Source organism: Bacillus sp. G1(2015b) (assembly GCF_001482475.1).
Classification (GTDB): domain Bacteria; phylum Bacillota; class Bacilli; order Bacillales; family Bacillaceae; genus Bacillus; species Bacillus safensis.
In genome coordinates this window covers 1-57,447 of record NZ_LKIC01000008.1, presented here as the reverse complement: position 1 = coordinate 57,447, position 57,447 = coordinate 1, and the positions used below count along the sequence as shown (strand labels likewise).

Sequence of the window (57,447 nt, the reverse complement as noted above, 5' to 3'; positions counted from 1 at the left end):
CAAAGGTTTTCTATCACGCTGAAAAGAAGACAAAGTGCTAAAATAAAAATCATTTTAGCACTTTGTCAACGATCTGAGCCGATGACAGGGTCAAAGGCTTTCTTGACGTCATTAGTCTTGGAGATTAATCCATACACTTTTGACTTCTGTATAGTTGTTAAGGGCATATGACCCCATTTCTCTGCCAAGACCTGATTGCTTATATCCTCCAAACGGGGAGGCGGCATCAAAGACATTATAGCAGTTGACCCAAATTGTTCCTGCTTCAAGACGTGCAGCAATATCGTGGGCATGCTTTAAGTTTTCTGTCCAAAGTCCTGCTGCTAATCCATATTCAGACTGGTTGGCCCGTTCGACCACTTCATCAATGGAATCGTAAGGAATTGCAGATAAAACAGGTCCGAAGATTTCTTCTTTGGCAATGGTCATTTCATCTTCTACATCTTTAAAAATAGTAGGGGAGACGAAATAGCCAGCCTCATAAGGGCAATCGCCACCGACAACGGCTGTTGCCCCTTCGGATTTACCTTTTTCAATATAGCCTAATACGCGTTCGTGCTGTTCTTTACTTACAAGAGGTCCAATTTGTGTATCTTGATGAAGACCAGCGCCTTGCTTGAGGGATCCTGCATATTTGGCCATTTGATCGACCACTTCATCATATTGGCTCCGGTGAACAAAGACTCTGGAGCCCGCGCAGCATACTTGGCCTTGGTTAAACATGACGCCATTTAAAGCACCTGGAATGGCTTTCTTTAAATCGGCATCAGGTAAAATAATATTCGGTGATTTTCCGCCAAGCTCTAATGTGACCCTTTTAATGGTTTTAGCCGCTTTTTCCATAATTAATTTTCCAACGCTTGTTGACCCTGTGAAGGCAAGCTTGTTCACATCAGGATGTTCAGTTAAGGCATTTCCGGCTGTTTCGCCAAATCCAGGAACGATGTTAATGACGCCTTCTGGGAAGCCGGCTTTGTCCACTAATTCTGCTAAATAAAGAGCAGAGAGTGGAGTTTGTTCGGCTGGCTTTAAAACGATGGTGCATCCTGTTGCAAGTGCGGCACCCATTTTCCACATGGCCATGAGCAGCGGGAAGTTCCATGGGATGATTTGTCCTACAACGCCAACCGGCTCATGGCGGGTATAATTAAAATATCCTTGACTGACAGGAATGGTTTGTCCATTCATTTTTGTCGTCCAGCCCGCATAATAGCGCATGTGCTCAATAGCGAGGGGAATATCTGCATTTGTTGTTTCATTGATTGGTTTTCCATTATCTAAAGTTTCAAGCTGTGCAAGCTCTTCTTGATTTTCTTCCATTAAATCAGCAAGCTTGAACATGAGGCGGGCGCGTTCAGCGGCAGACATTGAGCGCCAAGGACCATGGAAGGCTTTTTTTGCAGCTTTTACTGCCTCATCAATATCTTTTTCACCTGCTTCATATACATCAATAAGGGTTTCGCCTGTGGCTGGGTTAGGAGTAGCAAAGGTTTTATTATCGTGACTTGTGACAAACTGACCGTTAATGTAGAGTTTTTTCGTCCCTTGGAGAAAAGATTCGAGTTTTGAACTAATTTGAAGTGTTGTAGAGCTCATAAATAAACAAACCTCCTTAAAGATATGGATTGTTTTCTGCGAGTTCTAGGTGAGAAAAGCGGACATGCAACGAAACAGTATACGCACAAAAATGTAAACGTATACAATTATCATATTACACGACATGTTTGAAAGCAATCCATAACACTCATTGCATTTCGCGAAAATTTGGCTACAATAAATGTATAGATGAAAAAAGGAGTTTTTAAATCATGATCCATCAAAACTGGCAAACAGCTCAAACGTTAAAACAAGTAAAATGTGTACATACAAACGCGAAAAAATATATGGTCGACCGGGCATTAACGGTTGGAAGCACATATGAAGTGAAAAATGAAACAGAGGAATTCCTGTTTGTCGTTGACAATACGGGTAAAGTAGGCGGGTATTACAAGGAGTATTTTGAAGATATTTCGGCTGAATGATTTTGAGGGTCATCACTCATACTAAGAAAAACAGTAAAGGGTGATGATGATGAAAAAGCAGCAAAATGACGAGCAGAAAAATCAAAATGCATGGCATGAACACGAAGATGCTGATATGGCGATTACGCTTGAACAGATTTCCGATGTGTATGCCGAGGGAACGATTGATACACCAAAAGACGAATAGGCATTTAAAAACAGTGATTTGGCATAATCACTGTTTTTTTATTGGAATGATTCAGCATTTTTTCTCGAAAAGAACTGAAACTTTTTTCCTGCTTTAACAGTCTAAATAAATAGAGGAAAGAGCATCGGATCAAAAAGAAAAAGTTAAATGAAATTTAATCTATTCGTAATGGAATAACGATCATTTATAGCGTATTCTATAAGTGAGAATAAAACGTACCCACAGAGCCGTGTGGTCGTTTTGTCATAAAGGAATTTGATGCAGGAAGAGGGGGTTTACGTGGGTATTTTTTCTGTCAGTAAACAAAATGATAAGAAATTCGAATCCTTATTGATTGAAGGGGAAAGAATTGAGGCTGTTTACAGACTGCGTCACGACCAAATTTGCTTTACAAATAAACGACTGATCTTTGGCGATAACCGCGTATTTTCTAAGAAGAAAGTCAGGGTCTCCTTGCCGTATCGATCAATTGAAAGTTTTGCCATTCAAGAAGCTGGCGTGTTTGATCAGGACACAGGTATGCTGCTTGTCACAAGCTCAAAAGTATTTGAACTCGACTTTTCCAAAGAGACGGATTTGAGCGATGTGCAAGCCATTTTGACAAAACATCTTTGCTGATCAATCTTGCGATTACATAGATCATATGCACTTTTCTCATTCTTCGTTCTTATTTTCATAGATCGCACATTTCTGAGCCTTTCCCATCTGATGGGAAGGGCTTTTTTCTGCTTAAGTGTTTGAATGATAGCAAAAAAGGTTAAAGATGAAACAGATACAGAAAGGAGAATGAACAATGAAGGTGTTAGTTGCAGGAGCAAATGGACATACAGGTAGACTTGTCGTTCGTTATTTAAAAGAAAAAGGACATGAGCCGCTTGCTCTCATTCGAGATGAAAAACAAGCTGATGCGCTAAAAGAACTTGGTGCAGCACCTGTCATAGGTGATCTTGAAAAAGATGTGACAGATGCTGTGAAACAAGCAGACGCTGTCATCTTTGCAGCTGGTTCAGGCTCAAAAACAGGTGCGGATAAGACCATTGCGGTCGATCAGGAAGGGGCAAAACGCCTCGTTGATACAGCGAAAAAAGAAAACATCCAGCATTTTGTTATGCTCAGTTCCTATAATGCCGATGACCCGAACCAGGGAAAAGGGCAAGGAAGTATGGAAACTTATTATGAAGCGAAAAGAAAAGCTGATGAGCACTTAAAACAGTCTGGTCTTTCCTATACGATTGTTCGCCCGGGCGCCCTGCTGCATGAGGAGAAGACAGGAAAGATTAAAGCTGCCGAGCATATTACAGATGATCAAAACATCGAGATTTCAAGAGAGGACGTAGCCATTGTTCTTGTGGAGAGCTTAACAGAATCGAATGTGAAAAATAAGTCCTTTGACTTGATTAAAGGCGATAAACCAGTCGAAGAAGCACTTCGCCATCTGTAAGAAAAGAAAGCTGCTGCCAAATAGGCGGCGGCTTTTTTGATGTTTTCTTTTCCCTTCCAGCGGGAAGGTAATGAGAAAGGAGTGATTGACCGTGGGCTTAACGAAAGAACAACAAGCTGATTTATACGAAAGATTGATTCAACTAAAAGAAGATGTGAAGGGATCAAAAAAGAAAGAAGAATCGATGCTCGTTGAATCGAGTGAGATATCAAATGGTGTTGGGAATCATATCGCTGATCATGGGAGCATCTATTTAGACCGCATGACAGAACAAACGCTGGATCAAGTCGATGATCAGCTTGAAGGTGAAATCGATGCAGCACTGAAACGAATGGAAGACGGAACATATGGGATTTGTGAGAAAACAGGAAAAGAGATCCCATATGAGCGTTTAAAAGCAGTTCCATATACACGCTTTTCAATTGGTGCAAAGAAAAATGAGGAAACAACTCAAGATCCAAACGAGTTTGACCGTTCATTCTCCGATCAAATGCGTGATTTAACGAATAGAGAAACAATGGATCAAATGCATTCAGATACGTATGAAAGACTCGAGGAAGAGCAGGATGTTGATGTGGAGGAAGAAAAATAGCAATATATGAGAAGGTTAAATTTTTTCAGAATAATGTTTCCATATGTACTCGTGGACAAAAATCTTGTATAAATGAGTATTTCAAAGAAAAAAGATCTCTTGAAATTTAATTAACTTTCGTGTAGTATAGTTTAAAGGCTGCGATGCGCGTAATGTTAATTAAGTTTTAACCTTTAAGCTGTAATAGGGAGTTTTATATTGAAGCCGGAATGTCATGCCTCCTTAGAGAGGAAGACAGGAACGTTTCTGCAAACACCCACTTTGAGGAGTGGTGGTTTAAAACTTTCTTACTTAGATTACGGCATCCGCAGCTTTTCCTAGGATGATTCAAGCCATTTTCCATTTCGGAAAATGGCTTTTTATTTTGTGAAAAAACGAAATTGCACAGACCGCCGGATGAAGAAGGAATGTATGTTAAAATAGACAAAACAAAAGACGGAGAGGGAATTGGATGTTAGAACAAGCAGAAGCACTCCTGAAACAATACTTTGGCTTTGACACCTTTAGGCAGGGACAGAAACAAGCCATTGAATCGATTGTAAACAAACAGAAGGATACCGTCTGTATTATGCCGACAGGCGGAGGGAAATCGGTTTGCTACCAGATTCCTGCCCTGATGATGGAAGGAACAACGATCGTTGTATCCCCGCTAATTTCTTTAATGAAAGATCAGGTCGATGCGCTAAATGAGATGGGCATACGATCGTCCTTTTTAAACAGCACACTTTCTGCAGCTGAAATGAATAAAAGGCTGAAAAAATGTGCAGATGGGGAATATCAGCTGCTTTATATCACACCTGAACGTTTACAAAATGAACGTTTTTTTCAGCTACTTGATCGGTTAACGATCCCTTTAATCGCAATTGATGAAGCGCACTGTATATCTGAGTGGGGACATGATTTTAGGCCAAGCTATCGCTTTATTCAAGAATGCTTAGATAAATTGACAAAAAGGCCAGTGATAGTCGCACTAACGGCTACAGCCACGAAAAAGGTCCACCGAGATATATGTGAACAGCTTGGCATGAACGAAGAAGAAACCATTTTTACTGGGTTTGCTAGAGAGAATTTGTCTTTTCAGGTGGTCAAAGGAGAAAATAGTGACCGCTTTATCACACATTATATGAAGAAAAACAAGCTTGAGTCCGGCATTATCTATACAGCTACAAGAAAAGAAGCTGAAAACATTTACAATCGGCTAAAGAAACAAAAGATCAAAGCTGGCATTTATCATGGCGGGTTAGATGACGATGTGAGAGAAGAGCAGCAAAACCTGTTTTTAAATGATGACATCCAGGTCATGGTCGCTACATCTGCATTTGGCATGGGAATTAATAAATCAAATGTCCGTTTTGTCATTCATCATCAAATTCCAAGGGATATTGAAAGCTACTATCAAGAAGCTGGGCGCGCAGGTAGAGACGGTCTTGAAAGTGAATGTATTTTACTGTTTTCGCCGCAGGGCGTACGAATGCAGCGCTTCCTCATTGAACAGTCAACAGAAGATGAAGTGCGCTATCAGCATGAACTGCTTAAACTAAGACAAATGGTGGATTACTGTCATACTGAGCAATGTTTGCAGCAATTTGTAATGGACTACTTTGATCAATCAACAAGTACTCCTTGCCAAAAATGCAGCAATTGCCTTGATGAAAGAGAGCGTGAAGAGGTCACTCGAGAAGCGCAAATGGTTTTATCGTGTACGGTTAGAATGAACGAGCGATTTGGAAAAATGATGATTGCTCAAGTACTGGCAGGCTCTAAAAATAAAAAAGTGCTTGATCTTGGTTTCGACCGTCTTCCTACATACGCTTTAATGAAGCAGCAATCAGCCCAGCAAATCAGTGATTTCATCGAATTCCTAATTACAGAAGAGTATTTGCACATGTCTGAAGGGGCTTACCCAACATTAAAAGTGACACATAAAGGGAAGAAAGTGTTAGTCGGACAAGAGGCTGTGTATAAAAAGCAGGCAGTTAAAAGAGAGGCGATTCAAGAAAACGATGCATTATTTGAGCAGCTGAGAGCGGTGAGAATGAAGCTGGCGAGAGAGCAGGGCGTTCCGCCATTTGTTGTATTTTCTGATCAAACATTGAAGGAAATGTCAGCTGTTCAACCTAAAACAGAAGAAGAACTTCTCCATATTAAGGGGATAGGCGCTCAAAAAAGAGAGAAATATGGGGATGTTTTTCTAGAAGAAATCCGTTTATTTATAGAAAAAGAGAAAAATAAAGAGGTTGAAGAAGAAAAATAAATTTTTTTCGCTGCGTTTGGACACGTTTTCAACAGGAGGTTTCTGATCCTTTCAAAACCTTGATATGGCGGGTAATTGAGCTGTTTTGTGGTCTGATTTACCAATGGAGAGAGATGTTTCATGTAAAGGAACTGTAATCTAAAACATATCGTTTTGTTATTGAATTGACATTTACATATGTTACGATAGCACTCGTTAGCCGCCATAAAAAGCTAACAAGGGAGGATTTACTTTATGAAGAAGACTATTATGTCCTTGGTTGCTGTTGCAGCAATCTCAACAACAGCATTTGGAGCACAGCAAGCTTCTGCAAAGGAAATCACTGTGAAGAAAGGTGATACACTTTGGGGAATCTCTCAAAAAAATGATGTGTCTCTAAAGGACCTAAAGGGTTGGAACAATTTATCTACAGACATGATTTATGTAGGTGATAAATTGACAATCTCTTCAAAAGAGAAAACTCAGGAGCAGTATAAAGTCCAGAAGGGGGACAGCCTCTGGAAAATCGCTCAAAAATTCAATGTGTCAATTAGCGATATTAAGTCTTGGAATAACTTAAACTCAGATATAATTGTGACTGGTTCAACACTAAGTGTTGCTGGTCAAAGCTCAGCTCCGGTAAGCTCAGAGCCTGTACAAAAACAGGAGCCTGTCCAAAAAGAGCAAACAACACAAAAAGCTGCTCCTAAAAAGGAAACAGCTAAAGCAGAATCATCTTCTGCTAGTCAAAGTGTACAAAAAGAATTGACTGTAACGGCTACGGCTTATACAGCAAATGATGGTGGCATCTCAGGTATCACTGCAACAGGGGTAAACTTAAACAAAAACCCAAATGCGAAAGTCATTGCAGTAGATCCTAATGTCATTCCATTAGGAAGTAAGGTTTATGTTGAAGGCTACGGTGAAGCTACCGCAGCAGATACTGGCGGCGCAATTAAAGGTAACAAAATTGATGTACATGTACCAAGCAAATCCCAAGCAAAAAATTGGGGCGTAAAATCAGTCAAAGTGAAAGTACTTAACTAGTAATCTATTGTTTTTTGGAAGAAAGCATCAGGTGGCGGCCTGATGCTTTTATTGTACCCTTTTTTTGGTCAAAAAAACACATATTTTTCAGAAAAATTTGCATTTTCGACAAAAACCAGCGTATATTCTATCACACACGCTGGTTTTTTGGCGTTAGCTGTCCACCCAATAAATTTCCCCGCTTTGTTCTTCCCAATTAATTTGGACATCAAATTGGTGCTTTTCATAAAAGTGAATCAAGCGGTCCACGTGATTCCAATCTCTTTTGACGAGGTCACCTGTGATGACTGGAATGTTCTGCTCTCTTGCGATTTCTTTTAAATGCTTCATGCAGATTGAGCCGTATCCATTATCGGGAGGGCCTTTAATATCAGCAATGTGAATCTTTCCTTCTTCAGGATATTCCGCGATTAAGGAAAAATCAGATTGTCCGCGAAAAGCTTTTTCACAATCGCTGAGCATGATTTTGCATGTATCCGCACTTTCAATGGCAGAGACAATCATCCATTCGTCTTCTTTTGCCTGATCAATGCCAATGATCTTTGCTTTTTTCGAAATATCTTTCATATTTTCTTGCATTCGATACATTTGAAACTGCAATTGCTGTAATTCTTGCTCTAACGTCTTCACATCTTTGGTTGTTTCCTGTAAGATTGACAAGTCCATTACTCCTTTCATATAAGAAATCATAAAAACCACATAAATTCCAATTCTAAAGGAAGTGGATGGATCTTTCAAGCCGTTAGAACGCCAGTAATCGGCAAGTTTGTCTAAAATTCGACGAAGACAGCGAATTCATTGACTTTATAGAGAAAGTTAAATAACATACTCTTAGTCGGAACTAATAAAGAGAGGTTTTCAAACATGAACGAACAGAATCAAAAACCGAAAAATTTCACCGGCATTGTTGTCATTTTAACAATTGCCATAAACGGATTAATCGCTTTATTATTTTTAATGCCAAAAACAGATAAATTTAGTCATCTGGACATTACATTTCTTCCTTTACTGAATGCCGTGATGAACAGCTTTACGTTTATCTTCTTACTTTCAGCACTCATTATGATTAAACAAAAGAACATTAAAGCACATAGACGATTTATCTTTGCTGCATTTTCAACAACACTTGTCTTTTTAATTTCCTATGTGACATATCATTCAATGGCAGCTGATACACACTTCGGAGGAGAAGGGATCATCCGTCCAATTTACTTCTTTATTTTGATTACACATATTGTGCTTTCAGCAATTATTGTACCGCTTGCATTGATTACACTATTTAGAGGCGCACAGATGCAGGTTGAGCGTCACCGTAAAATTGCCCGCTGGACGATGCCGCTTTGGCTCTATGTTAGTCTCACTGGCGTCATTGTCTATATCATGATTTCTCCATACTACAGCTAACGTATGTCCAACTGGACATACGTTCTTTTATTTACAAGATGAAGTGCTTTGGATAGAATGGAAATTGGATATCCGACTTGCATGGTATCTTCCCATCTATAGATTCACATCATTTCTGGCCGTTTGCTCGTTTGGAGATCAACAATTGGACGAAACGGGGGTTATATGATGACTGAACAATTGCAGTATAAACCGGGGCTTGAAGACATTGTGGCAAGCGAAACGTCCATATCATATTTAGATGTGGAGCAAGAGGAAATTGTGATTCGCGGGTACGACCTCATTGAGCTAGCACAAAACAAGACATATTTAGAAACAGCCTATCTGCTTATTTATGGAAGATTACCAGATACGATGGAATATCACCAATTTCAGCAAGATATATCCTCACAAACGAACTTACATCCAACCATTCAAACCATTTTAACGAAGCTGCCAAAAACCACTCACCCTATGGATGCGATGAGAACGTGCTTATCTGCTCTTGCAGGGTACGATGATGCACTACATGATCGATCAGAAGCGTGCCAAGTGAAGCGTGCAGTTCGATTACTAGGCCAGCTGCCGGCCATTGTTGCTGGAAGCTATCATATTCTCACAAAAGACGCCGCTATTTCTCCAGATCAGACCAAATCCTACACTGAAAACTTTTTATCCATGCTAACTGGACGCACCCCGACCGAAGACGAAATCACCGCTTTTGACCAAACACTTACATTATATAGTGAACATGAGCTGCCGAATTCAACGTTTGCAGCTAGAGTCATTGCATCCACGCATTCTGACATGTATGGTGCTTTTACTGGAGCGATCTCTTCATTAAAAGGTGACCTCCACGGAGGAGCAAATGAAGCTGTCATGCACATGCTTCTTGAAGGAAAAACAACGGAAGGATTTCTTGCGCTCATTGAACGAAAATTAGCCGCAAAAGAAAAAATGATGGGTTTTGGCCACAGAGTATACATGAGAAAAATGGATCCGCGCGCCGCTCTTTTAAAACGTTCATTGAAAACGCTTACTGAATCGAAGGGAGATACAACGCTATATGACATGTGTGTAGCAGGAGAGGCATACATGAAAGAGCAGAAAAACCTCTATCCGAATCTTGATTATTACGCCGCTCCTATTTATTACGTGCTTGGAATTCCTATTTCACTTTATACACCCATTTTCTTTGCTGCAAGGGCTAGTGGATTAGCCGCTCATGTTATTGAACAGCATTTGCATAATCGCATTTTTAGACCGAGAGTCCGGTATTTAGGGCCAAGAGGATTAAAGGTTTCAAATGATGATGGAAAAACGGGGGAATGAATATGAACAAAACAGCAGTCGCCAATCAAACAGATCAGCTATTAGAAGAAATTGCTGCCTATGCAGTAGACGGAGAAATTACGAGCAAAGAGGCCATTGAAACCGCGCGTTATGTGCTCATAGACACGCTCGGGTGCGGAATGCTTGCGCTCAATTTTCCAGAATGTACGAAGCACCTTGGTCCCATCGTACCTGGAACAGTTGTACCTAACGGAGCAAGAGTTCCCGGCACTTCGTTTGTGCTAGATCCTGTTCAAGCGGCTTTTAATATTGGCTGTATGATTCGCTGGTTAGATTATAATGACACATGGCTTGCACAGGAGTGGGGCCATCCGTCAGATAACTTAGGCGGAATATTAGCTGTAAGTGATTATATTAGCAGAAATCGTCTTGCAAACGGAGAAGAGCCGCTAACGATGAATGACGTACTGCATGCAATCGTCAAGGCACATGAAATTCAAGGTGTGCTCGCTTTAGAAAATTGTCTGAATCGAAATGGATTGGACCATGTGTTATTTGTCAAAGTGGCAACAAGTGCAGTTGTATGTGCAATGCTTGGCGGAACAAAGGAAGAAGTCCAGCATGTATTATCACAAGCGTTTGTTGATAATTCCCCGCTTAGAACATATCGCCACGCCCCAAACACAGGATCGAGGAAATCATGGGCAGCAGGGGATGCAACAAGCCGCGGAGTGAGACTGGCAATGATGACACGAAAAGGGGAAATGGGCTATCAAACGCCGCTTAGTGCAGAGAAGTGGGGCTTTGAAGATGTTCTTATGAAAGGAAAACCGCTTACGCTCGCCCAGCCTCTTGGATCATACGTCATAGAAAATGTTCTTTTCAAAATTGCTTATCCTGCTGAGTTCCATGCGCAGACTGCTGCTGAGGCGGCTGTGATGCTGCATGACGCGGTAAAAGATCGTTTAGATGAAATTGATCGGGTAGAGATTACGACACATGAGTCAGCAATTCGGATTATTGATAAGAAAGGGCCGCTTTATAATCCGGCAGACCGTGATCATTGCTTGCAGTATATTACAGCCATTGGACTGATTTATGGTGAGCTAACAGCTGACCATTATGAAGAAGAAACGGCGCAAAATCCGGCCATTGATCGTCTGCGTGATCAAATGGTTGTGAAAGAGGATAAGCGTTATACAGAGGATTATTTAGATCCGAAAAAGAGATCAATTGCAAACTGTGTACAAATTTTCTTTAAAGACGGGACGATGACAGACCGAATTGAAATTGAATACCCGCTTGGTCATCGCAGAAGAAGACAGGAAGGCATTCCGCTGCTTGAAAAGAAATGGCTCTATCATTTAAAGACAAGATTTCCACAAAAACAAGTAGATCAAATTGTGTCACTCTGCCAAAATCCAAATCAATTAAAAACAACAACAGTACCAGCATTTATGGACTTATTCGTCATATAAGGGGGAGCTAGCGTGTGGATCGTGAATGAAGAAACAAGTCAGGCTGATTTAGCTGCAGCCTTTAAAGAACAAATGTACAAATCAGCTTTATTTCAAATTCCAGGCGTTCACGATGGAATGTCTGCGCTCTATGCAAAAAAAATGGGCTTTCAAGGACTCTATTTATCAGGTGCCGCTTTTTGTGCTAGCAAAGGACTGCCTGATCTCGGCATGATCCATTCAACAGAAATGGCTGAAAAAGCGAAGGAGATTATTCGAGCTTCCCAGCTGCCGCTTTTGGTGGATATGGACACAGGCTATGGCGGTGTTTTAAATGCAGCAAGAGCAGCAAAAGAAATGGTTGAGAGCAAGGTGGCAGCTGTTCAAATTGAAGATCAGCAAATGCCGAAAAAATGCGGGCATTTAAATGGGAAAGCACTCGTTCCAGTAGAAGAAATGGTCGCAAAAATCAAAGCCATCAAACAAGCGGCACCAACGCTTTTGGTGATTGCGAGAACCGATGCAAAGTCCGTAAATGGAATGGAGGATGTCATCCGCCGGGCCAATCTTTACGTAGAAGCAGGAGCTGACGCTATTTTCCCTGAGGCACTCATCACAGCTGAGGACTTCACACATGCGTCAAACAATATTAAAGGGCCACTCCTTGCCAATATGACGGAGTTTGGCAAGACGCCTTATTATCATGCAGACGAATTTTCAATGTTTGGCTTTCAAATGGTCATTTACCCTGTGTCATCACTCAGAGTCGCTGCAAAAGCGTATGAGCGTTTATTTACAGAAATCATGGAAAAGGGAACGCAGCAGGGGATACTTGGGGATATGCAAACGAGAAAAGAGCTGTATGAAACGATTCATTATGATGAATATGAGGAAATGGATCAGCAGTTAGCAAAAACGATCCTGCCGGAAATTGGGAAAGAACAGCGATAAAATGAAAAGAAGACAAAGGGCTAAAATAAAGATCATTTTAGCCCTTTGTCAACAATTTGAAACACTTCCTTGACGGAAGTGCTTTTTTTACGATGATGGTGTGGATGATGAAGCCAATTTCATCTTTTCTTCAACTGTTTTCGTTTTTTCTTTTACTTTTTCAGCGTAAGTGAAATCACCGTAGCAATACGGATAGCGGAAGTTATCTTTGTTGCCGCCGCACGTATAGACCTTGGGGTTTCGTTTCACTTGCTTTTTGGAGTATTGCTTTGCCAATTTCTCGGAATGTTTTCCCCCGTTTTTTGCAACAAAATCAATATAGCCGATTCCCATGTTATAGCTTTGAATAATGGTTTCCAAATCAACGCCTTTTTTCTTCCCATGCTTGTACATAGTCGAAAAATGATGGACTCCTTGTTTAATGCTTTTCTGAGGGTCATTGATTTCATTTCGTTTCAAACCAAGAGATTCAGAGGACTGCATTGGATCTCCGCCTCTGCCTTTTGATTCTTGATACATCATACCGAGGATTAACGCGGTATACTGATCTAAATCTTGATCTCTTAACTCTGTTTCTACAAGCGGTTTGTAATCATCCAATCTCGACAAAACAATTGATTCCGTATCAATCGGCAGCTTTTTTAACTCCTTTTGATTAAAGGAGATGGCAATGGCTGCTAATACGAAAACAAAGAGAAAAATCGTGAAACAGCCTGAAATGGCAAAACATCCTGTTTTTTTCTTTTTCAAGGTCAGTTCACCCCTGTTTTGCCCCGCTTTTAAAAGGGAAGTACAGCCTTTTTATTATGACATATCCTAAGCAGGATACCAAGTGAAAACCTTATAATCAATCATATCCAAACGTAAATTCAGACCTTGTTTTCAGCCTGAAGCAGAAATAAATAAAACCGATCATCAGCCAAATCATGCCAATGATTAATGCATTTGTACTGATGCTCGTTAACAGCCAAATACAAAACGCCGTCCCGCATAGAGGGATCACTGCATATCTCAATGTATTCAGAACACCTCTTTGTTTTTGTCTGACGAAAAAGTACGCAAAAACAGACAAATTCACAAAGGTAAATCCAATTAACGCGCCGAAGCTGATAAAGGAATAAATGACTTCAAGTTCGCCAACGACTGCGGTTAAGGAGAAAGCCCCGATTAATAAAATATTAAAAACAGGGGTTTTTAATCTCGGATGAATATAACCGAAGAATCGCTTCGGTAACGATTGATCTCTTCCCATTGCATATAAAAGCCTTGCTGCACTCGCATGTGACGATAAGGAGGAAGAAATGACAGCGACCATTGTGCCAGCTAAAAAGAACGAGTGGAGAAATGCGCCGCCCACGAATTCTGCAATTTCAAGTGAGGCTGCATCAGGATGTTTAAACTGCTGAAAATTTGGAAACACCTGCTGCAAAAAATAAGACGTCAACGTAAACAGTACGCCTCCAATTGCAACTGTTAAGAAAATGGCAAGCGGAATCGTCTTTTTTGGTTTAATGGTTTCCTCAGACATCGTCGAAATGGCATCAAATCCAAGAAAGGAGAAACATAAAATGGTCGCTCCTGAAAAAATAAGCGCTGGATCTAAGCTCGCTGAATAAAAAGGCCGGGCTGACAATAACTCTCCACTGCCAGCGTTTTGCGAGAGCCCATAAATAACAAACCCAACAAAGGTGACGGCGACAATGACCTGAAACGTCACAAATAGCGCCGTTATGTTGGCTGTAAGCCGAATACCGATTACATTGACAGTCGTTATGGCGATAGCAAGTATGATGATCCAAATGTAATGAGGTACATCAGGAAAGGCTGCGGTTAAATAAGCACTTCCGATCGCAAAATTCACCATAGGCAGAAATAAATAATCCAGTAAAAGTGTCCAGCCCACAAGGAAGCCGACATGAGGATGAATACTTTTTTGCGCATATGTATAAGCAGATCCTGCTTTTGGAAAAGCCTTCACCATATTCCCATAGCTAAGCGCTGTCAATAGTAATGCCAGCAACGTAAATATATAAGCTGCAGCTACGTGTCCTTTCGTCAGCTGAGCAACAATGCCGTATGAATCAAATACGACAAGTGGATCCATATAAGCAAGCCCGATCACAACAAGTGGAAAGACAGTCAGGCTGCGTTTTAGTCTTGGCTCTTCAGTCAATTTGCCTATCAGCTCCTCTAAAAAAATGAATAAATAATGCTCATTTTAAAAAGAATGCTACCAAGTGTCAATGCTATTTGAATAAATCTTTTTTCTAAAGTGTGCCCGCTTTGCACGCCGCACGTTTTAGTATATGATGATACATAGAATAAGTCGTGATTTGACTAACAAGAAAGGTGAAGCGAAATGAAGGAAGAACTGAATACAAATCAAGAACAGGAACGGATGGAGCTGGATGAAGAAAGCTTATTTCTTGTCTCCCAAACGTTTAAAGCCTTATCTGATCCGACACGTATTCGCATTCTGCACCTGCTGTCTCAAGGTGAATACTCGGTCAATGATATCGCGGAAACGCTGAATCTCATGCAATCAACTGTTTCTCATCAGCTCCGTTTTTTAAAAAACCTTCGTCTCGTGAAATCTAGACGAGCAGGGACATCGATTTTTTACAGCCCTGAAGATCAGCATGTGATGGAAGTACTTGAACAAATGATTCACCATGCGCAGCATGACTAATAAAAACCTTCCTACTCATATAGGAAGGTTTTTACGCATGATGCATATGTGCTGATCGTTTACCTGCTTTCATCATTTGATAAGAAAAAACGACATAGTAAGCAGCTAACAGAAAAAAGCTGAGCATGGTCATGGCATCATCACTCACAATATGCTGATACAGTTCAACGACACCAATCTTTGTGAGCGAATAGTTTGTCAGCTCACCCAGCTTAAAACTAAGTCTAGATAAAAATAAGCATAAAATGAAGCTTTCAATCCATTTACTCGTTTTCACATAAAGACGGCCATTTTCTTCTTTCATCCGGATCGTCTCATAGGCATGAACGGCCAGACTGCTTCCAAAGAGCATACCAATAGCGGCATAGATGAAAATGCTGTGATTTTGCCAGCCTTCTAATAAGAGAATAAGAGCAGTGAGTCCAAATACATACATTCTCATCAAAAGACTGATTGGGCGCACAAGCTGATAGCGTCTCATACGATTCATTCGAAAAATGATGCAGATCAGCATAATGCCTCCAATTATGAATAACTGCCACACGTGATGTGTCATGATGCAACCTCCTCCTGCATGTGCAGGGATGTAAACGAATGCTGGCTGTTCCTTATCTTTACCATTCTTTCTTTTTTTATCAAATCAAAACCTACATTTATGAAAAAGAGGAAAAGGCATGAAAATCGATCGTATTTTATCTATTGTGATGCTGCTTATTAGCAAGCAGCAAGTTCAAGCGAAAGACCTTGCTGAACTTCATGAAGTGAGCGTGAGGACGATTTATCGCGATATTGAGACCATCAATCAAGCCGGGATTCCTGTTGTGACAACACAAGGAGCAGGCGGAGGCATTTCACTTGTTGATGACTATCGTTTAGAGAAAAAATTATTTACCGATGATGACATTGAACTTATTTTAACAGCTCTTGAAAGCATGACGAGTGCATATTCCTTTAAAGAAAGTGAACATGTACTGAAAAAAATCAAATCTCTTATTCCGCGACAAACTCATGAAAGTGAGAAACAGCACCATGTCTTTATTGATTTAAGCTCATGGGGGAAAGACAGTCAGGCTGAGAAGAAGCTGCAGCTGATCCATACCGCTGCCTCCGCGCATCAATTCATCCAGTTCACTTATCGCAATGCAAAAGGTGAAACACTTCCACGGAAAGTGGAGCCTTATACGCTAGTCTTAAAAGGAAGGCATTGGTATTTGTATGCGTTCTGTTGTGTGAAAAAAGCTTTTCGTCTGTTCAAGCTGACAAGAATGACAGACCTCATCACCATTTCAGCATATTTCAGGCCGAAAAGAATCAAAAATGAAGAGAAGCCTTGGAATGACTCTTGGCATGAAGAACCTTCAGTCACAACGCTCACGCTCAGGTTAACGGAAGTATCAGTTGGCAAAGTGAAGGAATGGGTGGATGAGAACGAATTGATCGTCTGTTCAGATGGAACCTATTTGGCAGCATTGACCGTGCCGCAAGATGATTGGCTGCACAGTTTCCTATTCCATTTAGGACCGGACGTCGACATTCTTTCACCTCAGCACATCAAGGAAGCGTTTGATCTCAAATTAAAACAATTTATGAAGAGATTAGAAACTTGACACACAGTTGTCAGGTTTCTTTTTATATGATGGGAGAAAAGGAGATGAGAATGTATGTACGATATCGTGACATTAGAAAAACAATGGATCAAAGGGTTGTCTGTTCGAACTACAAACGAAATAGAGCAAACAAAAGAGCGGAAGATTGCGCCGCTTTGGCAGGAATTTTTTGCGCAGCAGCTTCATGGGGGACAAGCCCCAGTCATAGGGCTTTATTCAGATTATGAAAAAGATGAACATGGCTCGTATTTATTCACGGCTGGGCAGTTCGCGAGGCAGCATCGAGATCATGTCATAGAGATTCCTGCGTCCACCTACGCAAGATTTCAAACGAGAAAGGGACCAATTGAAGAGGTTGTGCTTGAAGCATGGCACAAGATTTGGACGTGGGATCAGCGACAATACCGCACTTATACAGGTGATTTTGAATGGTATGATGAAAGATCTATTGATCCAAAAGAAGCGCAAATTGATATTTATATTGCGGTGGATGAAAAAATGTTTGCTAAAACTAATACCATTAGTTAATATAAAACTAACGACATTAGTTTTAGGAGGGCAATCATGAGATTAACAACTTTTGACCGTCTGCACCAGCTTACATTGATGCCGCGATTATTTCCGGTAAATTGCTATGTATTTGAGGAAGAGGAAGGACTCATTTTAATTGATGCTGCTTTAAAAATGGCGGCGAACTCGATCATCGAATTTGCCCGTAAAAAGAACAAACCAATTCATAAGATTATTCTCACTCATAGCCATATGGATCATATCGGTGCATTAGATGAGGTGAAAAAGGCTTTTCCCGAGGCAGTCGTCTATTTATCAAAACGTGATGCCCGCCTTTTTGAAGGTGACTTTTCCTTGCTGCCTAGTGAACCCCAGCAAAAAATCAAAGGCAGTTTTATGAAAAATATTCATACAAAACCAGATGTGCTTGTCGAAGAAGGAGATGAGATTGGGCCCTTCAAAGTGATTGCAACACCTGGCCATACACCTGGCAGCATTTCTTTATACGATGAAAAGTCAGGAGTTGTCATTGCAGGTGATGCACTTGTGACAAAAGGCGGCTTATCGGTAACGGGTGAGTTTCGGTGGAGCTTTCCGTTCCCGGCATTTGCCACATGGGATGCAGAAACCGCACTAAAAAGCGCTGAAAAATTACTAGCACTGCGCTTATCCTGTCTTGCTGCCGGACATGGTGACCTTATGATTGAACCTCATGAAAAGCTTCAAGCTGCCGTCCGTAAAAGGCAGCACCAGCTAAAAAAAGGAGGGCAGTAAACCGTGTCTCCAAGAATGGGAATTACACAAGAAAAAATTATGGATACAGCGGCAGCATTTGTTGATGAAGAGGGCTTTTCCGCTTTGACCATTGCTACATTGTCTAAAAGGCTGAACATCAGACCGCCTTCTCTTTACAATCACGTATCCGGCCTTCATGAGATTCAGGCAGCACTCGCAGTAAGGGGGCTGTCCATGCTTTGTGAGGAAGGGATGCAAGTCACAGAGGGGCTGGAAAAAGAAGCAGCTGTTTTAGCCTTTGCCAGACAATATGTGCAATTTGTCCGAGAACACCCCGGTCTTTATGAAGCTGCCTTTTCACATATGAACGAAAAAGAAGTACGACTTGCAGCAGAGCGCCTTGTTCAGTTTGTTCAATCCATTATGTCACGCTTTGGTGTAAAGGAAGAGGAAATGACGCATGTTGTCAGAGGACTGAGAAGCTTACTGCACGGCTTCGGTGATATTTCTAATAAAAAGGGATTTCAACGAAAAGAACAGCTTGAAGAAAGTGTGAGCTATGCGGTTCGGCTCTATATCACAGGAGTATTGCAAAAAGAAGATCTGTCTATATGACAGGTCTTTTTTTTGCAGCGAACCGATATCATAAATGGCACAATTTTTTAAGAAAAAATGAATAAAGATTTGACAGTTTTGTGAAACATGGTATGCTTATTATGTGAAATAATTCACATAGAGGAGTAGAGGCAGATGAAAAGAAAGCCTGTTTATGTGGAAACAACCATTCATGCACCTTTAGAGAAAGTATGGGAATATACGCAAAATCCAAAGCTTCATGAACAGTGGGATTTGCGCTTTTCAACCATTTCATTAAATGAACCTCAAGATGAACAGCCCCAAACCTTTTTGTATGAAAAGCATCTTGGATTTGGTGTAAGTGTCACAGGGACAGGAGCATATCGAACTAGAATGATGGATGAACGGAATGAACGGGCATCCTCGCTGAAATTTAAATCGTCACACCCCTTGTCTTTTATCAAAGAAGGCGGCGGCTATTGGAAATATGTGAAAACGAACGATCATATTGTGTTTCAAACTCAATTTGATTACAAAACGAAAGAAGGAAAAGGATGGGCGTGGGCAGATCGATTTCTTTTTCGCCCGATGATTGGGTTTATGACAGCCTTTAGTTTTGGCGCACTAAAGACGTGGCTTGAAAGGGGAACGCATCCTCGGTTGTTACTGGAGAGAACCCTTGCCCATTATGGAATTTGTTTGCTGTTTGCCATCGTCTGGCTATGCCAAGCAGTCATCCCATTTTCACATTCCGCTTTTGATCATAGCACCGGATTTCGGTTGTTTTATGCCCTGATAGGCGTATCGTGGCTGATACCTAAGCTATCAAAGAAATATCTGTTCATTCTTCAAAGCGTGTTTCTGCTGATGATGCTTTGTATCGGGATTGTATCCCCACAATCGACACTTCATGAGCCGCTTGTGATGAGTGCATTTTTGATTCTATCCATTGGAGGAATGATTAATTTAAAAGATTGTATAGATGTATTTTCGATCAAACGGAAAAGGGGAGGTAGACATGGTCGTTCATCGTCATCAAGTAAAGGATTACGATAAGCTTCATCCAAAATTAAAAGAGAGATACAACCGTGCGTTTACCGCTGAAGGCACTATGGAGGAAATAGGCGGCGGAACGAGGCTCATTCGATTTTTCTTCAAAATTGGTCCACACTTTCGCTGTTTTTTCCCCGAGAGAGGAAAAAACATTCCCTTCCGAATTGTGAATAAACCCTTTATGACAAATAAGGGAGAGGAAGGCATGCACTGGTTCCGTACGTTTTATTTCCCAAAGAAGGAAAGGCACTTTGATGCAGATATGATCATTGATGAGAAGAGTCATAAAGTACTAGACTATTTTGGAAAGCCTCGACTTCTTATGACAGAGCTTCATTTTACAGTAACAAAGTATGGGTTCCTTCACATTCAATCCGGCCAGCAGAAACTGTTGATGTTTGGACGTGAGTGGCCGCTGCCTTCATGGCTTTATGGTGAGTCAGATGTCACAGAAGGCTACGACGAGCGTACAGATGAGTATATGATTCATGTGCATGTGAAAAATCGACTGTTTGGCACTCTTTTTACATATAAAGGCCGATTTACTGAAAGGGTGGAGTCTCATGATGAATAAATGGCACTTGATATCAAGCCTTCTCTTCATGTGTTGTTTTATCGCCGCCCGTTTGATGACAGGTCCGATAGCAGAATTTTTTGTACTGATAGCGATTCTGTTTTTCCTTCCTGCAGTGTTAGCTTTTTTTGCGAAGGAAGAGAGTGAGAGTAAGCCGGGAGTACTGCTCGGTATTTTAATGAAAGCCTTTCCATTAGCTGCTTTTTGTGCAACGGCTGCATTTATCTATCATTCTGCTTTGTTTGCATCGGGATGGTTTTTGTATACGATCATTTTGGCGTTATATGGCTTTACTCGTTTGCTGAAAAGGGGAACCGTTCCGCTTCATGAATTGATGATTGATGGTGCATGGATGTATCTCGCTTTAGGCGGGCTTTGGTTTTGGCTGTATACAGCAGATATACAGGTGATGACCTTTTCACCAATCATCGTGCTTTTGACTGCTATTCATTTTCATTACTCTGCTTTTTTTATCCCGCTTTTCTATGGATTATTAGGGAGACAGAGAGAAAAAGAGACAGCTTTATACAAAGGGGCAGGCTGGGTGATTTTGCTGTCGCCTGTGATGATTGCTGTTGGGATTAGCTTCTCCCGTCTATTTGATACGTTCAGCGTTATGCTATATGTCATTGCACTCTATTTGTACGGCATTCTTTGTATGAGAACAAGGTTTCGATCGACTGTGGCAAAAAGGCTGGTTGTGTTTTCTAGCTGCATCTTAATGGCGACGATCGTGCTATCTCTTCTATATTCTGCCGGCATGCTCATGCACGTGACCTATATCAGTATTGATCAGATGATTTGGTTTCATGGCAGTATCAATGCCTTTTTTGTGATTTTACCAGGTCTGATTGGATGGCTGATCGAAGGGCCAAAGGATCAATTGAAACAGAAGAACTTTCCGATATCAAGCGTGCATGGCCGTTTTCATAAGATCTCTTTTCAAAAGGAAAGAATGCATGATCGCGAGAAGCTCGGTTTAGTCGATTCACTTGATGATTTAAATGGAACGACGTTTTCAGCTGAAAGGGTATCACCTGTGATTCGGAGGTTTTATGAAAATCCGACGGCATTTACGTTAAAATCAGCAGTCTGTTTTCATTGGTGGGTGAGGCCGTTTGTTTTTTTACTTCAGCCCATGTTTAAGAAAATAGGGCAGCTCTATTTAGGAACATCTCGTATCCCATATGAAATGAAGGGACGTCTGACTACATTTCAACATCCTAAAGAAGAGCGAAAGAAAGTCAGGGCGTGGATTCGTCACAACGAAAAAGGGGAGCAGGTCTTTTTTGCACTTTATGCTCATCATCACGATGCAGCTGCGGGCTATATGAATATTGCGCTGCCGCTTCCATATTCTCAGATGACCGCCATTTTAAAACCTTTTAATGAAAAGGAAGACTTTCTCTTAAAAAGTGCATGTCCAAAAGGCAGTACCGGTGACGAAGGATTGTATTTGCATACGCCTTTTATCACCATGAAACTGCCAATGGAAGAAAGCTTTCATATGAAGCCGGAGACAGATAAAAGTCTCACAGCAGTTCATCAAATGAAGCTATTCGGTATTCCCTTTTTAACGATTCATTATCAAATTGACAGCCGGAAGCCATCCTGTTAGTCAATGATGTCACATGGTTCACCGTGCCGAATGATGTTCACAATCGCTTGCCCATCACTCGGATGATGATCTGCATACTGGACTGGCAGCAGTGCAAAAAATACATAGTAGACAGAGAAGTAAGCAAATTGATAGAAAAATTGATGTTCTGGCAGGATATCATTGGCGATCATTGTATTCAGGATGAGAACACTGAGCAGGTTGCATAATGATCCGCCTAGGTAGACAAGAATGTGCGAGAATCGGTTATTTTTCCTCATTTCTTCATAATGGCAAAATGCATCTAGAAAATAGATACGTCTAATTTCAACAACGCCTATTTTCAATACTTTTTTGCCTCTGCCAAGAGCAAAAGAAACCTTTGCGCCAAACATCCACGCGACCATAATATGGCCAACCTGATGCAAGATGGCAACGATAGGAAGAATGACGAAAAACGACCAGCAAAATGTCCACATATCCGATAATGTAAACAAGTGTTAACCCCTCCCCAATATATTTGGGAGGAAGCAGTAGGATTATTTGCCATTTTACTGAATTCATTTTCAGGATGCAAACATTTAATACAAGACAATAAAATTATTATGTAAACTAAAGGTTGGATTTTGCGATGAATCGGCTTTTTGACTCACTTTTTTTACGAAATGAATGTGCTACAATGAAAAAAACAATAGATGACTCTAGTAAATGAACTTACCCTTGAATGAAGAGGAGAGAATCAGATGGCAGATATTGAACAGTTTTTAGCTTTAGATATTCGTGTTGGGACGATTATCGAAGCAGAATTCTTTGCAGAGGCAAGAGTACCTGCATTAAAACTCAAGATTGATTTTGGTGAAGAGATTGGTCTAAAACAATCCAGTGCTCAGCTGACAAAACGGTATACAGCTGAGAATATCATTGGCAGGCAAATTGTAGCAGTCGTCAATTTTCCGCCAAGAAGAATTGCAGGGTTCAAATCAGAAGTGCTTGTATTAGGGGGCATGCCGTCAAAAGAAGACGTAATTTTACTAGCAACAGATGAGCCTGTAGAAAATGGGACAAAAATAGGATAAGAAAAAAGACATCTTCCTGAGAAGATGTCTTTTGCGTATTGAGGCGGAATAACCACACGCCACATTCGTGTGTGTCTCAAGGAGACATGTTACCCGACTTACACAATTCAGCTCATCGCTTGATAAATATAGCATGGGATGAGCTGAATTGCAACCATTAAATGATTCACTTCAGTTTTTCACGTCATTTCAGCAGAAAAATGACAAGAAATCAATTATTTGGATTATTTTTTCGAAAAATATTGAAAAGTCAGATCAGATTTTATAAAATGAACTCATCTTAGTTTGTTTAGTCGATAAACTAAGATGAGTTCTAAGTGATGATCCGACTATTGAAGGGGATGATTCTGTCATTCAAATCATTTGCTGCGTATGTGGGCTAAGCTGAAAGGGTTAGATGTTCAGCTTCATTTTTACAACAAATTGAAAGCGCTTTATATTCATTGCATTGACTGCTGCTGCCCTCCATCATCTGTTCATTAGAAGAGGCTAAGAGAAGAAGGGAGAAAGCTCATGGTAAGTGAGAATTTAAAAAAGATTCGTATGTCTGAAAAAGTGGGATATGCTTCAGGAGATTTCGCATGTAACTTAATTTATGCAACTGTCTCTACGTATCTATTATTTTTTTATACAGATGTGTATGGTTTATCAGCGGCAGCAGCAGGGACGATGTTTTTAGTTGTTCGGGCCATTGATGCGCTTGCAGATCCGTTTATTGGTGCATTGGTGGATCGAACGAACAGCCGTTTTGGCAGGTTCAGACCTTACTTGTTATTCGGGGCGTTTCCTTTTGTGGTACTCGCCATCCTTTGCTTTACAACACCTGATCTTTCTGAAATGGGTAAACTCGTTTATGCCTACATCACGTATGTTGGTTTATCGCTTACATACACATTCATCAATGTTCCTTATGGTGCTTTAACATCCGCAATGACAAGAAATAACCAAGAGGTTGTCAGTATTACGTCTGTTCGTATGCTTTTTGCTAATCTCGGAGGTCTAGTTGTTGCTTTTTTTGTTCCTTTTCTTGCGACTTTTTTGAGTGATAAAACAGGAAATACAGCCCTCGGCTGGCAGATGACGATGGCTTTTCTCGGCGTTCTTGGCGGTGCATTACTTATTTTCTGTTTTAAAAGCACGAATGAACGTGTCACGCTTCAAAAGCCGGAGGAAAAAATTAAGTTCAGTGATATCTTTGTCCAGTTACGTGTGAATCGTCCGCTTGTTGTATTAAGCATTTTCTTTATTATTATTTTTGGCGTGAACTCGATCAGCAACTCTGTTGGGATCTATTATGTGACGTATAACCTCGGCAGAGAAGATTTAGTGAAATGGTACGGACTCATTGGGAGTCTGCCTGCTTTAATGGTGCTGCCGTTTATTCCAAAACTGCACAAGCTGTTAGGAAAGAAAAAGTTGCTGAATTATTCATTATTGCTGAATATTGTAGGACTTCTTGCATTACTTGTGATACCGCCGAGTCAAATCACTTTAATACTTATTTTCAGGCTCGTTGCAGCTGCAGGAAGTATTACAGCCGGTGCTTACATGTGGGCGCTCATTCCTGAAACCGTTGAATATGGCGAATATAAAACAGGGAAAAGGATGGGTGGACTCATCTATGCCATCATCGGATTCTTCTTTAAATTTGGAATGGCATTAGGCGGGATTGTGCCAGGGCTTGTACTCGATCGCTTTGGCTATATTGCGAATCAAATGCAAACACCAGAAGCATTACTGGGCATTTTAATCACGACAACGGTGATTCCTGTATGCTTACTGATTTTAGCGATGGTGGATATTAATTTTTATAACCTAGATGAAGAAAAACATAAAAAAGTCGTACGGGAGCTTGAGAACAGAGACAAGGTATATATCGATCATATGGACGATTTTAAAATGTAGGTCTCTGAAAGAGGAGGAAGTTCAATGAAGATTACCAATCCAGTGCTCAAAGGGTTTAACCCCGACCCAAGTATTTGTCGTGTCGGAGAAGATTATTATATGGCCGTCTCTACATTTGAGTGGTTTCCAGGGGTGCAAATTTATCATTCAAAGGATCTCGTCCATTGGCGTCTTGCTGCGCGTCCTTTGCAAAAAAACTCGCAGCTGGATATGAAGGGAAATCCTAATTCTGGCGGAGTATGGGCACCGTGTTTAAGCTATGCAGATGGACAGTTTTGGCTTATTTATTCAGATATCAAAGTAGTGGATGGTCCATTTAAAGACGGTCATAATTATTTGGTCACGGCAAGCGAAGTGGACGGCGATTGGAGTGAACCGATCCGGCTCAACAGCTCTGGGTTTGATCCTTCTTTATTCCATGATCAAAGCGGGAAGAAATACGTCTTAAATATGCTGTGGGATCATAGGGAAAAGCACCATTCCTTTGCAGGTATTGCCTTGCAGGAATATAGTGTGGCTGAAAAGAAGCTCATCGGTCAAAGGAAGGTCATTTTTAAAGGCACACCGATTAAACTGACAGAAGCGCCGCATCTGTATCATATCGGTGACTACTACTATTTATTAACGGCAGAAGGAGGTACCAGGTATGAGCATGCGGCAACGATCGCCCGGTCCCCACATATTGAAGGGCCTTATGAGGTTCATCCTGATAACCCGATTTTAAGTGCCTTCCATGCGCCTGAACATCCGCTTCAAAAATGCGGGCATGCTTCAATCGTTCAAACGCATACAAATGAATGGTATCTCGCTCATCTCACTGGCCGCCCAATTCAATCAAGCAAGGAATCTATTTTTCAACAGAGAGGGTGGTGCCCTTTAGGAAGAGAAACAGCCATACAAAAGCTAGAATGGAAGGATGGCTGGCCTTATGTTGTTGGCGGAAAAGGGGGGACGCTTGAGGTTGAAGCGCCAAAGATCGAAGAAAAGGTTTTTGCACCAACCTATCATACAGTCGATGAATTTAAAGAATCAACACTAAATAGACACTTCCAAACATTAAGAATTCCGTTTACCGATCAGATTGGTTCGTTAACGGAGAAACCTCAGCATTTAAGGTTATTCGGTCACGAATCTTTAACGTCTAAGTTTACCCAAGCTTTTGTTGCAAGGCGCTGGCAAAGCTTTTATTTTGAAGCAGAGACAGCTGTTTCGTTCTTCCCAGAAAACTTTCAGCAAGCCGCTGGTCTTGTGAATTATTATAATACGGAAAACTGGACAGCACTCCAGGTGACATATGATGAGGAACTTGGGCGCACGCTTGAGCTATCTATCTGTGAAAACCTTGCCTTTTCTCAGCCATTGACACATAAAATCATCATTCCAGACGAGGTCACTTATGTCTATTTAAAAGTGACCGTTCAGAAAGAGACATATAAATATTCTTATTCTTTTGATCAAAAAGAGTGGAAGGAAATTGATGTGCCGCTTGAATCCATCCATTTATCCGATGATTTCATTAGAGGTGGGGGATTCTTTACAGGGGCATTTGTCGGTATGCAGTGTCAAGATACGAGCGGCGAGCGTCTGCCCGCTGATTTTCAGTATTTTCGCTATGAGGAAAAAAATGAATAAAAAAAGACAACGCGTTGCGGGCTGTCTTTTTTGGAAAATAAATAGGTTATGTTGTGAGGGTGGCATCTTGCAGGAAAGCTTCTATGACAAGAGATGTCATCCCCAATACTGGTGCATTGTGTCCTAATGATGAGGGGAGCAGCTCTATCTGTGAGCTGAATTGCGTATCCATTCGCGAGGATACCTCCTCCTCAATCACATGTAGAACCGTCTGATGTGATTCGATCACTTTGTTTCTTAAAATGATGGCTTGCGGGTTAAAGGTATGAAGGACGTTTGTGAGACCGACGCCAAGGTAAAAACCAAAGTTGCGCAGGGCATTGAGCGTTCTCATATCATTTAACTTGGCCAGCTGCTCCAGGTCTTGATGTGAGATGGGTTGACCATCTGTTTGAAGAGACTGAAACAAGGCTTTCTCAGATGCATACAATTCCCAGCACCCACGGTTCCCGCAGCTGCATGTTGGTCCATTAAAATCAATCGTCATATGTCCCATTTCACCAGAAAAGCCGTAAGCTCCTCTGTATAAATGATGATTGATAATGATTCCGATCCCTATGCCAGTGCCGATGCTTGCATAGATCAAATGGTCATAGTGTTTAGCGGCACCAAAGATTTTTTCACCATATGCACCGGCATTTGCTTCATTTTCAATGAAAATCGGAACTTGGAATGTGTCTTGGAGCGGCTTTTTCAGATCAACATTTTTCCATTTGGAATGAGGCGTAAACACGATTTGTTCATCTGCATCCACTAACCCATGTATGCATAGACCAATGCCAATGAGCCCGTATGGGGAAGAGGGCATTTGTGTGATGAGCTGCTGTATTAATTCAATTAATTTACGTATCGTCACATCAGGAGAGCTCGGTGGGAGCTTGATCTGCTCTTCGTAAAGAATGGATCCTTCAAGGTCTGTTAATATGCCATTGACATAATCAACACCAACATCAATCCCGATGGAGCAGCCAGCACGTTTATTAAACATCAGTAAAACCGGTCTTCTCCCGCCGCTAGACTCACCTTGGCCGATCTCATAGACAAGATGTTCCTTCATTAACGTACTTACTTGAGAAGAAACAGTCGATTTATTTAATCCAGTGCGTTCAGATAATTTTGCTCGCGAAATGGGCGCATGCTGGAGAATTTCTTTTAATAATAGTTTTTGATTTATTTTTTTTACAAAGTTCTGATCAGCGATATCCACGTTATCCACTCCATTTGTTTCGTCTTTAGATTAAGTTGAGAAGAGCTGCTTTTTTCCGTATGTATTCGATAAAAAAGATGATTTTAACTTTATTATAACGAAAATATTTCTAAAAAACTAAAAAATATGGAAAATTCAAAGAGATTTTCTCATACATTGATCATTAGTTTGTTGAATCAACTTACAAAGTGTACTCAGGAGGAATGAAGAATGGCTAAATCAAATATGAAAACGTTATACAGCTTAGAAGGAATCAGCAAAATTCAATATGAAGGAAAACAATCAAAAAATCCACTCGCCTTTCAATACTATAATCCAAGCGAAGTGATTGGCGGAAAAACGATGAAAGACCACCTGCGTTTTTCAGTCGCTTATTGGCATACATTAACCGCTGATGGAACTGACATGTTTGGAACTGGCACGATGCAGAGAGCATGGGACTCCTATAGCGGAATGGATTTAGCAAAAGCTAGATTGGAAGTCGCTTTTCAGCTTTTTGACCTACTAGATGTACCGTATTTTTCATTCCATGACCGCGATATCGCGCCAGAGGGAGAGACGCTTCAAGAGACCAATCAACAATTAGACATCATTTTAGAAAGAATGAAAGAATACATGCAGCAAAGCGGAGTAAAGCTGCTGTGGAACACGGCCAATATGTTCAAGCATCCTAGATTTGTACACGGTGCTGCGACATCTTGTCATGCAGATGTCTTTGCCTATGCGGCCGCACAGGTTAAAAAAGGCATCGAAACTGCCAAAGAACTTGGTGCAGAAAATTATGTTTTCTGGGGTGGACGAGAAGGGTACGATACGCTGCTTAATACAGATATGAAAAGAGAGCTTGATCACATGGCGGCCTTCTTGCATATGGCTGTTGATTATGCAAAAGAAATTGGGTACACAGGTCAATTTTTAATTGAGCCAAAACCAAAGGAGCCAACAACTCATCAATACGACACAGATGCAGCGACATCCATCGCCTTTTTAAAGCAATACGGATTAGATTCTCATTTTAAATTAAATATCGAAGCCAATCATGCGACACTCGCTGGCCATACGTTTGAGCACGAATTGCGTGTCGCAAGAATTCATGGGCTGCTCGGTTCTGTTGATGCGAATCAAGGAAATTCGCTTCTTGGGTGGGATACAGATGAATTTCCAACCGATCTGTATGCCACAACTCTTGCCATGTATGAAATTTTGCAAAATGGCGGGCTAGGGGCTGGTGGTCTCAACTTTGATGCAAAAGTGAGAAGAGCTTCCTTTGAACTTGAAGATATTTTATATGCCCATATTGCCGGAATGGATGCATTCGCAAAGGGACTGCGGGTCGCTCATAGACTCATAGAAGATCGTGTGTTTGAAGATGTGATAAAGCACCGGTATCGCAGCTTTTCTGAAGGAATTGGACGTGACATTTCAGAAGGGAAGGCAAACTTTCATACATTAGAAGAATATGCGCTGAAACATCCTTTAATCAGAAACGAATCGGGAAGAGAGGAACAGCTGAAAGCCCGTTTAAATCAATACTTGTTAGAAGATTAATTGAATGGGCGGACTTGTTTTGAAGGAGTGAAAACATGAAATATGTGATGGGAATTGATCTTGGAACGAGCGGGGTCAAAGCGATATTAGTCGATGAGAGCGGAAAGGTGTGCTACGAAGCCTCTAAGCCGTACCGCCTCATTCAAGAGAAACCGGGATATTGTGAGCAGCACCCCGAGGATTGGGTAGAGCAGACAATAGCTGTGATGAAAGAACTGATGGCAAAGCAGCCTGTTCATTCAAGGCAAGTCGAAGGCATCAGCTTTTCCGGACAGATGCATGGGTTGGTTCTATTAAATGAATCTCGCGAAGTGCTACGCCCTGCAATTTTATGGAATGATACACGAACGACAGCACAATGTGAACACATGACAAAAAAGCTGGGGGACCGGCTGCAAAAGATCACAAAAAACCAGGCGTTAGAAGGATTCACACTGCCTAAATTACTATGGGTAAAGGAACATGAACCACAAATTGATCAACAAATCGACATGTTTTTACTCCCAAAAGATTATGTCAGATTTCGTTTAACAGGCGCTGTCCATATTGATTATTCTGATGCGGCGGGCACTTTGCTGTTAAATATCGGTGAACAGACGTGGAGTGAGGAGATTTGTCAGGCATTTGACATTTCTCCTCATATTTGCCCGCCGCTTGTCACATCAGAGGCGGAGGTTGGTACACTTTTGCCGCACATTGCACGTGATGTTGGGATGAAAGAAGGCGTGAAGGTTTTTGCCGGCGGGGCAGATAATGCTTGCGGAGCAATTGGTGCTGGTATCTTATCCTCTGACCGCACGTTATGCAGCATCGGCACATCGGGTGTCATTCTCTCCTATGAAGAAGATCATGAAAGGGAACTTCAGGGGAATTTGCATTTGTTTCACCATGCAAAAAAAGACGCTTTTTACACAATGGGCGTCACCCTTTCAGCGGGATATAGTCTTAACTGGTTAAAACACTTACTGGCACCTGAGGAATCGTTCCAATCACTTTTAGAAGGTGCGGCTCATGTTGCGCCAGGAGCGAAAGGATTGCTTTTTACTCCCTATTTAGTCGGGGAAAGAACACCTCATGCGGATTCGGTCATTCGCGGCAGCTTGATAGGATTAGACAGCAGGCATGAAAGGGCACATGTTGTCAGGGCTGTGTTAGAGGGAATTACCTTTTCGCTGAATGAATCTATCGCATTATTCCGGCAGGCAGGAAAAAACATAGATTCTATTGTGTCCATTGGCGGCGGTGCGAGAAGCCGGACTTGGCTTCAAATGCAAGCGGACATTTTTCAGGCTGACGTCATCCAGTTAGACAATGAACAAGGGCCTGCTTTAGGTGCAGCCATGCTTGCTGCGGTTGGCTGCGGATGGTATCCGTCACTTGAAGTATGTGCCCATCAGTTGATCCATCAAGCTGCTGTTTATGAGCCAAATCAGCAGCATGCGGAAGTATATGCTGATCTATTTCATTTGTATCAAAGGATTTATACACAAACAAGAGATATCCATGCCGGGTTAAAGCAGTATCGTTCCATCTAACTGAGAAGGCTGCATGAAAGGAGGTGATGGTTTTTTCACCTTAGGGATGACAGAACAATACGGATGAAAAAAGGAGAGGGATGGAAAATGAATTTGAAAAGATTGAGGCTATTGTTTGTGGTGTGTATTGGATTTGTGCTGACACTGACGGCTGTGCCAGTTTATGCGAAAACGATTTATAATAATGAAATGGGTACACATAGCGGATACGATTATGAATTATGGAAGGATTATGGAAACACCTCGATGACACTCAATAACGGCGGGGCATTTACTGCAGGCTGGAACAGTATCGGAAATGCTTTATTTCGGAAAGGAAAGAAGTTTGATTCCACTAAAACTCATCATCAGCTTGGCAACATCTCCATCAACTACAACGCAAACTTTAACCCAGGCGGGAATTCCTATTTATGTGTCTATGGCTGGACACAATCTCCATTAGCAGAATACTACATTGTTGATTCATGGGGCACATATCGTCCAACAGGAGCGTATAAAGGATCATTTTATGCCGATGGAGGCACATATGACATTTATGAAACGACCCGCGTCAATCAGCCTTCCATTATCGGGATTGCGACCTTCAAGCAATATTGGAGTGTACGTCAAACCAAGCGTACAAGCGGAACGGTTTCCGTCAGTGCGCATTTTAATAAATGGGAAAGCTTAGGCATGCCAATGGGTAAAATGTATGAAACGGCATTTACTGTAGAAGGCTACCAAAGCAGCGGAAGTGCGAATGTGATGACCAACCAGCTGTTTATTGGACGATAAAAGCTTATAAAAAAGCCAGCAGTTTTTTGCTGGCTTTTATTTTTTCTAAGATAATTTTTCAACTTCGACTCTGCCAGAAAAGAACGTCGCGCCGCCGCCCATATCTGCCAATCGATCAGGTGTTAACCCATTCACTAAATGTTTTTTCCCTTTTTGATCTGCCCATAATCCTTGACTGACCACAACACCAGATAAAACATTTTGACCGACTGACACGACAAGCTCACATTCTCCTCGATCGTTCAGCACACGCACCATGTCACCATCTTCAATCTTTCTTTCCTTTGCATCTTGTTCATTCATGTGCAGCTTCGGAAATTTCTCAAGCTTTTGATGCTTTTCATGAAGTGAGAAGGTGGAGTTCAGAAAATTATGGTTAGGCCCCGGTATAAAGGTAAGCGGATAATCACTTTCCTGATAAAGGGGCACATAGGTTGGAAGTGCTGGATACCCGTCTTTTTTCATTTGTTCAGAATAAAGCTCAATTTTTCCGCTTGGGGTTTGAAGCTTTAATTCCTCGAAAGTTCCACGTTTTGCTTTGATCCATTTCTTTTCTTTTAATGCTTCGTATGAAATGTCCTCATAATGCGGATTTTCTGGATGATGAAGAGCTTGTTCCATGAGCTCAGCATCTGTCTCTCGGAAGGCTTCATCTTCAAAACCCATCGCATGAGCTAGCAGGCGGAATACTTCAGTATTAGATTTGCTTTCTCCGTAGCGTTCTATCACTGGCTCCTGAATTTGAATATAATGATGCCAATATGATGTATAGAAATCCTCATTTTCAAAGGTAGATGTCGCCGGCAGGACAATGTCTGCATACGCCGCTGTTTCTGTTAGAAATAAATCATGAACCACTGTAAATAAGTCCTCTCTCAGCAAACCTTCTCTGACTTTATTCGCTTCAGGTGTTACAACTGCAGGGTTGCACGAGTAGATAAAGAGAGAATCAACGGAAGGCTCTGCACTTGTCAGCACACTTCCCAGCTGGTTCATATTAAATGATCTAGGTGTGCGTTCTTTTAATAAATCCGGCCGCTGAAGAGCTGTTTCATTATAGCTAAGAAAAGAAGAGTTTGATTTCATCGCGCCGCCGCCCTTGTGCAGCCATTGACCAGTCAGGGCAGGGAGGCAGGAAATGGTTCTAATACTCATCCCGCCATTATCATGGTGCTGCAAACCATTCCCAATGCGAATGAGAGATGGTGATGTCTCAGCGTACATTCTAGCTAGTGTCATGATGTCATCCTTAGGGACACCCGTGATTCGCTCAACTGTGTCTGGATCATACTGCTTCACATGCTCGCGCAGCTCTTTATGACCGACCGTGTAGGTCTCTAAAAAGGCTTCATCTGTACGTTCCTCTTTAAAAAGGACATGCATGATGCCAAGGGCAAGTGCACTGTCAGTACCAGGTCGAAGCGGAATGAACCAATCTGCCATCCGGCCGGTTTGGTTCTTGTGAACATCAATCACAACAATCTTAGCTCCTTGCTTTCGCGCTTTTTGTGCCAAGGTGATTTGGTGCATATTGGTCGATACGGCATTGATGCCCCAAAAGATAAATAGTTTCGTATGAATGGTGTCTTCAGGATCTGTCCCAATGCTTGCACCCATTGTATATTTATAGCCAGTCGTTCCCGCTGACTGACAGATCGTCCGGTCTAACTGACTTGAACCAAGACGATAAAAAAAGCGGCGGTCCATTCCTTCTGCGTTGAGATTGCCCATGTTCCCATAGAAGCTGTAAGGCAGAATGCTTTCTGACCCTTTTTCTTCGATCAGCTTTGTCCATTTTTGACGAATGGTTTCAATGGCTTCTTCCCACGTAATCGGCGAAAACTGTGCTTCGCCTTTTTTACCAACACGTTTTAAAGGAGTGGTCAGTCTTTTTTCATCGTATAAACGGGCTGTGACATTACGCACTTTGTTGCATATGTTTCCTTGTGTGACAGGGTGATCCGGATCTCCCTGCACTTTCACGATCTTTCCATTTTCTTTATGTATTAAAAGACCGCACTGATCCGGGCAATCTAACGAACAAACTGATTTGAATATTCCGTCTTTCATCGCTGTATAATCGGTCATGAGTTTTCGGCTTCCTTTCTGCATTCCGTTATCGCTTTGTATGGACTTTATTTTAGCATGTTCGGAGGTGGAAGGTAAGAAAGAGATGATGAATTGTAGAAAATGAAAAAAAGCCCCTGAAAAAGGGACTTTTAAAAACGGGTGACTTGTACAGGAAATTCTTTCACCCCAAAAACAAACGTGCTTTGTATAGGTTTTAGCTGATCAGCAGCGCAGGTGATGTCTTGAAACGTATGGAGTAAAACATCAAGCGCAATGTTGCTTTCAAGCCGGGCAAGCGGTGCACCGAGACAGAAATGAATGCCAAACCCAAAGCTCATATGCGGATTTGATTTCCGATCAAGCCGGAACGTATCTGGATCTTCAAACTTCTGTTCATCCCGATTTGCTGAAGCAACCCAGCCGATGAGGTAGTCTCCCTTTTCAATGCGTGCGCCAGCAATTTCAACATCCTCTGCGGCGATTCGGCCAATGGCTTGAACAGGCGGATAGTACCGTAACGTTTCCTCAGTTAATTGAGGAATAAGAGAGGGATCCTGTCGAACGGATTCAGCGATATGCGGTTGCTCTGTCAGCAGTCGTACGGCATTGGTTATTAAATTGGTCGTTGTCTCATTGCCTGCAACAAGTAATAGAATACAAAAGCCAAGCAGTTCATTCTCCGTTAAACGCTCTCCATCGATTTCCGCTTGAATGAGAAGCGAGATCAAGTCACCCGCAGGCGTTTCTTTTCGTTTTTTGATCAGATGAGCAAAATAAATGGACAGCTCCTCTTCAGCTCGTTTCTGCATATCTACAACAGCCTGAATGGCCTCTTTTGATTCATCCTTAGCACCTGCCACAAGGGCATCAGAATGTTTTTTAATCAGCTCTCTGTCCTGCACCTCTGCACCGAGAAGCTCAGCGATGATCATCACTGGCAGGGGAGCTGCTAAATCTTGCACGATATCAAACGTACGTTGATCCTTGACTTGATTTAATAGATCATGTGTCAGGTCTTTGATCTTATCTTCTAATTGTTTGATCGCTTTTGGAGTGAATGCTTTATTCACGAGCGCTCTCATCTTTGTATGTTTTGGAGGATCCATCGTTAAAATACTTGTTTTAGACGTGCTTCTTCCCCGCTGTGAAGAGAACACTTTAGGCTGCTTTAGAACAGACTGGATATCCGCATATCGAAAGAGATCCCAGCACTTTCTTGTCTCATCATATCTAATATCACTTTCTGCACGCAGCTCATTGTAAATAGGGAATGGGAAAAGAAGGTCATCGGTAGAACGGATTTCTTTAATTGGAATCACATTGATATAGTTTTCTTTCACTTTCATTATGAACGCTCCTTTTTCACATGATTTCTCTTTCACGGTATCACCAGTAAAATATCATTTCAACGGACATGTTTTCTAAAATATGTCAATAGTCTAATCGAAAGATTCAAGCACATTCACCAAATAGGAAAATAGAAAGTGATTAAAATGAGAGCGCTTTCTAAAAAATAGAATTGAAGTCACCGAAACCAAAAATAAAATGGGGAATTCAGTCGAATGAAAGGGTCCTATGATTCAAATGATCATAGTTCTTTTGATCTAAATTGCTGTTTTTCAAAAACACGGCTAACATACTTGCAGCAGGCTGTCCGCCATGCATTCGGGACTTTTGAAAAGCGCTGGCTCTTTCTTGACACGATTTCTCATCATGTTACGATAACTAACGTGTGAAAAACGCGAACAAAAAGCGAACAAGGGAGAGGATCAATATCATTGATCAAAAGAAAGTTGCTTTCATTGGAGCAGGTTCTATGGCGGAAGGAATGATTGCAGGGATTGTGCGATCAGGACAGATGCCGCTAGGCCAAATCTACGCAACAAACAGACAAAATCAACATCGATTGAATGAACTAACGAAACAATACGGAATTCAAACAGCCACAATGGATTCATTTCCTTTTGAAGAAATGGATATGTTGATCCTGGCCATGAAGCCAAAGGATGCTGAAGCAGCACTGGAATCATTAAAATCTCGTATTCAGCCAGATCAGCTTATCATGTCTGTCCTTGCAGGTGTTAAGCTATCGTATATTGAAGACATGCTGCACGAAGGCCAGCCTGTTATAAGGGTCATGCCAAATACCTCAAGTACGATCGGGGCATCAGCGACTGCTTTATCTGCTGGACGTTATGTGAAAAACGATCATATGAGCATAAGCCAGGCTCTTTTATCTGAAATGGGCGAAGTCTATACCATTCAGGAAGAGCAAATGGATATCTTCACTGGAATTGCTGGAAGCGGGCCCGCCTACTTTTATTTCTTAATGGAAAGAATCGAAGAAGCAGGAGAAGAGGCAGGTTTATCAAAGGAATTGTCTCGCCAAATTGGCGCGCAGACACTCCTCGGTGCGGCAAAAATGCTCCAAGAAACAGAGGAAAATCCTTCAGTCCTAAGAGAGAAAATTACGTCACCAAATGGAACAACTGCTGCTGGACTGAATGCATTAGATGATTTTGGCGGAGGAGAAGCGATCAAGCAGGCTGTCAAACATGCTGCCAATCGATCAAAAGAGATAAGCAATCAGCAAAAACAAAAAGTATCTATATAAATAGAATTCAGATGCAGGAGTGATAAGGTGTACGCAGATAAAGAGAGAAAACGAATTGTTGTGAAAATCGGAAGCAGCTCTCTTACTAGCTTTCAAGGTGAGATTAGTTTGAAAAAACTAGAAAACCTCGTCAATCAAATTGTGAAACTGAAAGATGAGGGACACGAAGTCATTTTGGTTTCATCTGGTGCGGTTGCAGCTGGTTACCGAAAACTAGGATTTATCGATAGACCGAAAACACTGCCGGAAAAGCAGGCATCTGCCTCAATTGGGCAAGGGCTTCTAATGGAATCATATTCTACTTTATTTTTATCACACGGTTATATTGCCTCACAGCTCTTAATCACAAGAAGTGATTTTTCTGATGAAACGCGCTATCAAAATGTGCGCAACACAATGAATGTGTTATTAGATCGAGGCATCATCCCCATTATTAACGAAAATGATACAGTGACGATCAATCGGTTGAAGTTTGGAGACAACGATACATTGTCTGCAAAAGTAGCTGGCTTAATTGATGCGGATTTCCTTGCCATTTTATCTGATATTGATGGTTTGTATGAAGATAATCCTCATACAAATCCAAATGCGAAGAGAATTCTTGAAGTCACTGACATTACAGAAGACATCGAAGCAGCTGCTGGAGACGCAGGCAGCAGCGTAGGTACAGGCGGAATGAAATCAAAGCTCGATGCTTTTAAAATATCAATGGCCGCAGGTATCAATGGCTTTTTAGGAAAAGCAGATACGCCTCACATTTTAGACAAAGCGATCAATGGGACAGAGGACGGGACTTATTTTACCGCTGACGAAAATGTAGCGCCGCTGAACTATAAGAAGCAGTGGATTGCCTTTCATTCTGGGCCAAAAGGTGAGATCGTGGTTCAAGAGAAAACTCAGGAATTTCTCATGCACCGAGAGGGAAGTCTTGATTCTGATGGGATTGTCAGTGTGAAAGGTTCATTTAAAAAAGGCGATGTCGTCCGTATTTTAGATCAAGATGGAAGAGAAATAGGGCTTGGTATTGTGAATTATGCGTCAGATGAACTCGCACGTAAGAGTGACTTGTTACAAGATGAAATCGTTCATGTCGTCGATCTTGAAGCATTTGTTTGTCATTTAGATTTATCGATTCCAGTTTGTTAACCAAAAGGGAGGAATTCCATGACACTGACAGCTGAAGTTGTCACATCGGTCAAAGAAAAAGCGAAAAAAGCAAAGTACGTTTCAAAAAAACTAAGTTTACTTCAGACAGAGGAAAAAAATGACGCGCTGCTTAAAATGGCAGAAGCGTTAGAGCAAAAAAGCCGCTTCATTTTACAGGAGAATCAAAAAGATTTAAATGCTGGGAAAGAAAAGGGCTTCTCGGAGGCACTCTTAGATCGGTTAATGTTAAATGAAGAAAGAATTCATGAGTTTGCTGAAAGTTTGCGGCTTGTGACGAGATTAACAGATCCTGTTGGAGAAATATTGGATGAATGGACTCTTGATAACGGCTTACATGTGAAAAGCCGAAGAGTACCGCTCGGCGTGATCGGGATGATCTATGAAGCGAGACCGAACGTCACTGTCGATGCAGCAGGCCTTGCCTTAAAGGCAGGCAACTCAGTGATTTTAAAAGGCGGTTCCTCCGCTATTTCTTCCAACAAAGCCATTGTCAGTGTGATTCATGAAGCATTGGATCAAACAACAATTCCTCGTGATGCGGTGCAATTGATTGAACAAACAGACCGTTCATCGGTTCAGGCGATGTTTCAACTTAAAGAATGGATCGATGTGTTAATTCCGCGAGGCGGCGCTTCTTTAATTAAAACAGTGGTGGAGGAATCCACTATTCCAGTGCTTGAAACAGGGACAGGAAACTGTCATGTCTTTATTGATCAAACCGCGAATGTGAAAAAAGCCATTGAGATTGTGATCAATGCGAAAACGAATCGTCCGGCTGTATGTAATGCACTTGAGACGCTGATTATTCATCGCGATTGGCTGAAAGAGAATGCAGCCTCATTAAATGAAGCTTTGCAGGAGCACCGTGTCACTGTACATGGAGATCAGGCAGCAGAGTCTTACTTTTCAGATGCGGTTCCTGCTGGGGAAGTAGATTGGACAGATGAGTATTTAAGTCTTGATCTTGCAGTGAAGGTAGTCGATTCAATCGAGGAAGCGATCAGCCATATCGATCAGTATGGCACAAAGCATTCAGAAGCCATCGTGACAGAAGATGAAAAACATGCACTCACGTTTCTAAACGAAGTCGATGCGGCGGCTGTTTATCATAACGCATCGACTCGCTTTACAGACGGCGGCGCACTTGGCTATGGAGCTGAAATCGGCATCTCTACTCAAAAACTCCACGCAAGAGGGCCAATGGGACTTCCTGCACTCACGACAACTAAGCTGCTTCTATGTGGCGACGGTCAGATTAGAAGATAGAGAAGATTCAAGAAACACTACCTTTTTATGAGGTAGTGTTTTTAACTTTATAATGCATGTTATCATCCTTATGAACCGTTTTTCTTCATCACCTTCTCAAATTTAAAAAATTCAAATTCCTCAGGTGCTAGAGTCTCATTGCCCTGATCTGCTTCACGAGGTGCGTTTGGGTCTGGATGGTGTAAGTGATAAAATTCAACAATTTGAAAGCCGCACTTGTTGACATAGAAATGAATGTTGCGTTTTTCAAAATATGGGGTCACAACCTCCCATACAATTGTTTCTGGATATTGCGCCTCGATGGCTTTCCATGCTGCTTGACCAATACCGCGGCCGTGAGAGGATGATGAGATGTATAGCAAATCAACCGAGTTGTGATGTGTCTCTTGGTTGATTTTGATAACAACGCCGCCTGCCTTTTCACCATTTAGCATAATATGATAAACAATGTGGTCATTGGAATGAAAAGACTCATCAATCACTTCATCTGGAGGAATCGGACCATCCTCTGCATCTCCAAATGCGTCGATCACGCCAGCTGTAAAAGCTTTCTGAAGCTCTTTTTTCATAGAAGGGAAATCTTCTTTATTTGCATGTGCTAATGTCACTTCATGTTGAGTTATTTTGTTCATTTTCTTATCCTTTCCCTGCGTAATGGTGTTTCTGCATGTTATGATAAAGGATGGAGTAACTCCATAGTCAAGAAAGGAGCCATCATCATGATCAATGATGTGCAAAAAACGTTTTTCACTGGAGAGTTTGCCAAGCTATTTGATGTAAAAAAGGATACGCTTCTGTATTATGATAAAATCGATTTATTTAAGCCGGCTGGTGTTCATGAAAATGGCTACCGTTACTATACACTTGAGCAATTTGATCATTTTATTGCGATTCAATCCTTGCGGGCTGTTCAATTTCCGATCAAAGAGTTAAAACAATATTTCACAGAACCTTCTCGCGAGAGACTGCAAAGCCTAGCGGCCGACCAAGTAGAAAAGGTCAAACAAGAGATTGAAAAGCTGCAAGATATCCAAGCTTTTCTTATGCGGGTGATCGAGACAACGCATGAATTATCAACTGTGAAAATAGGGGAGGTCCTGTTTCAAGAGCTGCCAGAAGAACCAGTCATACTAAGTGCTTCAAACCCGATCGACTTAAATACACCTGTAGAAGAAATATCACGTATTGTAGGGGAATTTTTAAAGGAAGTTGGCATAAAAGGGGCTGCGGCAAATGGTTCTGTCTTAAAAAAGGAACAGTTTCGTAAGCGCCGCTATCATCAGTCAGATCAGCTGTTCTGCCGAATGGATGGACCGGGGGCAGTGAAAAAACCTGGCGGGATCTATGCGGTGATATATGATCAAGGAACATATGATGAGATTGAGTCTGCTTATTCGCATTTATTAGATGAAATCGAGAAAGAGGGCATGTTGCTGGATGGAGATGTATTTGAGGAGTATTTACTTCATTCGCTCATGTCTAAAGATGAAGCAGAGTATATAACGAAGCTCAGTGTAAAAGTGAAGAAGCGAGCAGATAACAATTGAAAAGAGGGTAGACAGCATGTGACATGCGTGTTTACCCTTTTTTTGATGTTAACCAACTTGATTTTCGGCAAATTGACTCATATATAAATCTGCATAGAAGCCTTTTTGTTTTAAAAGTTCGCTGTGCGATCCTTTTTCAATGATGCTTCCATCCTTCATGACTAAAATGAGGTCTGCATCCTTAATTGTTGAAAGTCTGTGTGCAATCACGAAGCTCGTTCTGCCTTTCATCAATTCATTCATTGCTTTTTGAATATGCATCTCTGTCCGAGTATCCACACTGCTTGTTGCTTCATCTAATATCAAGATCTTTGGATCAGATAAAATGGCACGGGCAATGGTTAACAGCTGGCGCTGACCTTGTGACAGGTTGCCGGCATCTTCTGTTAACAGTGTGTCATATCCATCTGGAAGTGTACGGATGAAATCATCCGCATAGGCATGTTTGGCGGCTTTGATGACATCCTCTTTGGAAACGTGCTGCCTGCCGTAGGCAATGTTGTCGTAAATCGTTCCTTCAAAGAGCCACGTATCCTGAAGAACCATCGCAAATAATTCTCGTACTTGCTGACGGCTGAGATCAGTTGTTTTGACATCGCCAATGCGTATGGAGCCTTGATCTAATTCGTAAAAACGCATTAAAAGATTGATGATGGTTGTTTTTCCTGCGCCTGTTGGTCCGACAATGGCAACCGTTTGTCCTTCTTGCACATCTAAATTCAAATCTTTAATAATCGGATGATCTTTTTCATATCCGAATTGAACTTGTTCAAAGCTCACATCACCTGAGAGTGATGCAAGATCAATTGCCTCATCTTCTTCGGTACTTTCTTCTTCCTCATCAAGAATTTCAAAGACCCTTTCAGCAGAAGCGATCGCTGATTGAACTAAGTTTGCGACGCTTGATGCTTGCACAAGCGGCTGAGACATTTGCTGTGTGTATTGGATAAACGCCTGCACATCCCCGACACGAATATTCCCGTTAATGACAAGAATCCCGCCGGCTACACTGACTGCCACATAGCCAAGGTTCCCGATAAAGGTCATCATTGGCATCATTAAACCAGAAATGAACTGCGCTTTCCTTGAGGATTCATATAGCTTTTCGTTTAATTGATCAAATGTATCGATCGCTTTCTTTTCGTAGCCATACGCACGGACTGTCTGATGACCTGTGAACATCTCATTAATATGTCCATTGATCGTCCCAAGCTCTTTTTGTTGCGCTTTAAAATGCTTTTGTGAAAATGACGTAATGCCGCGAATCGCAAACAGGCTGAGTGGCAGCGTCAAACAAACAAGCAGCGTAAGCAGCGGACTGATGAAGAGCATCATCACGACAATTCCAATGACTGTAATAACAGATGTAATCACTTGGGTGAGCGCCTGCTGAAGCGATGTATTAATATTATCGATATCATTCATCACACGGCTTAGTGTGTCCCCGTGGGTTGTTTTATCAAAATAACGAAGGGGGAGACGTGTGAGCTTGTCATTTGCTTCCTGGCGTAATTCAGCAATGGTCTGTTGAGAGACACCGGCCATGACATATTGCTGAACGAATGAAAAGAGAGAAGCAACGACGTACAGGACGACAAGCAGCAAAAGTATTCGTGAAATGACATCAAATTGAACAGCTGTTCCATTCGTAAAGCTGTCAAATAGGGAAGAGGTGGCATCCCCAAGCAGCTTTGGACTAATGACATTAAAGACAGTTGAACCAATTGCTGCAATAAAGACGATGATCAGCTGAAATTTTCTTGGTTTTAAATAGCCTGTCAACCGAAGCAGTGTTTTCTTAAATTCCTTCGGTTTTGCGGCTGGCCCTTTAGGGTGGGCGCCTTTATGGCCCATGCCGGAAGACATTTTCTTACTCATCCTCGCTCACCTCCTGACCTTCCTGTGATGCGACAATTTCTTGGTACACAAGATTATCCTTTATTAATTGTTCGTGTGTTCCGATACCTGCGATTTTCCCTTCATCAAGTACAATGATTTTATCACTATGCTTCACTGTGCTGATTCGTTGAGCGACAATGATGAGGGCTGCATGTGCTTTTTCTGCTTCTAATGATGCCCGCAGCTTTGCATCTGTTTTGTAATCAAGTGCTGAAAAGCTATCGTCAAACAAATAGAATGATGGTTTTCGCACTAGCGCCCTTGCAATGGAAAGCCGCTGCTTTTGGCCGCCCGATAGATTTGAACCACCCTGATCAATTTCTGCATCAATTCCGCCATCTTTTTGCAAAACAAATTCCTCGGCCTGCGCAGTTCGCAGCGCCTGCCAGACGTCTTCATCGCTTGCATCCTGATTGCCAAAGCGCACATTCTCGGCAATGGTTCCGCTGAATAAAACAGCTTTTTGCGAGACATAGCCCATCTGGTTTCTCAGTTTCTCCTGTGGCAGCTCTCTAATGTCTACACCATCTAGTGTAATCCGGCCTTCTGTCACTTCATAAAAGCGCGTCATCAGCTGGAGAAGGGTAGTTTTCCCAGAACCCGTACTTCCGATAATGGCTGTTGTTTCGCCAGTTTTGGCTTCAAACGTGATGTTTTGAACGGCCGGTTTCTCTGCATTTGAGTAATAAAATGACACATCCTCAAAGCGAATGGATTGCGCGGGCTCGTGAAGCTCAGTCATAGACACTTCTTTGTCTTTAATCTTTGGTTCCATGTTTAACACTTCATTCATACGTTTAGCTGATGCTTGTGCTCTTGGAACCATAATAAAGCTCATCGACAGCATAATCAGTGCCATTAAAATCATCATCGCATATTGAATGAAGGCAATGAGATTCCCAACTTCCATTTCTCCGGCATCAATTCGGTTTGCCCCGAGCCAGACAATACCGATATTCGTGAAGTTCATGATGATCAGCATAAATGGAAACAAGTAAGCCATTAATCGGTTGACTCTAAGGCCAGTATCCTTATAGGAGGTGTTAGCTTCTTGGAATCGCTCCTTTTCATCATCCACACGGTTAAATGCACGAATGACCCGGATGCCTGAAAGAGATTCTCGCATAATTAAATTCAGCCGGTCTGTTTTTTTCTGAAGCTGGCCAAATAGCGGAATGGCTTTTCTTGACACCAAATAAATAAATCCGCCAAGAAGGGGGAGGGCTGCTAAAAAGATAAGAGACAGGACAGCATCCCTGGAAACAGCCAAAATGATTCCTCCCACAAGCATAAGCGGAGCCCGCGTCATCATTTGTAAAATCATGATCGTCACATCTTGGACTTGTTTCACATCATTTGTTGATCTTGTAATAAAGGAAGACGTGCCGATCTTTTGAAATTCCTCTAATGAAAATTGTTCGACATGTACAAACAGCTGTCTTCTCATATCACGGCCGAAGCCTAGTGCTGTCTTTGATGACAAGTAAGACTTCCAAATGGTGAGCAAAATGGCGAGTAAAGAACAAGCCACCATCCAGCCGCCAACCTTCCATATGTAAGCAATATCTCCCTGGACGATTCCGACATCAACGATATCTGCTGTTAACGTCGGTAAATACAGCTGGAGCATACTGCTTAAAAAGGTGAGAATAACAATGGACACAACGGACAGCCGATACGGCTTTAAAAATGATAAAATTGATTTCATACAAATACCTTTCTTCCATATAGTCTTTTGTTCTGTAACCCATCATATACAAAGAGGGATTATTTCTACAAATGAAATGTCTTGTTTTAGTGAATTATTTATATTGTTCAATTTTAGAAAAGAAATCCTTCACAAACACATAAAAATCATGGGCAGAAGGAGACATTTCTCGCGTTTTAGATGCAATAATGCCAACCGTTCTTCTCACTTGAGGAAAATCGATCGGAATTTTCACTGTAAATCGCGGTGTTGTTTCATAAAAGGCACTTTCGGGTAATAAGGTAACGCCCATACCTGCCGATACGAGACCTTTTATGGCATCCAAATCTTCTCCTTCAGATGAAATGGTAGGCTCATAGCCTGCCTGCTTGCAAGCATCAACCGCAATTTGTCTCAGCACATACCCTTCAGGAAATAACACGAAATGATCCTTTCTTAAATCACTTAAATGAATGCTCCTTTGTCCGCTAAAGGGGTGGCTAACCGGTAAAAGGGCATAAATGCTTTCAGAAAACAAAATATTTCCTTCTATTTGAGAATCGTTTGTCGGTACAGGTCCTAAGAAGGCAAGATCGATATCACGATTTTTAACGGCTTCAATGAGAAACTTATAGGATCCTTGACGAAGTAAAAAATCGACCTCTGGATATTCCTGCTTAAAAGCGGAGATGACAGAAGGGAGCACTTGGCTTGCTAGACTTGTAGGAAAGCCAATATTCACCGTCCCTTTGTGCGGATCTAAGTATTCATCAATTTGCTCTTTTGCGTAATCAATGGCTTTGAGTGCAGTTCTGACATGATCTAAAAATTGTCTGCCGATCTTCGTTAATTTGATATTTCGTCCTTCTCGTTCGAATAAGGCCACTCCAAGTTCTTCTTCTAAATTCGCAATCTGCCGGCTGATGGCAGATTGGGCAACATGTAAGTTTTCAGCCGCTTCTGACACGTGTTCACGGTCTGCGACTTCTACAAAATAACGTAATTGACGAAGCTCCATTTTTGCACTTCACACCCATCTATCTCAAAAAGAGATTGTTTTGATCTAAATTATATATTGTTTATATCAATTTGAAAACTTAAAATAAGTTACAGAGTTTGTGAGATTTTATTACTGTGAAAAACGGATCTTTTAAACGGGGGAGAGAAACGATGACTTATAATCAACTACCACAACCACAAGGTCTCTACCGTCCTGAATTTGAACATGATGCATGTGGAATCGGACTGTACGCCCATTTAAAAGGGGAGGCGACACATAGCATCGTCAAAAAGGGATTACAAATGCTGTGCCAGCTTGATCACCGCGGCGGGCAAGGCAGTGATCCGTATACAGGTGATGGTGCCGGTTTAATGGTACAGCTGCCAGACGCTTTCTTTAGAAAGAACTGCAAAGAATTTGCACTTCCAGAAAAGGGCCGTTACGGGGTAGGAATGGTCTTCTTTTCAAAAGATGATGACGAAAAAACGCGTCAAGCCATCGAACAGAAAATCAACGGGTTTATTAAACAAGAAGGTCAAACATTAATCGGCTGGAGAACGGTTCCTGTCGATGCCGGGAAAATTGGTACTGTCGCAGCGAAGAGCTGTCCGGTTGTGAGGCAGGTCTTTATCGGAGCAAACGACAACATCACAGATCGTTTGTCATTTGAAAGAAAATTATATGTCATCCGTAAACAGGCTGAGAACTGGGGAACAAAAGAGGAAAAACAATTTTACTTTGTCAGCCTGTCGAGTCAAACCATCGTATATAAGGGGCTTTTAACATCAGATCAAGTCGATGCTTTTTATCTTGATCTACAGGATGAAACATTTGTTTCTGCATTTTCACTTGTTCATTCAAGATTTAGTACAAATACATTTCCTACATGGGAAAGAGCCCATCCAAACCGTTACTTAATACACAACGGAGAAATCAACACATTAAGAGGAAACATCAATTGGATGAGAGCAAGAGAACAACAATTCGTATCTGAAGCCTTCGGAGACGATTTAGACAAGATTTTGCCAGTGCTGAATGCAGACGGAAGTGATTCATCCATTTTAGACAATGCCTTTGAATTCTTTGTGCTTGCAGGCCGTACACCTGCTCATACAGCGATGATGCTGATTCCTGAGCCTTGGACGGAAAACACGCACATGTCGAAAGAGAAACGGGCATTTTATGAATACCATAGTTCTCTCATGGAGCCATGGGATGGACCAACAGCGATTTCCTTTACGGACGGTAAACAAATCGGGGCCATCTTAGACCGAAACGGATTAAGACCGGCTAGATACTATGTCACGAATGATGATCATATCATTTTCTCTTCTGAGGTCGGCGTGATTGACACAAATGAAGAAGATGTGAAGTATAAAGATCGTCTTGAGCCTGGCAAAATGCTGCTCATTGATTTAGAAGAAGGACGAATTATTTCTGACGAAGAAGTGAAATCGACCATTGCGAATGAACTTCCTTATCAAAAATGGCTCGATGAAGAAATGGTCCACGTCAATCGCTCGGAAGAAAATTCAGAAAATTCTAGTATAATGGATGATTTGTTGACGCGTCAGCGTGCGTTCCATTATACGTACGAAGACATTCAAAAGTATTTAATTCCTTTACTAGAGGAAGGCAAGGACCCAATTGGTTCAATGGGAAGTGACACACCGCTTGCTGTCTTATCAGATCGTGCGCAGTCTCTGTTTTCTTATTTTAAGCAGTTGTTCGCACAAGTCACGAACCCGCCGATTGATGCCATTCGTGAGCAGCTGGTGACATCAACCATGACTTGGTTAGGTGCCGAAGGCGATATTTTACATCCGAATGAATATTCATGCCGAAGAATTAAACTTTATACTCCGGTCTTAACGAGCGGCCAATTTAACGGCTTGAAAACGATTGTTCATAATGCCTTTAAAAGCAAAACAATTCATACACTTTTCACCGATGATTTAAAGCGCGGACTGGATGCGATGTTTGAAGAGGCGGAAAAAGCGATTAGAGAAGGTGTCTCTTTATTAATCCTTTCAGATCGTGAAATGACAGAACAAAAAGTACCGATTCCACCAATTCTTGCGCTAAGTGCACTTCATCAGCACCTTGTGCGTCAAGGTCTGCGGACAAAGGTCAGTCTGATCGTTGAATCTGGAGAGGTGAGAGAGGTTCATCATTTTGCCGCACTGATTGGCTATGGGGCAGATGCGATCCATCCTTACCTTGTCTATGAAACGTACAAACAGCTGATTGCCGACGAAGCGATTTCGATCAGCTTTGATGAAGCTGTTACAAAGTTTGGTAAAAGCGTGACAGAAGGTGTCGTCAAAGTCATGTCCAAAGTGGGGATTTCCACTGTGCAAAGCTATAGAGGCGCACAAATCTTTGAAGCAGTCGGGATTAGTGAAGACGTCATTCAAGAGTATTTCACAGGAACAGCTTCTCAGCTTGGCGGGATTGATCTTGACACCATTGCTCATGAGGCAAAACTTCGTCATGAAGCAGGGTACCAAGCAGCAACTGACCAGACACTTGAATCAGGAAGTGAATTCCAGTGGAGAAAAAATGGAGAGCACCATGCATTTAATCCAAAAACGATCCATACGCTCCAGTGGGCATGCCGAAATGAAGATTATGACCTATTTAAACAATATACAAAGGCAGCGGATGAAGAAAGAATCGGCTTCCTCAGAAATTTGTTTGCATTTCAGCCAAAACAAAAGCCGGTTCGTCTGGAAGAGGTTGAATCTGCTGAATCCATCGTGCGCCGCTTTAAGACAGGTGCCATGTCATTTGGATCTTTAAGTAAAGAAGCGCATGAGGCACTTGCAATTGCGATGAACCGAATTGGCGGTAAAAGTAACAGCGGAGAAGGCGGAGAAGATCCTGCCCGCTTTACAGTAGATGAACACGGTGATGATCGCAGAAGCGCCATTAAACAAATCGCTTCTGGCCGATTTGGTGTGAAAAGTCATTACTTAGTCAATGCAGATGAATTGCAAATTAAAATGGCGCAAGGGGCAAAGCCGGGAGAAGGCGGACAGCTTCCAGGAAATAAAGTGTATCCTTGGGTGGCCGATGTACGTGGTTCTACGCCAGGTGTCGGATTAATTTCACCACCGCCGCATCATGATATTTATTCAATCGAGGATTTGGCACAGCTGATTCATGATTTGAAAAACGCAAACCGTGATGCACGCATCAGTGTCAAGCTTGTATCTAAAGCAGGCGTTGGCACAATCGCAGCAGGTGTAGCAAAAGGAACTGCAGACGTCATTGTCATTAGCGGCTATGACGGCGGTACAGGAGCTTCACCGAAAACGAGTATTAAACACACAGGACTTCCTTGGGAGCTTGGATTGGCAGAGGCGCATCAAACCCTTGTGCTAAACGGTCTTCGCGAGAGAGTTGTTCTTGAAACGGACGGAAAGTTAATGACTGGCCGCGACGTTGTCATGGCTGCGATTTTAGGAGCAGAAGAGTATGGCTTTGCGACAGCTCCACTTGTCGTGCTGGGCTGCGTAATGATGAGAGCATGTCATTTAGATACTTGCCCGGTCGGTGTTGCCACACAAAATCCAGAGCTTCGCAAAAAATTCATGGGTAACCCTGATCACATTGTGAATTTCATGATGTTTATTGCAGAGGAAGTAAGAGAAATCTTAGCAGAACTCGGCTTTACATCAATGGATGAATTAATTGGTCGCACGGACGTCTTAGCGGTCAGTGAACGAGCAAAAGCTCACTGGAAAGCAGGGCAGCTAAACCTTGAAACACTGCTTTATCAGCCAGAAGGAGCGCGGACATTCAGAACACCGCAAAATCATAAAATTGATGAATCGCTGGATATGAATGAAATCCTTCCTTATGTACAAGAAGCGCTGAATCATCAAACACCAGTTGATCTATCATTGAACATTCGCAATATCAACCGTGTGGCCGGAACCATCACTGGCAGTGAAGTGTCTAAGCGCTACGGGGAAGAGGGCTTGCCAGAGGATACGATCACACTAAGATTCACTGGTTCAGCTGGACAAAGCTTTGGCGCATTTGTGCCAAAGGGTATGTCTCTCTATTTAACAGGTGATTCAAATGACTATATCGGCAAAGGACTCTCAGGAGGCAAAATTGCTGTTAAAACGTCTGATCATTTTGTACAAAATGGACATGAAAACGTCATTGTAGGAAACGTCGCATTTTACGGTGCAACTAGCGGAAAAGCTTATATTAACGGACGTGCTGGTGAACGATTTGCTGTTCGTAATTCAGGTGTACATGTGGTTGTTGAAGGAATCGGAGATCACGGCTGTGAATACATGACTGGCGGACGTGTCGTCATTTTAGGAGACGTTGGGAAAAACTTTGGTGCAGGTATGTCTGGTGGTGTGGCTTACATCCATACATCGGATGCCAAACAGTTCAAAAGAATGTGCAACATGGAAATGATCATGTTTGAAAAGCTCACAGATCATGAAGAAGAACAAGAAGTGAAGCAAATGATCAAGGAACACCTTGATTATACAAACAGCTCAAAAGCAGCAGCACTTCTTGAAAACTGGGAGCAAGAAAAGGATCAATTTATCAAAGTCATTCCGAGAAATTACAAAATGATGCTTCAAAGCATTGAAGAACAAAAACAAGCGGGCCTCAGTCATGAAGAAGCGGTGATGTTTGCCTTTGAAGCAAATACAAAACCGAAAAATCAAGAAACGGCAAACGGGCAAAAAGCAGCCCTCGCTCATTAAGAAAGGGGAGAGGACAATGGGCAAAGCAACAGGTTTTATGGAATATAAAAGAGAAAAGCCAAATGAACGTGACCCTCTCACTCGTCAAAATGACTGGAAAGAATATTCAGCTCCTTATACAGATGACGTATTGAAGAAACAGGGCGCTAGATGTATGGATTGCGGAACACCGTTTTGTCAAATTGGTATGGAGATCAGGGGCGGCGTGTCTGGCTGCCCGATCTACAATTTAATTCCAGAGTGGAATGACCTGGTCTATCGCGGAAGATGGAAAGAAGCGCTCGAAAGACTGCAAAAAACAAATAATTTCCCTGAGTTTACTGGGAGAGTATGTCCTGCGCCTTGTGAAGGTTCATGTACAGTCGCTATTAATGATCCAGCTGTTTCGATTAAAAATATCGAACGCACGATCATTGATAAAGGTTTTGAAAATGGATGGATCACGCCAAGAATCCCTTCAAGCCGTACAGGGAAGAAAATTGCCATTGTCGGCTCAGGACCAGCAGGACTTGCAAGTGCTGATCAATTAAACCAAGCAGGACACGCTGTTACAGTGTTCGAGCGTTCTGACCGCCTTGGCGGACTGCTGACTTACGGGATTCCAAATATGAAGCTCGACAAAGAAGTGGTCGAGCGAAGAGTCAAACTGCTAAGACAAGAAGGCATTGACTTTGTGACAAACACAGAAATCGGCGTGGATATCACTGCCGACGAACTGAAAGAGCAGTTTGATGCGGTTATCCTTTGTACAGGTGCACAAAAGCAGCGTGACCTGTTAATTGAAGGCAGGGAAGCAAAAGGGATTCACCTTGCAATGGATTATTTAACACTCGCAACGAAAAGCATGCTTGATTCAGGATTCAAAGACAAAAACTTCATTGATGCAAAAGGAAAAGACGTGATTGTGATTGGCGGAGGAGATACAGGCGCTGACTGCGTCGCAACTGCACTTCGCCAAAAAGCAAAAAGTGTTGTTCAATTCGGGAAGCATCCAAAGCTTCCAGATACACGTGTAGGGGATAACATGTGGCCAGAACAGCCTTATGTCTTCTCACTGGATTATGCTTATGAAGAAGCACAAGCAAAATTCGGAGAAGATCCGCGTCAATATTCAATTCAAACCACAAAAATTGTGGCAGATAAAAATGGGAAATTAAAAGAGCTTCATACCATTCAAATGGAAAAGGTGAAAAACGAACAAGGGAAGTTTGAATTTCATGAGATTCCAGGGACAGAGAAGGTATGGCCTGCTCAGCTCGTCTTTATTGCAATTGGTTTTGAGGGAACTGAACAGCCGCTTGTGAAACACTTTGGCGTGGACAGCAAAAACAATCGCATTGACGCAAAGTATGGGGAATATACAACAAATGTAGAAGGCGTATTTGCAGCGGGAGATGCAAGACGCGGGCAAAGCTTGATTGTCTGGGCAATTAATGAAGGCAGACAAGTGGCGCACGAGGTAGACCGTTATTTAATGGGGAGTTCGGTTCTGCCAAAATAGGTCAAACAAAGGGTGTTACAATATAAAGAAAAGCCATGACCGAAGTGTGGTCATGGCTTTTTATGTATTGGAGATAGAGATGAAGAATGATGCATTGATGGAAATGACGAACACGTTTAGATCCTTCCTTTCATGTATATGCTGTTATAAATGCAGTAAGAAAGGAAGGAACTTTTGTGCCGTTCGTTAATATTTTGACTGAACTCTTCATTGGATTTTTTGCTTTATTTTTAATTACAAAATTATTAGGAAAAACACAATTTGCACAAATCACACCGTTTGATTTCATTTCTGCACTTATTTTAGGCGAAATGGTCGGAAACGCCATTTTTGACCCAGAGGTCAAGATTCAGCACATTTTATTTGCTGTTGCGGTATGGGGCGTTCTCATTTATACAGTTGAATGGCTTTCACAGCGCTTTAAGTCCATTCGTGCGTTTTTAGAAGGAAGACCTACGCTTGTGATTGATAAGGGGAAGATTCACTACAACCGGTTGAAGAAGAATATGCTTGATATCAATCAGCTGCAGACACTGGTTCGCGCAAAAGGCCATTTTGCCCTGAATGAAATTGAATATGCCATTTTGGAAACTGACGGATCTGTCAGTGTTCTTCCGAAAATGAAATACGCACCAGCCACAGCAGAAGATGTGAATGTGAAGGGAAAAGAAGTCAAATTGCCTAGAACGTTTATTATTGACGGCGAAATTTTAAAAGATGATTTACAAGAAGCTGGCTTTGATGAATCCTGGCTGAGAGATCAATTAAAAAAGCAGCACATTTCTTCCTATCGAGACGTTCTGTTTTGTGAATGGATTGAAAATGAAGGAATTTATGCGATGCAATATGAAAAATCTAAAAAAACATCCACAACATAAAAACGTGGGTGTTTTTTTGCGTGTGTATGGAATAGGATCAAAAAGAATGTTTGATGAAAACGTTCACAAAATGAGGAGGAGATATGTGATGAAATGTAGAAACGTATGGATTGTCATGGTCTTGTCTTTATTTCTTTTTGACCCAGCTTCACTTCAAGCAGCAGAAGCAGGGCATAACCGCGTCCTTGTCGTTGATCAAAAGGGAAGCGGGGCATACCGCACCGTTCAGTCTGCCATTGATGCGATTCCAACAAACAATCAACAGCGGGCAACGATCTATATTAAAAATGGCGTATATAGAGAAAAAATTTTGCTTCCGCAAAATAAACCACACGTATCTTTTATCGGTGAAAACCAGCACAAAACGATCCTTACGTATGATGACACAAATGCAAGCACTGGGAGTACAACAAATAGCTCAAGTACAATGATCCGTGCAAACGACTTTTACGCAGAAAATATTACCTTCCAAAATACAGCTGGCAGACATGCTGGTCAGGCGGTGGCGCTGTATGTGTCTGGAGACCGCGCTGTGTTCAAACAAATACGTGTGTTAGGCTATCAAGATACACTTTATGCAACAGGCACAGGGCGGCAATATTATGAAAATTGCTATATCGAGGGCACGGTCGATTTTATTTTTGGATCAGCCACCGCTGTGTTTAAAAGAGCTGAAATAAAAAGCCTTGGAAATGGGTATATTACTGCAGCATCCACAACAGAAGCACAAAGATACGGTTACGTATTCATAGATTCTACGTTGAAAAAGGGAACGGCAGCTGCGCAATCGGTTTATTTAGGACGTCCGTGGAGACCTTATTCGGCTGTGACATTCCTCCATACAAAAATGGATGACCATATAAAAGCAGTGGGATGGCATAACTGGGATAACCGTGACAACGAAAGAACGGCCAGCTATAAAGAATTTGGATCGACAGGAGCAGGGAGCAGTCCAGCAAACCGCGTAAAATGGTCAACTATTTTAACCAATAACGAAGCAAGTCAGATCACGGTTCAAGCAGTTCTTGGCGGAGCCGATGGTTGGAATCCAGAAAACAGGTAAAGGGCTTGTCAGTTTTCGTCAAAGAAAGCTGACTTTTCTGTTTAAAAAACCTTTGAGAACAAACGTTCTTTTGTGTATAATGAACATATTCTTCTAAAATTGGCTGCAACAAAAAGGAGGGATTGCGTGAAGCGCTTTTCACAGCTCATGTTTTTACAAATATGTATCCTGTCGATTTTATTTCTTCCTTTTTCAGCGAAAGATGAACAGCTCACAGCTCGTGACGATTCACTGGCTTGGATGACCGCTTTAGACGAACTCATACGAACAGCACCTGATTTAGAGGGCGCGATCTCTGGCATCAGCGTCCGCGATACTTCTGACAACTCTCTTCTTTATGAACATCAAGCCGATATTCGTCTTACTCCTGCTTCTAATATGAAACTGCTCACATCAGCCATCGCACTTGATATACTTGGAGAAACACACACATTCCCTACAGACATCTGGATGGATGGTTCCATTCAAAAGAAAACGTTACATGGCAGCCTTTATCTTCGCGGCACCGGCGATCCGACTTTATTAGAGAAGGATTTTGCAGCACTTGCCAAACAAGTCAAAAAAGCCGGAATACATAGCATTCGCGGACAGCTTGCAGCAGATGACACTTGGTTTGATGACACGAGATACTCCATTGATCTGCCTTGGAGTGATGAGGATCAATATTACGGGGCACAAATTTCTGCTCTCACGGCTTCACCGAATCAAGATTATGATGCAGGGACCGTGATTCTCGAAGTACAACCAGGAAAAAAAGCAGGACAGAAAGCCGAGTATGAGATGATCCCGAAGACGGATGTCGCTCAAGTCATCAATCAAGTGAAAACAGTTCCAGAAGGCGGAAAAAAGAAAATCTCTTTTAAGCGCTCTCACGGAACCAACAAGATTACGTTGACTGGGACCATTCCGGTTAAAGCAAGCTCATCTAAACAATGGGTCGCTTTATGGGATCCGGCCGCCTATGCTTTAGACTTAATGAAACGAGCGTTAAAGGCGGAAGGCATTCAAGTAAAGGGGCCACTGAAAGCAAAACAAGTTCCTAAAAAAGCCAAAAAAATCGCCTCCCATACATCGATGCCATTATCAGAGCTGCTCGTTCCTATGATGAAATTAAGCAACAATACACATGCAGAAATTTTGCTAAAGGAACTAGGCAAAAAAGTGAAGAACAAAGGGAGCTTTGAAGCTGGGCTGGACGTCATGAATGAACGGCTTCCTGCGTTTGGCATCGATCCTTCGCTTGCAGTTTTGCGTGACGGCTCGGGGATATCACCTATTAACCTTGTCTCTGCTAACCAGTTCACTTTATTTTTGACAAACATTCAAAAGGAAAAATGGTTTAAAACCTATGAACATGCGCTCCCTTTAGCAGGGGCGAGTGAACGAATGGTGGGGGGCACGTTAAGGAACAGATTGAAAGAACCAGCTACACTAGAAAAAGTACGTGCAAAAACAGGGTCGTTAACAACGGTCAGCACACTATCTGGATATATTGACACGCAGGGCGGAAAAACGCTCGCTTTTTCCATCTTGTTAAATCACCTTGTTGATGACGAAAAAGGGAAAGAGATAGAAGACCGTATTGTCAGCATATTAGCTGAGAACCTTTAGATTTAGAGAGAGAAGGAGAACCATCATGACGTTAGATAACAATCAATCTTTAGTAAAAACCATGTCCATTTTTCTCATCCCGCTTTTGCTAAGCAATATTTTGCAATCGATCGGACAGTTAGTGTCCATTGTTCTTGTCGGAAGATGGATTGGAGAGGATGCAGTAGCTGCCATTTCTGCATTCTTTCCGCTTTTCTTTTTGCTCGTTTCTTTTTCCATTGGAATTGGATCGGGAAGCTCGATCCTTATTGGACAGGCGTATGGAGCAAAAAATGAACAGAAATTAAAAGAAATCATTGGCACAACGCTTTCATTCACTTTTTTGATTGGCGTATCTTTAGCGATCATTGGAGGTTTTTTCGCAACAGACATCTTAAACCTCATGGGAACACCTGCTAATATCGTGGAGGAAAGTGCGGCTTACGCCAGAATTTTATTCATCTCAATGCCGATCTTATTTCTTTATTTTGTTTATACAACATTCTTGCGGGGAACAGGGGATTCGAAAACACCTTTTTATTTCTTAATGATTAGTACCTTAACAAATATTTTGATGCTGCCCATTTTATTATTTGGCTGGCTGGGACTGCCGGCGTTCGGCTTATATGGCGCTGCGTATGCTTCAGTGATTTCAACAATTGTGACGTTTATCATTCTACATATCTACTTATATAAGACAAAACATCCGCTTCGTATTGATGCATCGGTGAGAAAGCATTTATTGATGAAAGGGGATCTATTAAAAACGTTATTAAAGCTCAGTATCCCATCAAGCATTAATATGATCCTTATTTCTTTATCAGAAATTGCCGTTATTTCTTTCGTCAACGATTATGGATCACAGGCGACAGCTGCCTATGGTGTTGTCAATCAAGTCGTGAGTTATGTGCAGATGCCGGCAGTGAGTCTTGGCATTGCAGTCTCAATCTTTGCAGCACAATTCATTGGTGCAGGGAATATGAATCGACTGAAAGATGTCATTAAAATTGGGTTAGGACTTAACTTCGCCATAGGCGGATGTATCATTATTTTCGTTTATATTTTTGCACCGCAGATTTTATCTATCTTTTTAACAGATCCTAAGACGATTGACATTGCCTATAGTTTGGTTGTCATTACACTTTGGAGCTATCTCATTTTTGGAACGGCCCAAATTGTTGCAGCCACAATGAGAGCAAGCGGGACAGTTCTTTGGCCGACGATCTTTAGTATTTGTTCCATTTGGCTTGTAGAAGTACCAGTCGCTTATGTTCTATCCCATTATACATCCCTTGGCATTAAGGGAATATGGATTGGCTACCCTGCTGCGTTCTTTGTGAACTTACTCCTCCAATACAGCTACTATCAGCTCGTATGGAAGAAAAAACAAATTGTAGCGCTTGTTCAATCATAATGTGAAGGCGTAAAGCAGCATATACATACGAAGATCTATCACTTTTAAGGAGGTCAGATCTTCTATGTTTTTAAATCAAAGAAGTGAACTAAGCTCGTACAATATCGGTGACTTTTCTTATGCCGGACCAGATTTCCAAGTGCTGACATGGGGAGAAGGAACGACATTACATATTGGGAAGTTTTGTTCCATCGCAAACGAAGTGAAAATTTTTCTAGGCGGGGAACACCGTACAGATTGGATCACTACGTATCCATTTAATCAAATTTTCAAAGAAGCTGCCCACATTAAAGGACATCCCAAATCGAAGGGAGATGTTCATATTGGACATGACGTATGGATTGGATATGGTGCGACGATTATGTCAGGAGTATGTATAGGAAACGGGGCCGTGATCGGAGCAAATAGTGTGATCACAAAAGATGTGCCGCCATATGCAATTGCTGCCGGAAATCCTCAGAAGCTCATGAAATATCGATTTTCATCCGAAATAATCGAAAAACTGCAGTTATTAGAATGGTGGAATTTAGAGTTTTCAATCATCCAATCTGTTTTTCACCTTTTGCAATCTGATTATATTGAACAGTGTATCAATGTAATAGAAGACATAAAAAAGAAAGGCTGAAAAAGCCTTTCTTTTTTCGTTTAGCTAAGCCGAATGATGGTCAAGGTAGCACCTGCAGCACCGCCTCCTCCAACTAAAATAGCTGTGACAACTGCCCCAAAAAACTGCAGTGAAATGGTGCTTCCAGCTGTTAAACTAACAATAATAGTGTTGTTGATAAATGAAGTTGAGATAACAGGTGATTGAACAGAACCAGAAATAGTAGTTGCTCCATTTAAAAGCAAACGTGTACTAATCAAAAGAGCTGTAGTGGTGTTGACTTGATACGTAATATAATATTTACCAGTTTGCAGAACGGTAAAAACAGTACTTGTGCCGTTTGCCGTAAAACCAGTAATGTTTTGAAAGTTTGGCAGAGGAATATTCGTTCCACCTGCTACAGTAACAATGGTAGGTCCAGAACTATTAGCAGCATAAAGTGCAGTATCTGTAAAACCACCTGTTCCAGTTGCCCCAGTGACACCAGTAACACCTGTCACGCCAGTAGGACCAGTTGCACCTGTAATGCCTGTGGCGCCGGTAGGTCCAGTGGCTCCGGTGATACCTGTGGCACCGGTAGGCCCAGTAGCCCCAGTAATACCCGTGGCACCAGTAACTCCAGTAACTCCAGTAATACCCGTGGCACCGGTAGGACCGGTAGCTCCAGTGATACCCGTAGCGCCGGTAGAGCCAGTATCTCCAGTGACACCTGTAGCGCCAGTAGGACCAGTAGCTCCAGTGCTACCCGTAGCGCCGGTAGGACCCGTTGGTCCAGTAATACC

At 41.8% G+C, this 57,447-nt stretch carries 51 protein-coding genes and 1 other RNA gene; 38 read left to right on the top strand and 14 right to left on the bottom strand.

The genetic code is table 11. The features are described 5' to 3' along the window. Window positions 1-111: 111 nt before the first annotated feature. Window positions 112-1,596 carry an aldehyde dehydrogenase family protein gene (locus AMR95_RS06780; RefSeq protein WP_039179283.1) on the bottom strand — a complete coding sequence of 495 codons (1,485 nt, stop codon included), beginning with the start codon at window positions 1,594-1,596 and terminating at the stop codon, window positions 112-114. Window positions 1,597-1,808: 212 nt separating this feature from the next. On the opposite strand from AMR95_RS06780, the gene AMR95_RS06775 reads away from it, so the two are divergent. The 8 genes from AMR95_RS06775 (at window position 1,809) to AMR95_RS06750 (ending at window position 7,521) form a co-directional block, all read left to right on the top strand. Then, window positions 1,809-2,021 (top strand): DUF6501 family protein, encoded by a 213-nt coding sequence (locus AMR95_RS06775; RefSeq protein ID WP_024422683.1) that lies wholly within the window; start codon window positions 1,809-1,811, stop codon window positions 2,019-2,021. 49 nt (window positions 2,022-2,070) lie between these two features. Continuing rightward, window positions 2,071-2,208: a DUF4025 domain-containing protein gene (locus AMR95_RS18775; protein WP_075611524.1), complete on the top strand. Its 138-nt coding sequence runs from the start codon at window positions 2,071-2,073 to the stop codon at window positions 2,206-2,208. A gap of 279 nt (window positions 2,209-2,487) precedes the next feature. Then, window positions 2,488-2,826 carry a PH domain-containing protein gene (locus AMR95_RS06770; protein ID WP_024422682.1) on the top strand — a complete coding sequence of 113 codons (339 nt, stop codon included), beginning with the start codon at window positions 2,488-2,490 and terminating at the stop codon, window positions 2,824-2,826. A gap of 175 nt (window positions 2,827-3,001) precedes the next feature. Then, window positions 3,002-3,649: an SDR family oxidoreductase gene (locus tag AMR95_RS06765; protein ID WP_058837918.1), complete on the top strand. Its 648-nt coding sequence runs from the start codon at window positions 3,002-3,004 to the stop codon at window positions 3,647-3,649. Between the two features lie 91 nt (window positions 3,650-3,740). After that, window positions 3,741-4,241, top strand: coding sequence for a TraR/DksA family transcriptional regulator (locus AMR95_RS06760; RefSeq protein ID WP_047203851.1), 501 nt, complete (start codon window positions 3,741-3,743; stop codon window positions 4,239-4,241). Between the two features lie 132 nt (window positions 4,242-4,373). Next, window positions 4,374-4,559, top strand: a non-coding RNA gene (gene ssrS, locus AMR95_RS18770) — 6S RNA. 133 nt (window positions 4,560-4,692) lie between these two features. Then, window positions 4,693-6,495, top strand: coding sequence for a DNA helicase RecQ (recQ, locus tag AMR95_RS06755; RefSeq protein WP_039179275.1), 1,803 nt, complete (start codon window positions 4,693-4,695; stop codon window positions 6,493-6,495). Between the two features lie 234 nt (window positions 6,496-6,729). After that, on the top strand, window positions 6,730-7,521 hold the full coding sequence (locus AMR95_RS06750; RefSeq protein ID WP_039179273.1) for a LysM peptidoglycan-binding and 3D domain-containing protein: 792 nt from the start codon (window positions 6,730-6,732) through the stop codon (window positions 7,519-7,521). 153 nt (window positions 7,522-7,674) lie between these two features. Here AMR95_RS06750 and AMR95_RS06745 read toward each other — a convergent pair whose 3' ends face one another. After that, the gene (locus AMR95_RS06745) at window positions 7,675-8,187 is read right to left on the bottom strand and encodes a GNAT family N-acetyltransferase (RefSeq protein WP_039183160.1); all 513 of its coding nucleotides are present in this window, start codon (window positions 8,185-8,187) and stop codon (window positions 7,675-7,677) included. A 198-nt stretch (window positions 8,188-8,385) separates the two neighbouring features. Between AMR95_RS06745 and AMR95_RS06740 the strand changes: the two genes are divergently transcribed. The 4 genes from AMR95_RS06740 to prpB all read left to right on the top strand — a co-directional run bounded on the left by AMR95_RS06740 (window position 8,386) and on the right by prpB (window position 12,605). Further along, complete coding sequence (locus AMR95_RS06740) at window positions 8,386-8,925, top strand: DUF420 domain-containing protein (RefSeq protein ID WP_024422676.1); 540 nt, start codon at window positions 8,386-8,388, stop codon at window positions 8,923-8,925. 168 nt (window positions 8,926-9,093) lie between these two features. Then, entirely contained in the window at window positions 9,094-10,236 is a 1,143-nt protein-coding gene (gene mmgD / locus AMR95_RS06735) for a citrate synthase (RefSeq protein ID WP_058837917.1), read from the top strand. 2 nt (window positions 10,237-10,238) lie between these two features. Further along, window positions 10,239-11,675 (top strand): bifunctional 2-methylcitrate dehydratase/aconitate hydratase, encoded by a 1,437-nt coding sequence (locus AMR95_RS06730; RefSeq protein ID WP_058837916.1) that lies wholly within the window; start codon window positions 10,239-10,241, stop codon window positions 11,673-11,675. 12 nt (window positions 11,676-11,687) lie between these two features. Continuing rightward, a complete protein-coding gene (gene prpB, locus AMR95_RS06725; protein WP_058837915.1) occupies window positions 11,688-12,605 on the top strand; it encodes a methylisocitrate lyase in 918 nt (305 codons plus the stop codon). A gap of 87 nt (window positions 12,606-12,692) precedes the next feature. On the opposite strand, the gene AMR95_RS06720 is transcribed toward prpB, so the two are convergent. Both AMR95_RS06720 and AMR95_RS06715 read right to left on the bottom strand, forming a co-directional pair. Beyond that, window positions 12,693-13,355 carry a lysozyme family protein gene (locus tag AMR95_RS06720; protein ID WP_039179260.1) on the bottom strand — a complete coding sequence of 221 codons (663 nt, stop codon included), beginning with the start codon at window positions 13,353-13,355 and terminating at the stop codon, window positions 12,693-12,695. A gap of 97 nt (window positions 13,356-13,452) precedes the next feature. Then, window positions 13,453-14,778, bottom strand: coding sequence for an APC family permease (locus tag AMR95_RS06715; protein ID WP_058837914.1), 1,326 nt, complete (start codon window positions 14,776-14,778; stop codon window positions 13,453-13,455). Window positions 14,779-14,964: 186 nt separating this feature from the next. Between AMR95_RS06715 and czrA the strand changes: the two genes are divergently transcribed. Beyond that, window positions 14,965-15,294 (top strand): Zn(II)-responsive metalloregulatory transcriptional repressor CzrA, encoded by a 330-nt coding sequence (gene czrA / locus AMR95_RS06710; protein WP_024422670.1) that lies wholly within the window; start codon window positions 14,965-14,967, stop codon window positions 15,292-15,294. Between the two features lie 31 nt (window positions 15,295-15,325). Here the strand turns inward: czrA and AMR95_RS06705 are convergent, their stop codons facing one another. Next, entirely contained in the window at window positions 15,326-15,850 is a 525-nt protein-coding gene (locus AMR95_RS06705) for a hypothetical protein (protein WP_058837913.1), read from the bottom strand. A gap of 118 nt (window positions 15,851-15,968) precedes the next feature. Here AMR95_RS06705 and AMR95_RS06700 point away from each other — a divergent pair, with 118 nt between their 5' ends. The 7 genes from AMR95_RS06700 (at window position 15,969) to AMR95_RS06670 (ending at window position 21,967) form a co-directional block, all read left to right on the top strand. After that, window positions 15,969-16,901 (top strand): helix-turn-helix transcriptional regulator, encoded by a 933-nt coding sequence (locus AMR95_RS06700; protein ID WP_058837912.1) that lies wholly within the window; start codon window positions 15,969-15,971, stop codon window positions 16,899-16,901. Between the two features lie 54 nt (window positions 16,902-16,955). Next, window positions 16,956-17,429: a GyrI-like domain-containing protein gene (locus tag AMR95_RS06695; RefSeq protein ID WP_039179246.1), complete on the top strand. Its 474-nt coding sequence runs from the start codon at window positions 16,956-16,958 to the stop codon at window positions 17,427-17,429. A 36-nt stretch (window positions 17,430-17,465) separates the two neighbouring features. After that, the gene (locus AMR95_RS06690) at window positions 17,466-18,185 is read left to right on the top strand and encodes an MBL fold metallo-hydrolase (protein ID WP_058837911.1); all 720 of its coding nucleotides are present in this window, start codon (window positions 17,466-17,468) and stop codon (window positions 18,183-18,185) included. A 3-nt stretch (window positions 18,186-18,188) separates the two neighbouring features. Next, window positions 18,189-18,761, top strand: coding sequence for a TetR/AcrR family transcriptional regulator (locus AMR95_RS06685; protein WP_058837910.1), 573 nt, complete (start codon window positions 18,189-18,191; stop codon window positions 18,759-18,761). 135 nt (window positions 18,762-18,896) lie between these two features. Next, complete coding sequence (locus AMR95_RS06680) at window positions 18,897-19,778, top strand: hypothetical protein (RefSeq protein WP_058837909.1); 882 nt, start codon at window positions 18,897-18,899, stop codon at window positions 19,776-19,778. Beyond that, on the top strand, window positions 19,741-20,349 hold the full coding sequence (locus AMR95_RS06675) for a DUF4166 domain-containing protein (RefSeq protein ID WP_058837908.1): 609 nt from the start codon (window positions 19,741-19,743) through the stop codon (window positions 20,347-20,349). The genes AMR95_RS06680 and AMR95_RS06675 overlap by 38 nt, the downstream gene beginning before the upstream one ends. Then, complete coding sequence (locus AMR95_RS06670) at window positions 20,339-21,967, top strand: YndJ family protein (protein WP_228280261.1); 1,629 nt, start codon at window positions 20,339-20,341, stop codon at window positions 21,965-21,967. Before AMR95_RS06675 ends, AMR95_RS06670 begins: the two co-directional genes overlap by 11 nt. On the opposite strand, the gene AMR95_RS06665 is transcribed toward AMR95_RS06670, so the two are convergent. Beyond that, the gene (locus tag AMR95_RS06665; RefSeq protein ID WP_039179231.1) at window positions 21,964-22,443 is read right to left on the bottom strand and encodes a hypothetical protein; all 480 of its coding nucleotides are present in this window, start codon (window positions 22,441-22,443) and stop codon (window positions 21,964-21,966) included. The two genes, AMR95_RS06670 and AMR95_RS06665, sit on opposite strands and share 4 nt — an antisense overlap. Window positions 22,444-22,689: 246 nt before the next feature. On the opposite strand from AMR95_RS06665, the gene csaA reads away from it, so the two are divergent. From csaA to AMR95_RS06650, 3 genes are all read left to right on the top strand, one after another. Beyond that, window positions 22,690-23,022: a chaperone CsaA gene (gene csaA / locus AMR95_RS06660; RefSeq protein WP_058837907.1), complete on the top strand. Its 333-nt coding sequence runs from the start codon at window positions 22,690-22,692 to the stop codon at window positions 23,020-23,022. A gap of 513 nt (window positions 23,023-23,535) precedes the next feature. After that, window positions 23,536-24,927, top strand: coding sequence for an MFS transporter (locus tag AMR95_RS06655; protein ID WP_058837906.1), 1,392 nt, complete (start codon window positions 23,536-23,538; stop codon window positions 24,925-24,927). A 24-nt stretch (window positions 24,928-24,951) separates the two neighbouring features. Beyond that, on the top strand, window positions 24,952-26,559 hold the full coding sequence (locus tag AMR95_RS06650) for a glycoside hydrolase family 43 protein (protein ID WP_058837905.1): 1,608 nt from the start codon (window positions 24,952-24,954) through the stop codon (window positions 26,557-26,559). 46 nt (window positions 26,560-26,605) lie between these two features. On the opposite strand, the gene xylR is transcribed toward AMR95_RS06650, so the two are convergent. Continuing rightward, entirely contained in the window at window positions 26,606-27,766 is a 1,161-nt protein-coding gene (xylR, locus tag AMR95_RS06645) for a transcriptional repressor XylR (RefSeq protein ID WP_058837904.1), read from the bottom strand. 210 nt (window positions 27,767-27,976) lie between these two features. Between xylR and xylA the strand changes: the two genes are divergently transcribed. From xylA to AMR95_RS06630, 3 genes are all read left to right on the top strand, one after another. Next, entirely contained in the window at window positions 27,977-29,314 is a 1,338-nt protein-coding gene (xylA, locus tag AMR95_RS06640; RefSeq protein ID WP_058837903.1) for a xylose isomerase, read from the top strand. A 35-nt stretch (window positions 29,315-29,349) separates the two neighbouring features. Then, window positions 29,350-30,849 carry a xylulokinase gene (gene xylB / locus AMR95_RS06635; protein ID WP_058837902.1) on the top strand — a complete coding sequence of 500 codons (1,500 nt, stop codon included), beginning with the start codon at window positions 29,350-29,352 and terminating at the stop codon, window positions 30,847-30,849. Between the two features lie 87 nt (window positions 30,850-30,936). After that, complete coding sequence (locus AMR95_RS06630) at window positions 30,937-31,623, top strand: glycoside hydrolase family 11 protein (protein ID WP_058837901.1); 687 nt, start codon at window positions 30,937-30,939, stop codon at window positions 31,621-31,623. Window positions 31,624-31,668: 45 nt separating this feature from the next. Here AMR95_RS06630 and AMR95_RS06625 read toward each other — a convergent pair whose 3' ends face one another. Together AMR95_RS06625 and AMR95_RS06620 are read right to left on the bottom strand one after the other, a co-directional pair. Beyond that, window positions 31,669-33,711, bottom strand: coding sequence for a molybdopterin oxidoreductase family protein (locus AMR95_RS06625; protein WP_058837900.1), 2,043 nt, complete (start codon window positions 33,709-33,711; stop codon window positions 31,669-31,671). Window positions 33,712-33,842: 131 nt separating this feature from the next. Beyond that, window positions 33,843-35,039 (bottom strand): cytochrome P450, encoded by a 1,197-nt coding sequence (locus AMR95_RS06620; RefSeq protein WP_058837899.1) that lies wholly within the window; start codon window positions 35,037-35,039, stop codon window positions 33,843-33,845. A gap of 422 nt (window positions 35,040-35,461) precedes the next feature. Between AMR95_RS06620 and proC the strand changes: the two genes are divergently transcribed. The 3 genes from proC to AMR95_RS06605 are packed head-to-tail and all read left to right on the top strand — an operon-like array spanning window position 35,462 to window position 38,740. Continuing rightward, a complete protein-coding gene (gene proC, locus AMR95_RS06615) occupies window positions 35,462-36,307 on the top strand; it encodes a pyrroline-5-carboxylate reductase (protein WP_269435001.1) in 846 nt (281 codons plus the stop codon). A 27-nt stretch (window positions 36,308-36,334) separates the two neighbouring features. Further along, the gene (gene proB / locus AMR95_RS06610; RefSeq protein WP_039179204.1) at window positions 36,335-37,453 is read left to right on the top strand and encodes a glutamate 5-kinase; all 1,119 of its coding nucleotides are present in this window, start codon (window positions 36,335-36,337) and stop codon (window positions 37,451-37,453) included. 18 nt (window positions 37,454-37,471) lie between these two features. After that, window positions 37,472-38,740, top strand: a complete 1,269-nt coding sequence (locus tag AMR95_RS06605; RefSeq protein WP_058837897.1) for a glutamate-5-semialdehyde dehydrogenase — start codon at window positions 37,472-37,474, stop codon at window positions 38,738-38,740. Window positions 38,741-38,808: 68 nt separating this feature from the next. Here AMR95_RS06605 and AMR95_RS06600 read toward each other — a convergent pair whose 3' ends face one another. Beyond that, window positions 38,809-39,372: a GNAT family N-acetyltransferase gene (locus AMR95_RS06600; protein ID WP_058837896.1), complete on the bottom strand. Its 564-nt coding sequence runs from the start codon at window positions 39,370-39,372 to the stop codon at window positions 38,809-38,811. A gap of 87 nt (window positions 39,373-39,459) precedes the next feature. Here AMR95_RS06600 and AMR95_RS06595 point away from each other — a divergent pair, with 87 nt between their 5' ends. Continuing rightward, the gene (locus AMR95_RS06595) at window positions 39,460-40,287 is read left to right on the top strand and encodes a MerR family transcriptional regulator (RefSeq protein WP_039179196.1); all 828 of its coding nucleotides are present in this window, start codon (window positions 39,460-39,462) and stop codon (window positions 40,285-40,287) included. A gap of 48 nt (window positions 40,288-40,335) precedes the next feature. On the opposite strand, the gene AMR95_RS06590 is transcribed toward AMR95_RS06595, so the two are convergent. From AMR95_RS06590 to AMR95_RS06580, 3 genes are all read right to left on the bottom strand, one after another. After that, window positions 40,336-42,165, bottom strand: coding sequence for an ABC transporter ATP-binding protein (locus AMR95_RS06590; protein ID WP_058837895.1), 1,830 nt, complete (start codon window positions 42,163-42,165; stop codon window positions 40,336-40,338). Continuing rightward, window positions 42,158-43,894 carry an ABC transporter ATP-binding protein gene (locus AMR95_RS06585; RefSeq protein WP_058837894.1) on the bottom strand — a complete coding sequence of 579 codons (1,737 nt, stop codon included), beginning with the start codon at window positions 43,892-43,894 and terminating at the stop codon, window positions 42,158-42,160. The genes AMR95_RS06590 and AMR95_RS06585 overlap by 8 nt, the downstream gene beginning before the upstream one ends. Before the next feature lie 94 nt (window positions 43,895-43,988). Then, window positions 43,989-44,891 (bottom strand): LysR family transcriptional regulator, encoded by a 903-nt coding sequence (locus AMR95_RS06580; protein WP_034280677.1) that lies wholly within the window; start codon window positions 44,889-44,891, stop codon window positions 43,989-43,991. A 152-nt stretch (window positions 44,892-45,043) separates the two neighbouring features. On the opposite strand from AMR95_RS06580, the gene gltB reads away from it, so the two are divergent. The 7 genes from gltB (at window position 45,044) to AMR95_RS06545 (ending at window position 56,686) form a co-directional block, all read left to right on the top strand. After that, on the top strand, window positions 45,044-49,615 hold the full coding sequence (gltB, locus tag AMR95_RS06575; protein WP_039179185.1) for a glutamate synthase large subunit: 4,572 nt from the start codon (window positions 45,044-45,046) through the stop codon (window positions 49,613-49,615). A gap of 16 nt (window positions 49,616-49,631) precedes the next feature. Further along, window positions 49,632-51,116 carry a glutamate synthase small subunit gene (gltD, locus tag AMR95_RS06570; RefSeq protein ID WP_039179183.1) on the top strand — a complete coding sequence of 495 codons (1,485 nt, stop codon included), beginning with the start codon at window positions 49,632-49,634 and terminating at the stop codon, window positions 51,114-51,116. 176 nt (window positions 51,117-51,292) lie between these two features. Beyond that, window positions 51,293-51,994 carry a DUF421 domain-containing protein gene (locus AMR95_RS06565; RefSeq protein WP_058837893.1) on the top strand — a complete coding sequence of 234 codons (702 nt, stop codon included), beginning with the start codon at window positions 51,293-51,295 and terminating at the stop codon, window positions 51,992-51,994. 88 nt (window positions 51,995-52,082) lie between these two features. Next, the gene (locus tag AMR95_RS06560; protein ID WP_058837892.1) at window positions 52,083-53,057 is read left to right on the top strand and encodes a pectinesterase family protein; all 975 of its coding nucleotides are present in this window, start codon (window positions 52,083-52,085) and stop codon (window positions 53,055-53,057) included. Between the two features lie 126 nt (window positions 53,058-53,183). Next, entirely contained in the window at window positions 53,184-54,668 is a 1,485-nt protein-coding gene (dacB, locus tag AMR95_RS06555) for a D-alanyl-D-alanine carboxypeptidase/D-alanyl-D-alanine endopeptidase (protein WP_058837891.1), read from the top strand. Between the two features lie 25 nt (window positions 54,669-54,693). Continuing rightward, the gene (locus AMR95_RS06550; RefSeq protein ID WP_058837890.1) at window positions 54,694-56,061 is read left to right on the top strand and encodes an MATE family efflux transporter; all 1,368 of its coding nucleotides are present in this window, start codon (window positions 54,694-54,696) and stop codon (window positions 56,059-56,061) included. 64 nt (window positions 56,062-56,125) lie between these two features. Continuing rightward, on the top strand, window positions 56,126-56,686 hold the full coding sequence (locus AMR95_RS06545; RefSeq protein ID WP_058837889.1) for a CatB-related O-acetyltransferase: 561 nt from the start codon (window positions 56,126-56,128) through the stop codon (window positions 56,684-56,686). A 20-nt stretch (window positions 56,687-56,706) separates the two neighbouring features. Here the strand turns inward: AMR95_RS06545 and AMR95_RS19370 are convergent, their stop codons facing one another. Further along, the gene (locus tag AMR95_RS19370) at window positions 56,707-57,165 is read right to left on the bottom strand and encodes a BclA C-terminal domain-containing protein (RefSeq protein WP_231746872.1); all 459 of its coding nucleotides are present in this window, start codon (window positions 57,163-57,165) and stop codon (window positions 56,707-56,709) included. Between AMR95_RS19370 and AMR95_RS19365 the strand changes: the two genes are divergently transcribed. Beyond that, the coding region (locus AMR95_RS19365) for a hypothetical protein (protein WP_231746871.1) at window positions 57,143-57,447 on the top strand (305 nt) is incomplete at its 3' end. The genes AMR95_RS19370 and AMR95_RS19365 overlap by 23 nt on opposite strands.

Coding starts and splice junctions, on each gene's coding strand:
- AMR95_RS06695 (WP_039179246.1), top strand. CDS start 16,956: ATGTACGATATCGTGACATTAGAAAAACAATGGATCAAAGGGTTGTCT.
- AMR95_RS06650 (WP_058837905.1), top strand. CDS start 24,952: ATGAAGATTACCAATCCAGTGCTCAAAGGGTTTAACCCCGACCCAAGT.
- AMR95_RS06605 (WP_058837897.1), top strand. CDS start 37,472: ATGACACTGACAGCTGAAGTTGTCACATCGGTCAAAGAAAAAGCGAAA.
- AMR95_RS06730 (WP_058837916.1), top strand. CDS start 10,239: ATGAACAAAACAGCAGTCGCCAATCAAACAGATCAGCTATTAGAAGAA.
- AMR95_RS06620 (WP_058837899.1), bottom strand. CDS start 35,039: ATGAAAGTGAAAGAAAACTATATCAATGTGATTCCAATTAAAGAAATC.
- mmgD (WP_058837917.1), top strand. CDS start 9,094: ATGACTGAACAATTGCAGTATAAACCGGGGCTTGAAGACATTGTGGCA.
- AMR95_RS06580 (WP_034280677.1), bottom strand. CDS start 44,891: ATGGAGCTTCGTCAATTACGTTATTTTGTAGAAGTCGCAGACCGTGAA.
- AMR95_RS18775 (WP_075611524.1), top strand. CDS start 2,071: ATGAAAAAGCAGCAAAATGACGAGCAGAAAAATCAAAATGCATGGCAT.
- AMR95_RS06705 (WP_058837913.1), bottom strand. CDS start 15,850: ATGACACATCACGTGTGGCAGTTATTCATAATTGGAGGCATTATGCTG.
- AMR95_RS06560 (WP_058837892.1), top strand. CDS start 52,083: ATGAAATGTAGAAACGTATGGATTGTCATGGTCTTGTCTTTATTTCTT.
- AMR95_RS06765 (WP_058837918.1), top strand. CDS start 3,002: ATGAAGGTGTTAGTTGCAGGAGCAAATGGACATACAGGTAGACTTGTC.
- AMR95_RS06680 (WP_058837909.1), top strand. CDS start 18,897: ATGAAAAGAAAGCCTGTTTATGTGGAAACAACCATTCATGCACCTTTA.
- gltD (WP_039179183.1), top strand. CDS start 49,632: ATGGGCAAAGCAACAGGTTTTATGGAATATAAAAGAGAAAAGCCAAAT.
- AMR95_RS06740 (WP_024422676.1), top strand. CDS start 8,386: ATGAACGAACAGAATCAAAAACCGAAAAATTTCACCGGCATTGTTGTC.
- AMR95_RS06585 (WP_058837894.1), bottom strand. CDS start 43,894: ATGAAATCAATTTTATCATTTTTAAAGCCGTATCGGCTGTCCGTTGTG.
- csaA (WP_058837907.1), top strand. CDS start 22,690: ATGGCAGATATTGAACAGTTTTTAGCTTTAGATATTCGTGTTGGGACG.
- AMR95_RS06775 (WP_024422683.1), top strand. CDS start 1,809: ATGATCCATCAAAACTGGCAAACAGCTCAAACGTTAAAACAAGTAAAA.
- AMR95_RS06700 (WP_058837912.1), top strand. CDS start 15,969: ATGAAAATCGATCGTATTTTATCTATTGTGATGCTGCTTATTAGCAAG.
- AMR95_RS06690 (WP_058837911.1), top strand. CDS start 17,466: ATGAGATTAACAACTTTTGACCGTCTGCACCAGCTTACATTGATGCCG.
- AMR95_RS06590 (WP_058837895.1), bottom strand. CDS start 42,165: ATGAGTAAGAAAATGTCTTCCGGCATGGGCCATAAAGGCGCCCACCCT.
- gltB (WP_039179185.1), top strand. CDS start 45,044: ATGACTTATAATCAACTACCACAACCACAAGGTCTCTACCGTCCTGAA.
- xylB (WP_058837902.1), top strand. CDS start 29,350: ATGAAATATGTGATGGGAATTGATCTTGGAACGAGCGGGGTCAAAGCG.
- AMR95_RS06670 (WP_228280261.1), top strand. CDS start 20,339: ATGATGAATAAATGGCACTTGATATCAAGCCTTCTCTTCATGTGTTGT.
- czrA (WP_024422670.1), top strand. CDS start 14,965: ATGAAGGAAGAACTGAATACAAATCAAGAACAGGAACGGATGGAGCTG.
- AMR95_RS06600 (WP_058837896.1), bottom strand. CDS start 39,372: ATGAACAAAATAACTCAACATGAAGTGACATTAGCACATGCAAATAAA.
- recQ (WP_039179275.1), top strand. CDS start 4,693: ATGTTAGAACAAGCAGAAGCACTCCTGAAACAATACTTTGGCTTTGAC.
- AMR95_RS06675 (WP_058837908.1), top strand. CDS start 19,741: ATGGTCGTTCATCGTCATCAAGTAAAGGATTACGATAAGCTTCATCCA.
- AMR95_RS06595 (WP_039179196.1), top strand. CDS start 39,460: ATGATCAATGATGTGCAAAAAACGTTTTTCACTGGAGAGTTTGCCAAG.
- AMR95_RS06625 (WP_058837900.1), bottom strand. CDS start 33,711: ATGACCGATTATACAGCGATGAAAGACGGAATATTCAAATCAGTTTGT.
- AMR95_RS06545 (WP_058837889.1), top strand. CDS start 56,126: ATGTTTTTAAATCAAAGAAGTGAACTAAGCTCGTACAATATCGGTGAC.
- AMR95_RS06745 (WP_039183160.1), bottom strand. CDS start 8,187: ATGGACTTGTCAATCTTACAGGAAACAACCAAAGATGTGAAGACGTTA.
- AMR95_RS06750 (WP_039179273.1), top strand. CDS start 6,730: ATGAAGAAGACTATTATGTCCTTGGTTGCTGTTGCAGCAATCTCAACA.
- xylA (WP_058837903.1), top strand. CDS start 27,977: ATGGCTAAATCAAATATGAAAACGTTATACAGCTTAGAAGGAATCAGC.
- AMR95_RS06655 (WP_058837906.1), top strand. CDS start 23,536: ATGGTAAGTGAGAATTTAAAAAAGATTCGTATGTCTGAAAAAGTGGGA.
- AMR95_RS06780 (WP_039179283.1), bottom strand. CDS start 1,596: ATGAGCTCTACAACACTTCAAATTAGTTCAAAACTCGAATCTTTTCTC.
- AMR95_RS06630 (WP_058837901.1), top strand. CDS start 30,937: ATGAATTTGAAAAGATTGAGGCTATTGTTTGTGGTGTGTATTGGATTT.
- AMR95_RS06550 (WP_058837890.1), top strand. CDS start 54,694: ATGACGTTAGATAACAATCAATCTTTAGTAAAAACCATGTCCATTTTT.